At 43.7% G+C, this 57,671-nt stretch carries 54 protein-coding genes, 2 tRNA genes and 2 pseudogenes (2 of these 58 cut by a window edge); 52 read left to right on the forward strand and 6 right to left on the reverse strand.

Features of this window, described 5'->3' with window-relative positions:
- The 3 genes from D8872_RS02585 to D8872_RS02595 all read left to right on the forward strand — a co-directional run.
- Positions 1-373: the 3' portion of an SP_0198 family lipoprotein gene (locus D8872_RS02585; protein WP_125389834.1), read on the forward strand. The gene continues 59 nt to the left of window position 1, outside the view; 373 of the gene's 432 nt are visible here — the last part of the coding sequence; its start codon lies off the left edge, out of view; its stop codon occupies positions 371-373.
- A gap of 254 nt (positions 374-627) precedes the next feature.
- Complete coding sequence (locus tag D8872_RS02590) at positions 628-1,689, forward strand: ABC transporter permease (protein WP_185761368.1); 1,062 nt, start codon at positions 628-630, stop codon at positions 1,687-1,689.
- Positions 1,690-2,355 carry an ABC transporter ATP-binding protein gene (locus D8872_RS02595; protein WP_125389835.1) on the forward strand — a complete coding sequence of 222 codons (666 nt, stop codon included), beginning with the start codon at positions 1,690-1,692 and terminating at the stop codon, positions 2,353-2,355.
- 103 nt (positions 2,356-2,458) lie between these two features.
- Here D8872_RS02595 and D8872_RS02600 read toward each other — a convergent pair whose 3' ends face one another.
- From D8872_RS02600 to D8872_RS02610, 3 genes are all read right to left on the reverse strand, one after another.
- A complete protein-coding gene (locus D8872_RS02600; RefSeq protein WP_125389836.1) occupies positions 2,459-2,644 on the reverse strand; it encodes a hypothetical protein in 186 nt (61 codons plus the stop codon).
- Between the two features lies 1 nt (position 2,645).
- Entirely contained in the window at positions 2,646-4,019 is a 1,374-nt protein-coding gene (gene mnmE / locus D8872_RS02605) for a tRNA uridine-5-carboxymethylaminomethyl(34) synthesis GTPase MnmE (RefSeq protein WP_125389837.1), read from the reverse strand.
- Between the two features lie 241 nt (positions 4,020-4,260).
- Complete coding sequence (locus D8872_RS02610; RefSeq protein WP_185761372.1) at positions 4,261-4,878, reverse strand: CD20-like domain-containing protein; 618 nt, start codon at positions 4,876-4,878, stop codon at positions 4,261-4,263.
- 229 nt (positions 4,879-5,107) lie between these two features.
- Here D8872_RS02610 and rpiA point away from each other — a divergent pair, with 229 nt between their 5' ends.
- The 15 genes and pseudogenes from rpiA (at position 5,108) to csm6 (ending at position 21,802) form a co-directional block, all read left to right on the forward strand.
- On the forward strand, positions 5,108-5,785 hold the full coding sequence (gene rpiA, locus D8872_RS02615) for a ribose-5-phosphate isomerase RpiA (RefSeq protein ID WP_125389839.1): 678 nt from the start codon (positions 5,108-5,110) through the stop codon (positions 5,783-5,785).
- Between the two features lie 13 nt (positions 5,786-5,798).
- Entirely contained in the window at positions 5,799-7,010 is a 1,212-nt protein-coding gene (locus D8872_RS02620; protein ID WP_125389840.1) for a phosphopentomutase, read from the forward strand.
- A 29-nt stretch (positions 7,011-7,039) separates the two neighbouring features.
- Positions 7,040-7,852: a purine-nucleoside phosphorylase gene (locus D8872_RS02625; protein ID WP_125389841.1), complete on the forward strand. Its 813-nt coding sequence runs from the start codon at positions 7,040-7,042 to the stop codon at positions 7,850-7,852.
- Between the two features lie 424 nt (positions 7,853-8,276).
- The gene (deoD, locus tag D8872_RS02630; RefSeq protein ID WP_125389842.1) at positions 8,277-8,984 is read left to right on the forward strand and encodes a purine-nucleoside phosphorylase; all 708 of its coding nucleotides are present in this window, start codon (positions 8,277-8,279) and stop codon (positions 8,982-8,984) included.
- 2 nt (positions 8,985-8,986) lie between these two features.
- Positions 8,987-9,763, forward strand: a complete 777-nt coding sequence (locus D8872_RS02635; protein ID WP_125389843.1) for a Gbs1250 family HEPN protein — start codon at positions 8,987-8,989, stop codon at positions 9,761-9,763.
- On the forward strand, positions 9,756-10,487 hold the full coding sequence (locus D8872_RS02640) for an NAD-dependent protein deacylase (protein ID WP_125389844.1): 732 nt from the start codon (positions 9,756-9,758) through the stop codon (positions 10,485-10,487). The genes D8872_RS02635 and D8872_RS02640 overlap by 8 nt, the downstream gene beginning before the upstream one ends.
- A 56-nt stretch (positions 10,488-10,543) precedes the next feature.
- Positions 10,544-11,563 (forward strand): annotated as a pseudogene (cas1, locus tag D8872_RS02645) (CRISPR-associated endonuclease Cas1).
- Positions 11,550-11,882, forward strand: a complete 333-nt coding sequence (gene cas2, locus D8872_RS02650; protein ID WP_260471663.1) for a CRISPR-associated endonuclease Cas2 — start codon at positions 11,550-11,552, stop codon at positions 11,880-11,882. The pseudogene cas1 and the gene cas2 overlap by 14 nt, the downstream one beginning before the upstream one ends.
- Before the next feature lie 2,317 nt (positions 11,883-14,199).
- Positions 14,200-14,934: a CRISPR-associated endoribonuclease Cas6 gene (cas6, locus tag D8872_RS02660; protein ID WP_125389845.1), complete on the forward strand. Its 735-nt coding sequence runs from the start codon at positions 14,200-14,202 to the stop codon at positions 14,932-14,934.
- A complete protein-coding gene (cas10, locus tag D8872_RS02665; protein ID WP_125389846.1) occupies positions 14,915-17,203 on the forward strand; it encodes a type III-A CRISPR-associated protein Cas10/Csm1 in 2,289 nt (762 codons plus the stop codon). The genes cas6 and cas10 overlap by 20 nt, the downstream gene beginning before the upstream one ends.
- A 130-nt stretch (positions 17,204-17,333) precedes the next feature.
- Positions 17,334-17,723 carry a type III-A CRISPR-associated protein Csm2 gene (gene csm2, locus D8872_RS02670; RefSeq protein WP_185761373.1) on the forward strand — a complete coding sequence of 130 codons (390 nt, stop codon included), beginning with the start codon at positions 17,334-17,336 and terminating at the stop codon, positions 17,721-17,723.
- The gene (csm3, locus tag D8872_RS02675) at positions 17,720-18,430 is read left to right on the forward strand and encodes a type III-A CRISPR-associated RAMP protein Csm3 (protein ID WP_125389848.1); all 711 of its coding nucleotides are present in this window, start codon (positions 17,720-17,722) and stop codon (positions 18,428-18,430) included. Before csm2 ends, csm3 begins: the two co-directional genes overlap by 4 nt.
- An 11-nt stretch (positions 18,431-18,441) precedes the next feature.
- The gene (csm4, locus tag D8872_RS02680) at positions 18,442-19,350 is read left to right on the forward strand and encodes a type III-A CRISPR-associated RAMP protein Csm4 (RefSeq protein ID WP_125389849.1); all 909 of its coding nucleotides are present in this window, start codon (positions 18,442-18,444) and stop codon (positions 19,348-19,350) included.
- Positions 19,347-20,483 (forward strand): type III-A CRISPR-associated RAMP protein Csm5, encoded by a 1,137-nt coding sequence (gene csm5, locus D8872_RS02685; protein ID WP_125389850.1) that lies wholly within the window; start codon positions 19,347-19,349, stop codon positions 20,481-20,483. The genes csm4 and csm5 overlap by 4 nt, the downstream gene beginning before the upstream one ends.
- Complete coding sequence (gene csm6, locus D8872_RS02690) at positions 20,480-21,802, forward strand: type III-A CRISPR-associated CARF protein Csm6 (protein WP_125389851.1); 1,323 nt, start codon at positions 20,480-20,482, stop codon at positions 21,800-21,802. Before csm5 ends, csm6 begins: the two co-directional genes overlap by 4 nt.
- Here the strand turns inward: csm6 and D8872_RS10800 are convergent.
- Positions 21,795-21,932: a hypothetical protein gene (locus tag D8872_RS10800; RefSeq protein WP_179856158.1), complete on the reverse strand. Its 138-nt coding sequence runs from the start codon at positions 21,930-21,932 to the stop codon at positions 21,795-21,797. The genes csm6 and D8872_RS10800 overlap by 8 nt on opposite strands.
- Positions 21,922-22,830, reverse strand: coding sequence for a LysR family transcriptional regulator (locus tag D8872_RS02695; RefSeq protein WP_005589634.1), 909 nt, complete (start codon positions 22,828-22,830; stop codon positions 21,922-21,924). Before D8872_RS02695 ends, D8872_RS10800 begins: the two co-directional genes overlap by 11 nt.
- Before the next feature lie 187 nt (positions 22,831-23,017).
- Here D8872_RS02695 and D8872_RS02700 point away from each other — a divergent pair, with 187 nt between their 5' ends.
- From D8872_RS02700 to nt5e, 9 genes are all read left to right on the forward strand, one after another.
- On the forward strand, positions 23,018-23,824 hold the full coding sequence (locus D8872_RS02700; RefSeq protein ID WP_125389852.1) for a dihydroorotate dehydrogenase electron transfer subunit: 807 nt from the start codon (positions 23,018-23,020) through the stop codon (positions 23,822-23,824).
- Positions 23,825-23,836: 12 nt separating this feature from the next.
- Positions 23,837-24,775: a dihydroorotate dehydrogenase gene (locus tag D8872_RS02705; protein ID WP_125388085.1), complete on the forward strand. Its 939-nt coding sequence runs from the start codon at positions 23,837-23,839 to the stop codon at positions 24,773-24,775.
- A gap of 191 nt (positions 24,776-24,966) precedes the next feature.
- Entirely contained in the window at positions 24,967-25,659 is a 693-nt protein-coding gene (pyrF, locus tag D8872_RS02710) for an orotidine-5'-phosphate decarboxylase (protein WP_125389853.1), read from the forward strand.
- Positions 25,660-25,706: 47 nt separating this feature from the next.
- On the forward strand, positions 25,707-26,336 hold the full coding sequence (gene pyrE / locus D8872_RS02715; RefSeq protein ID WP_125389854.1) for an orotate phosphoribosyltransferase: 630 nt from the start codon (positions 25,707-25,709) through the stop codon (positions 26,334-26,336).
- A 112-nt stretch (positions 26,337-26,448) separates the two neighbouring features.
- On the forward strand, positions 26,449-27,975 hold the full coding sequence (locus D8872_RS02720; RefSeq protein WP_125389855.1) for a glycosyltransferase-like membrane protein: 1,527 nt from the start codon (positions 26,449-26,451) through the stop codon (positions 27,973-27,975).
- A 59-nt stretch (positions 27,976-28,034) separates the two neighbouring features.
- Positions 28,035-28,688 carry a uracil-DNA glycosylase gene (locus D8872_RS02725; protein WP_125389856.1) on the forward strand — a complete coding sequence of 218 codons (654 nt, stop codon included), beginning with the start codon at positions 28,035-28,037 and terminating at the stop codon, positions 28,686-28,688.
- A gap of 8 nt (positions 28,689-28,696) precedes the next feature.
- Complete coding sequence (locus D8872_RS02730) at positions 28,697-29,161, forward strand: NUDIX hydrolase (RefSeq protein ID WP_002904550.1); 465 nt, start codon at positions 28,697-28,699, stop codon at positions 29,159-29,161.
- Between the two features lie 12 nt (positions 29,162-29,173).
- Complete coding sequence (locus D8872_RS02735) at positions 29,174-30,442, forward strand: dihydroorotase (protein ID WP_125389857.1); 1,269 nt, start codon at positions 29,174-29,176, stop codon at positions 30,440-30,442.
- Positions 30,443-30,583: 141 nt separating this feature from the next.
- The gene (gene nt5e / locus D8872_RS02740; protein ID WP_125389858.1) at positions 30,584-32,824 is read left to right on the forward strand and encodes a cell surface ecto-5'-nucleotidase Nt5e; all 2,241 of its coding nucleotides are present in this window, start codon (positions 30,584-30,586) and stop codon (positions 32,822-32,824) included.
- A 180-nt stretch (positions 32,825-33,004) separates the two neighbouring features.
- Here nt5e and plsY read toward each other — a convergent pair whose 3' ends face one another.
- A complete protein-coding gene (gene plsY, locus D8872_RS02750) occupies positions 33,005-33,649 on the reverse strand; it encodes a glycerol-3-phosphate 1-O-acyltransferase PlsY (protein WP_125389859.1) in 645 nt (214 codons plus the stop codon).
- Positions 33,650-33,869: 220 nt separating this feature from the next.
- Here plsY and parE point away from each other — a divergent pair, with 220 nt between their 5' ends.
- From parE to D8872_RS02880, 25 genes and pseudogenes are all read left to right on the forward strand, one after another.
- Positions 33,870-35,813 carry a DNA topoisomerase IV subunit B gene (parE, locus tag D8872_RS02755; protein WP_125389860.1) on the forward strand — a complete coding sequence of 648 codons (1,944 nt, stop codon included), beginning with the start codon at positions 33,870-33,872 and terminating at the stop codon, positions 35,811-35,813.
- Complete coding sequence (locus D8872_RS02760; protein WP_125389861.1) at positions 35,813-36,952, forward strand: GNAT family N-acetyltransferase; 1,140 nt, start codon at positions 35,813-35,815, stop codon at positions 36,950-36,952. Before parE ends, D8872_RS02760 begins: the two co-directional genes overlap by 1 nt.
- 237 nt (positions 36,953-37,189) lie before the next feature.
- Positions 37,190-37,930, forward strand: a complete 741-nt coding sequence (locus D8872_RS02765) for a DUF6261 family protein (RefSeq protein WP_125389862.1) — start codon at positions 37,190-37,192, stop codon at positions 37,928-37,930.
- Between the two features lie 63 nt (positions 37,931-37,993).
- The gene (locus D8872_RS02770) at positions 37,994-38,368 is read left to right on the forward strand and encodes a GNAT family N-acetyltransferase (protein ID WP_125389863.1); all 375 of its coding nucleotides are present in this window, start codon (positions 37,994-37,996) and stop codon (positions 38,366-38,368) included.
- A gap of 18 nt (positions 38,369-38,386) precedes the next feature.
- Positions 38,387-38,992 carry a protein adenylyltransferase Fic gene (gene fic / locus D8872_RS02775; RefSeq protein WP_125389864.1) on the forward strand — a complete coding sequence of 202 codons (606 nt, stop codon included), beginning with the start codon at positions 38,387-38,389 and terminating at the stop codon, positions 38,990-38,992.
- Between the two features lie 29 nt (positions 38,993-39,021).
- Positions 39,022-39,558 carry a GNAT family N-acetyltransferase gene (locus tag D8872_RS02780; protein WP_125389865.1) on the forward strand — a complete coding sequence of 179 codons (537 nt, stop codon included), beginning with the start codon at positions 39,022-39,024 and terminating at the stop codon, positions 39,556-39,558.
- 16 nt (positions 39,559-39,574) lie between these two features.
- A complete protein-coding gene (locus tag D8872_RS02785) occupies positions 39,575-40,393 on the forward strand; it encodes an aminoglycoside 6-adenylyltransferase (protein ID WP_125389866.1) in 819 nt (272 codons plus the stop codon).
- Positions 40,394-40,578: 185 nt separating this feature from the next.
- Positions 40,579-43,029 (forward strand): DNA topoisomerase IV subunit A, encoded by a 2,451-nt coding sequence (gene parC / locus D8872_RS02790; RefSeq protein WP_125389867.1) that lies wholly within the window; start codon positions 40,579-40,581, stop codon positions 43,027-43,029.
- 62 nt (positions 43,030-43,091) lie between these two features.
- The gene (locus tag D8872_RS02795; protein WP_125389868.1) at positions 43,092-44,195 is read left to right on the forward strand and encodes a branched-chain amino acid aminotransferase; all 1,104 of its coding nucleotides are present in this window, start codon (positions 43,092-43,094) and stop codon (positions 44,193-44,195) included.
- A 92-nt stretch (positions 44,196-44,287) separates the two neighbouring features.
- On the forward strand, positions 44,288-44,518 hold the full coding sequence (locus tag D8872_RS02800; RefSeq protein ID WP_045496652.1) for a DUF2969 domain-containing protein: 231 nt from the start codon (positions 44,288-44,290) through the stop codon (positions 44,516-44,518).
- 50 nt (positions 44,519-44,568) lie between these two features.
- A tRNA-Tyr gene (locus D8872_RS02805) sits at positions 44,569-44,649 on the forward strand.
- Positions 44,650-44,658: 9 nt separating this feature from the next.
- Positions 44,659-44,730, forward strand: a tRNA-Gln gene (locus D8872_RS02810).
- Positions 44,731-44,892: 162 nt separating this feature from the next.
- A complete protein-coding gene (gene rpsA / locus D8872_RS02815; RefSeq protein ID WP_015604624.1) occupies positions 44,893-46,095 on the forward strand; it encodes a 30S ribosomal protein S1 in 1,203 nt (400 codons plus the stop codon).
- A 169-nt stretch (positions 46,096-46,264) separates the two neighbouring features.
- Entirely contained in the window at positions 46,265-46,984 is a 720-nt protein-coding gene (locus tag D8872_RS02820) for a matrixin family metalloprotease (RefSeq protein WP_125389869.1), read from the forward strand.
- 4 nt (positions 46,985-46,988) lie between these two features.
- A complete protein-coding gene (locus D8872_RS02825; protein ID WP_125389870.1) occupies positions 46,989-47,354 on the forward strand; it encodes a hypothetical protein in 366 nt (121 codons plus the stop codon).
- 429 nt (positions 47,355-47,783) lie between these two features.
- Positions 47,784-48,617: a PRD domain-containing protein gene (locus D8872_RS02830; RefSeq protein ID WP_125389871.1), complete on the forward strand. Its 834-nt coding sequence runs from the start codon at positions 47,784-47,786 to the stop codon at positions 48,615-48,617.
- Between the two features lie 24 nt (positions 48,618-48,641).
- Positions 48,642-48,959 (forward strand): PTS lactose transporter subunit IIA, encoded by a 318-nt coding sequence (gene lacF / locus D8872_RS02835; protein ID WP_048792057.1) that lies wholly within the window; start codon positions 48,642-48,644, stop codon positions 48,957-48,959.
- On the forward strand, positions 48,959-50,665 hold the full coding sequence (locus tag D8872_RS02840; protein ID WP_125389872.1) for a lactose-specific PTS transporter subunit EIIC: 1,707 nt from the start codon (positions 48,959-48,961) through the stop codon (positions 50,663-50,665). Before lacF ends, D8872_RS02840 begins: the two co-directional genes overlap by 1 nt.
- Positions 50,666-50,895: 230 nt before the next feature.
- A complete protein-coding gene (gene lacG, locus D8872_RS02850; RefSeq protein WP_125389873.1) occupies positions 50,896-52,302 on the forward strand; it encodes a 6-phospho-beta-galactosidase in 1,407 nt (468 codons plus the stop codon).
- Positions 52,303-52,539: 237 nt separating this feature from the next.
- Positions 52,540-54,435, forward strand: a complete 1,896-nt coding sequence (locus tag D8872_RS02855) for an ABC-F family ATP-binding cassette domain-containing protein (RefSeq protein WP_125389874.1) — start codon at positions 52,540-52,542, stop codon at positions 54,433-54,435.
- 27 nt (positions 54,436-54,462) lie between these two features.
- Positions 54,463-54,819 carry a hypothetical protein gene (locus D8872_RS02860; RefSeq protein WP_125389910.1) on the forward strand — a complete coding sequence of 119 codons (357 nt, stop codon included), beginning with the start codon at positions 54,463-54,465 and terminating at the stop codon, positions 54,817-54,819.
- Positions 54,820-54,823: 4 nt separating this feature from the next.
- Complete coding sequence (locus D8872_RS02865) at positions 54,824-55,687, forward strand: Rgg family transcriptional regulator (RefSeq protein WP_125389875.1); 864 nt, start codon at positions 54,824-54,826, stop codon at positions 55,685-55,687.
- 78 nt (positions 55,688-55,765) lie between these two features.
- Positions 55,766-56,947, forward strand: a pseudogene (locus tag D8872_RS02870) (MFS transporter).
- 256 nt (positions 56,948-57,203) lie between these two features.
- On the forward strand, positions 57,204-57,608 hold the full coding sequence (locus tag D8872_RS02875) for a PaaI family thioesterase (RefSeq protein WP_061910014.1): 405 nt from the start codon (positions 57,204-57,206) through the stop codon (positions 57,606-57,608).
- A protein-coding gene (locus tag D8872_RS02880) for an HAD family hydrolase (protein WP_125389876.1) crosses the window boundary here: on the forward strand, positions 57,589-57,671 show its beginning. Its footprint extends 679 nt past the window's final position; 83 of the gene's 762 nt are visible here — the first part of the coding sequence; the start codon lies at positions 57,589-57,591; the stop codon falls past the right edge of the window. The genes D8872_RS02875 and D8872_RS02880 overlap by 20 nt, the downstream gene beginning before the upstream one ends.

Consider the following 57,671-nt stretch of genomic DNA (forward strand, 5'->3'; position numbering starts at 1 on the left):
GACTGCTTGCTCAGGCAATGCTAATCAGGGAGAAAATGCTAACTCATCACAAAATACCCAAAGCCAAACATCACAGCCTGCGCAAGAACAGACTTCTTCATCCAATGCAGGCCAGACCAGCAATCTAGACGGACGCTACCAAGCAACCGACCATGATGGTGACCAGCATGTCCTAGAAATCAGCGGTAAGACTGGCACTTGGACTGAGACCGAGGTCGATGGCAGTAAGGAAATCAAACAGGTACAAGTAGATGCAGCGAAGCAGAGCCTAATTGTCGGTGACGATGTCAAAAGCTATCGTCAAAATGGCAATCAGCTGATTGTGGACGAACTAGATGATGATCCAGATATTCTGACCTTTACTAAGCAGTAAAGCGTTTCTCAATCTGCTCAGAAAAAGAGTGTGCGAAGCGTAAAGAAAAAGAAACAAGAACGGTTTCGGTAGATGAACTGAAGCCCTTGTTTCTTTTTATTTTATGAATTTCTTTCAAGGAATGTTTCTGACTTAGGGAATCGCTATACGACTTAGTGATTTTCGTGTGAATCTGGTTACCATTAGTCTCATATGTTTTTCTAGCTTGCTTCTTTATGATATAATGATCTTTAATAACTCAAAGGAGGACAGCTTTGTTTTTAGCTTTTAAAGAGATTATCTACAGCCGTGGACGCTATCGTTTAGTGGTTGCTGTGGTCTTTCTCATTACCTATATGGTTTTCTTTTTGTCTAGTCTTTCTGTCGGTTTGGCTAGGCTTAATCGCTTGGCTCTGGACCAATGGCAGGCTGAGTCAATCGTCTTGTCAGAGTATGCCAATAAGAATCTGGTTGCTTCGACTCTCAAGGAAGAGGAGTATAATAGCCTGCTTCAAGGGGACTCAATTGCGGCTTTGGGACAGACGGCAGCAGTGGCCAATTATGAAGATGGGACGGATAAACTCAACGCTCAAGTTTTTGGTCTCTCTTGGGATAGTTTTCTAGCGCCTGACATTATTGAGGGACGTCCTGCTGAGACTGCTTATGAAGTCATTGCGGATAAGCGCCTCCAGCAAAAAGGTGTGAAACTAGGCGACCAACTCCAGCTCAATGGCAGTGAGCGCCTCTATCAGGTTGTTGGCTTCACAGAGGATAATAGCTTCTTTACGCAACCTGTAATTTTTATGGCTCTAGATGATTTCAGGGAATTAAAGTACGGCTCAAGTCAGGTTAAGAATATCAGCGCACTTGTGGTCAAGGATGGTCAGAAGATTGAAGAAGCAGGACTTAGTCAGCTCTCTATGAGTGATTTTATAGAAAATATCCCTGGTTATCAGCCTCAGGTACTGACTTTTTCCTTTATGATTGGGGCCATGGTTCTGATTACATTTTTGGTATTGGGAATTTTCATGTACATCATTACCATCCAAAAGACGCATCTTTACGGTATTATGCGCGCCCAAGGAATTGCCAGTGGGAAGATTATTGCTTCTATTTTTTGGCAGATTTTCATCCTGTCCACTCTGGGAATCAGCTTAGCTGTCTTGGCTCTCTTGGGAACCCAGCTAGTCTTGCCGGCTTCTATGCCTTTTTACAGTGACTGGAGAGCTTATGCTGGTTTAATTGTCCTCATTGTTTTCATGTCACTGGCTGGCGGACTCTTGTCCATTCATCGGGTTCTGAAAATTGACCCTATCACAGCGATTGGAGGTGAGTAAATGTCAATCATAGAACTAAAAGGGGTTACAAAAGAATACGGCCAGGGGCATACGCTAGTCCAAGCCCTGAAACCAACTGATTTCCAACTGGAAGCGGGGCAGTTTGTAGCTATTATTGGGCCGTCAGGATCGGGTAAAACAACCTTTCTGACCTTGCTGGGGCATTTGCAAACTCCCTCAAAAGGACAGATTCTCCTGCGTGGAAAAGATACCTCCCAGCTCAAGGAAAAGGAAAGGGCTGCTCTACGTTTCAATGATTTTGGCTTTATTTTGCAGGCTTCCAATCTCATACCCTTTTTGAAAATCGAAGACCAGTTCCAGCTGATTGACCGCTTATCTAAAAAGGAAAGGACGGATCTAGACAGTCTGATTGAGCTGCTAGATCTAAAAGACACGCTTAAGCAGTATCCCAAAGAATTGTCCGGTGGGGAACGGCAGCGGGCTGCTATCGCTAGAGCGCTTTACAATAGCCCTGACATTATCTTGGCTGATGAGCCGACAGCTAGTCTGGATACGGAGCGGGCCAAGCGCGTGGTCCATCTGCTCAAAGAAGTGACTCAAAAATTCAACAAGAGCGTAGTCATGATTACTCATGATACCCGCTTGCTGGACGAGGTTGACAAGGTCTATGAGATGCAAGACGGAGTGCTGACTCAAGTCCGATGAAGATGTAGCCCAACAGAAAAATAGTTTGGGACAAGGAGAGTGCCACGATTCATGATCAGGCAAATTCTCAGCTAGATTGAATAGACAAACACGGTTCTGTTTTTCAAGAACCGTGTTTCGTTTTCTTCATTTTTTGGTGATTTTCAGGATTTATTTTGGTAGTACGGGCTTTGTGGAGGAGGACCTCCAACCAGCTGCGTTTTTGGATGCGCTCTCTGGCCTGTCCATTCTTTCGACTTTCTAGGTATTCGCCTAGATTTTTTGCTTTGATAAACTCTGTGATTCCCATATTATTTTCCTAGGCAGAATTGGCTGAAGAGCTGGGTGATGAGTTCGTCTGGTGCGGCGTCTCCAGTGATTTCGCCGAGGATTTCCCAAGTGCGGGTCAGATCGACTTGGAGGAGATCCACTGGCATGCCTAATTTCAGTCCCTGATTGACGGCTTGCAAGCTTTCGACAGCCTTTTCGATGAGAGAGATGTGGCGGGCATTGGACAGATAGGTGGCGTCTTGCTCGACAATCCCAGCATTCTCAAAGAAGAGCTGATTGATACGATCCTCGATTTTATCAATGTTTTGATTGTTTAGAACGGATATCTTGATTGCATCAGTCGGCAGCTGGTCTAGTTCAATCTTCTCTTCAAGGTCAGTCTTGTTCAGCAGGACGATGCGATTGCTATCTTGGCTGATTTCAAGTAATTGTTTGTCTTGGTCAGTTAGTTGCTCGCTGGCATTGAGAACCAAGAGAACCAAGTCAGCTTCCTGTAAGGCTTTTTTAGAGCGCTCAACGCCAATCTGCTCCACAATATCATCCGTTTCCCGAATCCCTGCGGTATCGATGAGCTTGAGCGGTACGCCGTTGATATTGACGTACTCCTCAATCACATCACGAGTTGTCCCCTCGATGTCTGTTACAATGGCCTTGTCCTCACGCAGAAGATTGTTGAGGAGGCTGGATTTACCAACATTAGGTCGACCGATGATAGCAGTGGAAATCCCTTCGCGCAGAATCTTACCGCGTCGCGCAGTTTTGAGAAGCTGTGTCAGAAGTTGCTCGAATTCAAGTGTTTTTTCACGAATGATTTCCGTTGTTGCTTCCTCAACATCGTCGTACTCAGGATAGTCGATGTTGACCTCGACTTGAGCCAGTGTGTTGAGGATTTCCTGGCGGGTGCTATTGATAAGGTCAGAAAGAGAGCCGTCCAGCTGCTTGACAGCATTGTTCATGGCTTTATCAGTCTTGGCGCGGATGATGTCCATAACGGCCTCAGCCTGAGTCAAATCTACGCGCCCATTGAGAAAGGCCCGCTTGGTAAACTCGCCAGGCTCTGCCATTCTAGCCCCTTCTCGGATAGCCAGCTGTAGGATTTCATTAGTCACTGCAATCCCACCGTGGGTGTTGATCTCGATGATATCCTCACGGGTGAAAGTCTTAGGAGAGCGCATAGCACCGATCATGACCTCATCCAGAACCTCCTGATTTTGAGGGTCAACGATATGGCCGTAGTTGAGTGTGTGGCTGGCCACTTTACTTAAATCCTTGCCTTTAAAGATTTTTTGTGCAATAGCAAAGCTGTCCGTCCCGCTTAGTCTGACGATACCGATGGCTCCTTCCCCAAGAGGGGTCGAAATAGCAGCGATGGTATCAAATTCTCGTGTTATCATGTATATCCTTTCTGAAAGCTTATTTAATAAGCTTTTCCTACCAGTTCGCCCCAAATTCACCCAAAAAGTTTTTGAGACTTTTGCATCGTTTTGTCCTTGTTTTGCATTAATTAATAGGTATAGTGAGAAAGTGGTAGTTAAATCCTTGTGCCTTAGTAAAATGCGACTGACGGCTAGAGTTTCTTCCTTGATTTTACCAATACTCATAAAAGAAAAACAGCTGTTGGGTAGGAAATTTATTTTACTCTAAACCTGTTCCTATCTTGCTAGTCAGTAGGAAAGAACCGTCTTCATTTTTTGAAAAAGTTAGGATGACGGCTTGATATTTGCTTCCTCCTGGTAAGTAGGTGATGGTTTTTAATTCAGAGCCGCTGACAGTGGAAGTGGTTTCGTCAGTTGGTTTGCCGTGGTCGCGAATGACGTCGTCGTATTTTGTTCCGCCTGCACCTCTTTTCAAAATATCGCCCTCTTTGAGTGCATCAAATTCTGCTTTTGTCCATGTAAACTTCGTACTTTCTTCTTCTTTTTCTTTTTCTATTTTTCTTTCTGACGAATCAAAATAGGAACTATAAGAGTTTGTCAGAGCATCAAGTCCTTTTCCCATTTCATTGAACATACGGGAATAGAATGATAGAGTGACCAGTGCGATGATTAAGGAGAAAAAGGAAATGACAGAACCAATTATAGCCAAAGTTTTCGGTTTCTTTTGGTTAATAATGAGACCGATAATAGCAAGGATAAGAGCAATAGTACCGATAAAAAAAGATAGATAATTGATGATTGGTATCCAGGAGCCAAGTAAAGCGATTGCTCCAAAGACAATGGCTAAAATACCTAGAACTTTATTTTCTTGCTGCATCATAACAACCTCCTCAGATTTTCTATAGTTTACTACTTGAAATATGTATTTCTTTTAGTAATTTGCCTATCTTCATTGTAACGCAAAATAGGACCAGGGGCAAGATTTTAAGGAGATTTTCGTGGAATGGAGCACTATTAAAATGTGAAGAACCGTTTAAAGAGCTGAAAACACTTTCAAATTTCAAAGAATTGTGATATACTAAACATAGTTGATTTGAGGAGGTGCTATGGAAACTCTAAAGAAACTAGCAGGCACTAAGGCTGCTGAATTTGTCGAAGACGGGATGGTGGTCGGTCTGGGAACAGGTTCGACTGCTTACTATTTTGTCGAGGAAATTGGTCGACGTATCAAAGAGGAAGGCTTGCAGATTACTGCAGTCACAACCTCTAGCGTGACCAGCAAGCAAGCAGAAGGCTTGGGCATTCCGCTGAAATCCATTGATGAAGTGGATCAGGTCGATGTGACCGTTGATGGAGCTGATGAAGTGGATCCTCAGTTCAACGGCATCAAAGGCGGAGGCGGGGCCCTGTTGATGGAGAAAGTTGTCGCGACACCTTCCAAGGACTACATCTGGGTGGTTGATGAGAGCAAATTGGTTCAAAAGCTAGGTGCTTTCAAGCTACCAGTCGAAGTAGTGCAATATGGTGCGGAGCAAGTTTTCCGTCGCTTTGCTCAAGCAGGCTACAAGCCAAGTTTCCGTGAAAAAAATGGCCAACGTTTTATCACGGATATGCAGAACTTCATTATTGATCTAGATCTAGGTGTAATCGAAAATCCAGTCGAATTTGGCCGAGAATTAGATCATATCGTGGGCGTTGTTGAGCACGGCCTTTTCACCAAAATGGTCAACAAGGTTATCGTCGCAGGACAAGGTGGCGTAAAGGTTTTAGAAACAGACAACTAGAAAAGAGGTTTTCATGTCAAAATTTAATCGTATTCACTTAGTCGTTATGGACTCAGTCGGAATTGGGGCGGCACCAGATGCTAACAATTTTGTTAATGCAGGGGTGCCAGATGGAGCTTCCGATACTCTGGGACATATTTCCAAAGCAGTCGGCCTAGACGTGCCCAATATGGCTAAGCTGGGCTTGGGCAATATCGAGCGTGAGCAAGCCTTGAAAACTGTACCAGCTAAGGAAAATCCAAGTGGTTACTATACTAAATTAGAAGAAGTTTCTTTAGGTAAAGATACCATGACAGGTCACTGGGAAATCATGGGTCTGAACATTACTGAGCCTTTTGATACTTTCTGGAATGGCTTCCCAGAGGAAATCTTGACTAAAATTGAAGAATTTTCTGGTCGCAAAGTTATTCGTGAGGCGAACAAACCTTATTCTGGCACGGCAGTTATTGACGACTTCGGGCCTCGTCAGATGGAAACTGGCGAATTGATCATCTATACTTCTGCTGACCCAGTATTGCAAATTGCGGCACATGAAGAGGTGATTCCTTTGGAAGAGCTCTATCGTATCTGCGAATACGCTCGCTCTATCACCTTGGAACGCCCTGCGCTTCTGGGACGTATCATCGCTCGCCCTTATGTAGGTGAGCCAGGTAACTTCACTCGTACAGCCAATCGCCATGACTATGCAGTTTCTCCATTTGAGCCAACTGTTTTGGACAAGCTCAATGAAGCAGGCATTGATACTTATTCAGTTGGTAAGATTAACGACATCTTCAACGGTGCTGGTATCAACCACGACATGGGCCACAACCAGTCCAATAATCATGGTGTAGACAATCTGGTTAAGGCTATCCAGTCTGAGGACTTCAAGTATGGCTTCTCATTTACCAACTTGGTAGACTTCGATGCTCTTTATGGTCACCGTCGTGATCCGCATGGCTATCGTGATTGTCTGCAGGAATTTGACGCTCGCTTGCCAGAAATCATTGAAAACATGCGGGAAGACGACTTGCTCATGATTACTGCTGACCATGGTAACGATCCAACCTATGCTGGAACCGACCACACTCGTGAGTACATTCCGCTCTTGGTCTTTGGTAAATCCCTCAAGGGGAATGGCCACTTGCCTGTCGGGCATTTTGCGGACATTTCAGCAACCATCGCTGACAACTTCAGTGTCGACAAGGCCATGATTGGTGAAAGCTTCTTGGACAAATTGGTATAAGCGTGATAAGAGAGTGAGGAAAATACTTTATGACAACATTATCTGAGAAAATCAAAGCAACAGCCGCCTTCTTGAAAGAAAAAGGTATGACAGAGCCTGAATTCGGCTTGATCCTGGGATCTGGTTTGGGAGAATTGGCTTCTGAAATCGAAAATGCCGTGAGTCTTGACTATGCGGATATTCCAAACTGGGGCCGCTCAACTGTCGTTGGGCACGCTGGTAAATTAGTCTATGGAGATTTGGCAGGGCGCAAAGTATTGGCACTGCAAGGTCGTTTCCATTTCTACGAAGGAAATCCTCTCGAAGTTGTTACTTTCCCGGTGCGCGTGATGAAGGCTCTTGGTGCGACAGGTGTTATTGTGACAAATGCTGCCGGTGGTATTGGATATGGTCCTGGTACTTTGATGGCTATTTCAGACCATATCAACATGACGGGTCAAAATCCTTTGATCGGTAAAAACTTGGATGAATTTGGTCCACGTTTCCCTGATATGTCTAAATCTTACACTCCAGAATACCGTGCAACTGCTCATCAAGTCGCTGATAAGCTTGGCATTAAGCTGGATGACGGTGTCTATATTGGTGTTACCGGTCCAACTTACGAAACGCCAGCAGAAATCCGTGCTTATAAGACACTCGGAGCAGATGCAGTTGGCATGTCTACTGTTCCCGAAGTGATCGTGGCTGCCCATTCAGGCTTGAAAGTTCTCGGAATTTCATGCATTACCAATCATGCTGCCGGGTTCCAAGAAGAACTCAACCATGAGGAAGTGGTTGAAGTAACAGAGCGTGTCAAAGGTGATTTCAAACGACTACTTAAAGCCATTCTTGCTGAATTGTAAGAAAATAAAATATTAAACGAAGGAAAGGTAGAGCGCGTGTTTTGATTTGAATACGAGCGGAAAACTATCTTTCAAAAAAATACAGAAAGGAAGGGCGTCCGAGGTTAAATTGAACTCGGGCTAGAGGCGGTGCAAAAAAGATAAATCTACCTAGATGCAGTCGCATCTTCGTTCGATTTCCTATTTTTGCTTTGCCTCTGTCGCTATCCTGAATCTAAAAAAAGAAAGGTAGAGCGTGTGTTTTGATTTGAACACGAGCGGAAAACTATCTTTCAAATAAACACAGAAAGGGAGGGCTAACTGTATTCGCTGAACTGAATACGGGCGGAGAACTGTGTAAAAAAGATAAATTTTCTAGCATCTGCGATGCGTCGTCAGTTTCCTATTTTTACTTGGTTCTCTGTCGCCCTTTATATCTTAATTTATGTCTATCCATATTGCTGCTAAACAAGGTGAGATTGCTGATAAAATTCTCTTGCCGGGTGATCCGCTTCGTGCCAAGTTTATTGCGGAGAATTTTCTAGAAGATGCCGTTTGCTTTAACGAAGTGCGGAACATGTTTGGCTACACTGGTACTTACAAGGGTCAGCGGGTTTCTGTCATGGGAACGGGCATGGGAATGCCGTCTATTTCCATCTATGCGCGTGAGCTGATTGTGGACTACGGGGTGAAAAAGCTGATTCGTGTGGGAACGGCTGGCTCGCTCAATGCAGATGTCCACGTTCGTGAATTGGTTCTGGCTCAAGCGGCTGCGACCAACTCAAACATTATCCGCAATGACTGGCCTCAGTATGATTTTCCTCAGATTGCCAGCTTTGATTTACTAGATAAGGCCTATCATATTGCCAAAAATCTCGGTATGACAACCCATGTTGGGAATGTCTTGTCGTCAGATGTTTTCTATTCGAACTATTTTGAAAAAAATATCGAGCTGGGCAAATGGGGCGTGAAAGCTGTTGAAATGGAAGCTGCTGCCCTTTACTATCTGGCTGCTCAGCACCAAGTAGATGCCCTAGCTATCATGACCATTTCTGATAGTTTGGTCAATCCTGACGAAGATACGACAGCAGAGGAACGCCAAAATACCTTCACCGATATGATGAAGGTTGGTTTGGAAACCCTGATTGATTAAGCATGAATCTAGATTTAAAAGAGGAGATTCTCTTTGCGATTTCCCGTTATGACTATGCTTATGCCTATAAACTGGCGCAGAAGTTGATGGGAGGTTCCTCGATTGTAACCAGCCTGTTGGCTATTCTGGCAGAGCGCAGAGAGCTCAATATTCTGCCAGCCATGGATAAAGAGTTGAAGACTGCCTTGCAGACGCAAAGCGGTTTTCAGCTTTTTTGTCATACCGATTTGGCTGATGAGCAACTGGCCAACTACCTCTATGATTTGGAAGCCAAGCTGCGCAATGAGCAGATTATTGACTTCGTTCGGGCGGTCAGCCCAGCGATTTATCGGATTTTCATGCGCTTGATCAAACTGGAAATTCCTGATATTGAGCACTTTATCCATAATTCTCGTGAAGCCAGCTATGACCGCTGGAAGTTTGAACGGATGCGGGAGTCGAATTACGCTGTCTTACAGGTCTTTCATGCGGAAAGTACGGTCAATTCATCCAGTCTGACAGAGTTGATTTTGCATTTGGATCTGCCGGAGTCTGTTAAGGAAGAGGTCAGACAGCTGCGGGAGTTGGAGAAGTCAGTCCGAAATCCGCTGGCTCATCTGATTAAGCCCTTTGATGAGGCAGAATTATATCGGACAACTGGCTTTTCATCCCAGTATTTTATGGAGATTTTGGTGGACTTGGCACGTTTCACAGGGATTGTCTACGATCGGGAATATTTTTATTTTGATGAGGCAAACCGCTTGGTTAGAGCTTTATTGATAGGAGAGGAAAATGGATAAAATACAGCAGTTGCAAGACATGATTGACCAAAGTCAGAATATCGTCTTTTTCGGCGGGGCAGGCGTCTCGACCGAGTCTAATATCCCTGACTTTCGCAGTTCGGATGGGATCTACAGTGTCAAGCTAGGTCGGCATTTTACAGCAGAGCAGCTGGTTTCACATACCATGTTTGAGCGCTATCCGCAGGAGTTTTTCGATTTTTATAAGAAATACTTGCTCTATCCAGATGCCAAGCCCAATGCGGCTCACGTCTATCTGGCTCATCTGGAGAAGACCGGCAAGCTCAAGGCTGTGGTGACGCAAAATATTGACAGCCTACACGAAATGGCTGGTTCAAAAAATGTCCTCAAGTTGCACGGCAGTGCGGATAGAAATTTCTGTCTAAACTGTCAGCGATTTTACGATTTGAAGGCATTTCTAGCTCTGCCTGGAACGGTGCCCTACTGCCCTGATTGTGGTGGCGTGATCAAGCCCGATGTGACCCTCTATGAAGAGCCCTTGGATATGGAGACTTTCCAGCAAGCTGCGCAGGCCATTCATCAAGCCGACCTGCTCATCATCGGGGGCACCTCCTTGGTGGTCTATCCCGCAGCCAGTCTCATCCAGTACTTTGCTGGCAAGCATCTGGTCGTTATCAACAAAACCAGCATTCCGCAGGACAAGCAAGCTGACCTCGTCATCGAAGGAAAGATTGGGGAAGTGTTTGCGCAGTTGAGGCAGTAAAACTAAAAATGTTTTTTGCTAGAAATGTTTGGTTAGAAAATAAAAATAGGATTTTTATGGCTGATTTATATATTCAAAATTCGTCTTGTAGCTTGTCGGTGAGGGAGCAGCGTGTGCTTGTGAGAAACGAGGAGCAGATCCTTTTGAAAGAAATTTCTTTTAATCTGATTGATAATATCTTGGTCTTTGGTAATGCTCAGCTGTCTACTCAGCTACTGAAAGCCTTGGCTAATAGGGACATTTTTGTGTTCTATTTCTCGAGCAAGGGCGAGTTTCTATTTTCCTTTGATTCCTTTAGGAAGGAAGATTTTGAAAAGCAGCGCAGTCAGGCTCGGGCTTCTTTTGACTCGGACTTTTGCTTGGGCGTTGCTCGGAAAATCGCTGCGGCCTAAATCGAAAATCAGCTCAATCTGCTCCAGGCTTTTGACGAAAATGACTTGCTGGACGAGGAGGATTTCAAACGTTTTGGAGATGCGCTGGTGAATCTGGAGCAAGCGAGAAGCATCGCGGAAATTATGGGAATCGAAGGGAGACTGGCTAAATCTTACTTTTACCTCTTGAACTTACTGATCATTGATGGTTTTCATTTTTCTGGTCGGAGTCGGAGGCCAGCTCTGGACAAGTTTAATACTCTGCTAAACTTTGGCTACTCTATTCTTTATTCTTGCTTTATGGGCTTGATTCGCAAAAATGGCCTGAGCTTAGGCTTTGGAGTGATGCATCAGCCACATGAGCATCATGCTGTCTTGGCGAGTGATTTGATGGAGGAATGGCGGCCGGTGATCGTGGATGATACGGTGCTGGGGCTGATCAATCGTCAGGAGATTCTTGAAGAGCATTTCATTGAGAAGGAAGATGGTATCTTTTTGACGCCTGAAGGGATCGAAATCTTTTCTCGGGCTATGAGGGAGAGGATCTTGGAGATTCATCACTATGTCGAGCTGGATAAAAACCGCTACACTTTTCTATACGCGGCTGATCAGCAAATCAAATCCTTGATCCGAAGCTTTGAAGCCTTGGATCCAGCTGAGTATGTGTCGAGCTATACGGGAGGAGGGAAAGATGGTCTTCTTTAATCTTGATGATGATGAAAAAGAGTTTGCCAGAAAGAAAACGAAATTTTGTCTGGTTATTTACGATATCGTCAGTAATAAGCGGCGCTTGAAGCTAGCAAAGCTTTTGGAAGGCTATGGCGTGAGGGTTCAGCGGTCCTGCTTTGAGCTGGCTCTTGATAAGCTGGACTTTGACTGCCTTGTGAGGGAGCTGAGGGCCTTTTATCAGGCAGAGGAAGGGGACAATATCATTATCTATCTGGGGCACAAGGAAGAAGAGGCTGGGACAAAAGTCCTAGCCTCTCAATTGTCTTTGGATTGTCGAGCAAGACGCAGTGGCTGAGTGGGCTCTACTACGCTGATTTCATCAGCATTTACAGCCCTACTCAACTGTGCGGAGGTGGAACGACAAAATCGAATTCTAACGAATTACCGATTTCTGTCCCACTCTCTATGATGGCGCGGAGTTGTTAGAGGATATTCTGTTCTTTTAAGCTGTTATTTATGGGCTAGGCATGGTATAATGAAGTTAGGGTTTAACTAGTTTCTAAGGGGCACTAGATGTGGTAGGGGTCTTCTGAGGCTTTATATAAGATATGCCGTTAGACCCCAAAAAATCCTCGAGAGGGGACGGAAACTTTTGTAAAAATAGTAGTTCGTCTTCGCTTATTTTGTTAGAACCCCGAAAATCCTCGCGAGGGGACGGAAACGCTTGAGCCATGTTTTCAAATGTAGACCAGTTTATGTTAGAACCCCCAAAATCCTCGAGAGGGTACGGAAACAGCTCTGGATTTTCGTAGATGTTACCGATGATTTCATTAGAACTCCCTAATCCTCGCGAGGGTACGGAAGCGGAAAAATAGCTGCACGATGTTCTGACCCAAGACCATTAGCCCCCAAAAATCCTCGGGAGGGGACGGAAACAAAAAGTTCTTTTTGCGAAGAAGCCCCATTGGTTGGTTAGAACCCCCTATATCCTCGAGAGGGGACGGAAACTCATATCCCATTTCATCCAATCGACCTACAGAAATTCGTTAGCCCCCCTAAATCCTCGAGAGGGAACGGAAACGCATTGCTTGTTTGAGTAAAGCACATTATTGTAACTTCGTTAGCCCCCCATAACCCTCGAGAGGGTACGGAAACGCGAAAAGGTGCGACCGAGAATCTCGAAAGTGTATGTTAGACCCCCAAAAATCCTCGCGAGGGTACGGAAACTTACAAACCATAACCAGAACAAAATAGCTTTTCAACTGTTAGCCCCCCCCCATATCCTCGCAAGGGTACGGAAACTAATTTTGGGAGCATATAATTTCCCACTCTTTTTTGGTTAGAACCTCCCTAATCCTCGATAGGGTACGGAAACCTGAATGGAATAGTGAATGAAGGAGTATCAGTTGGTTAGAACCCCCTAATCCTCGAGAGGGGACGGAAACCTAATAAAACTTACAGCAGGGGTAAAGCCCTCAGACAGTTAGAACCCCCTAATCCTCGAGAGGGTACGGAAACAAAAAATCGTTTGTTTTTCAGGTAATTGTAATTTCAGTTAGAACCCCCTAAACCTCGAGAGGGGACGGAAACTCTTTTGAAATTTTATAGGCAAACGCTTCCACTGCGTTAGAACCCACCTAATCCTCGAGAGGGGACGGAAACAAATGGGTTGGTTTTCTTACCAAATTGAGCCCCAATGTTAGAACCCCCCTAATCCTCGAGAGGGGACGGAAACTCGGAATTGGAAACCTACAGTACCTGCAACGTTGAGTTAGAACCCACCAAATCCTCGCGAGGGTACTGAAACTCATAGGTTACAGCAGGATAGCAATTCTTTTTCAGGTGAGACCCACACTAATCCTCGCAAGGGTACGGAAACGCACAAGCCCAGTGCGCAAGCAAAGCGCTATCCATCGTTGGAACCCCCATATCCTCGCTAGGGTACGGAAACCAACTTGATAGGCTAGTTCCTTCTTTTTCCATTAGTTAGATCTCTCCTAATCCTCGAGAGGCTACGGAAACCTGCTTTCAAATTACTAAGGTAAAACCTCGTATCTGTTAGCCCCCCCTAAACCTCGCTAGGGTACGGAAACCAGATAGGACAATTGTCGCCAACTAACTCGAACCGTTAGAACCCCCATAATCCTCGCGAGGGTACGGAAACCATATTTTAACTTCATCAATGCGCCCATTATTTATGAGTTAGAACCCACCTAATCCTCGAGAGGGTACGGAAACAGACCGTATTGTTTTGCATAGTTCGGATATTTTTCGTTAGAACCCTCCATATCCTCGAGAGGGTACGGAAACACGATACTGAGGAATTAAACGTATAGACATTCTATGTTAGAACCCTCCATATCCTCGAGAGGGTACGGAAACCGCCTTTTCATTGTCTACAGAAGTATTGGCCTTAGTTAGATCCCCCCTAATCCTCGAGAGGGGACAGAGTGGATAGGGGCTTTTTTACTTTCCCTCAGCTTCTTGCTTTGCCAAGAAAGAAGGATGTTGGCTGCTTAAGCTTTTTTAAACGCTTCAAAAACATTGACAACGCTTTCAAAACTTGATATAATAAGCTCAGTAAATAATAATCGTTCTAAAGGGCGCCATGAAATCGGTGAAACATTCTTTTGCCTTTTTCGGGCGCTTTTGCAGCATAGAGAGGAGACCGTGTGAAGAAAGTAGAGTTACATTTATCAAAGACAAAACTAAAAGATGAAGAATTGATCAGTAAGCTTCAGGGCTTTTTGATGGCAAGCATTTCGCCAGACTTTGCGACCTTTCTTCATGAGCAGGAGACCAATCCCTACTCGATGAATCTGAGCTCCACTCGCGATGAGTCGGTGTGGGTTGTCAATTTGCTTTCAGAAGAGGCGGAACAGCAAATGCTAACTCCCTTATTAAACTTGGAAACCATCAAGCTAGAGAGCTACGCGGAGGAAATCCTTGTCAAAAAGGTGGAAATCCACTCCTTGTCCCAGCAGACCTTGCTGGATATTTACCAAGATGATGATGCCTCCCACCTGATACGCGTCCATTTTTATACGCCAACAACCTTTAAGCGTCAGGGGCAGTTTGTGCTATTTCCAGACACGCGTCTGATCTTTCAAAGTTTGATGCAAAAATACAGTCGACTGGTGGAAGGAAGAGCGGAAATCGAAGAGGAGACCCTGCAGTTTTTAGCAGACCATAGCCAAATCACCAGCTATCATCTAAAAAGTCATTATTTTCCAATTCATGGACGAAAATACCCCGCCTTTGAAGGCAGGGTGACGATACAGGTAAAGGGAGCATCCACACTAAAAGCCTATGCGCAGATGCTCCTAAGATTCGGTGAGTATGCCGGGGTCGGCACAAAGTGTAGCCTAGGAATGGGAGGGATGAGAATTGAAGAAAGAAAAGATTGATTTGATTTACTGTGCCTTGTTTCACAATCTTGGCCGTATTGTCAGTCGCTCACTTGGCCAGTCTGATGATATAGACTTAGGAAAAGCATGGTTAAAGGAACAACTTCCTCAGCTGGATTTGTACGAAGACAGCAGAGCAGGAAAGATCGTTAGCTTAGCAGTTCGTATTGCAAGTGGTTTACCAGATGATAGAAAGGTTATGTCAGATAAACTTTTCTACCCTCAAGCAGATATTTTTAATGCTTTCAAAGAGGACAAGGGTTCTCGTTATCAGAAATTTGAAGTTCTGACAGATGATAGTGAACTCAATATTGCCAGCCACGAAGCAGATGATATTAGTCAGGATTGCTATGAGGAACTGCTGAATATTTTGAAAGAGAAACTGCAACAACTTCCCTTAGAGGAAGAAAACTTGCCATCCTTTTTCAATCTTTGGCGGAGGTTGTTTTCGAAAGTACCTTTACTTCCTGGAGACAAGGAGCTGGGAGATCTCTCTTTGGCAGAGCATAGTCGATTAACAGTTGCTTTTGCTACTGCGATTTTTGATTATCTGAAAAGTCAAGACCAATATACTCTACTAGATGATGAATCCAAATTTTATAGAGAATCAGCCTTCTTGCTAGCTAGTTTTGATTTATCTGGCATTCAGGACTTTATCTACAATATCGCCAGCAAAGGGGCTGCTAAGCAACTCAAGGCTCGCAGTCTTTATCTGGAATTTATGAGTGAAAATATTGTGGATAGTCTCTTGGAGAAGTTGGCGCTATCACGCGCTAGTGCCCTCTATGTCGGTGGTGGCCATGCCTATTTCGTTTTACCAAATACAGAAACTACAGTGGCAGCTTTGGAGCAATTTGAAATAGATTTTAACAGTTTCCTACTGAAGCATTTTCAGACGGGTCTCTATGTTGCTTTTGGTTGGGCACCATTTGCCGCAGAACAGATTATGAAATACCGTTATGGCTCGGTTGCCAGCTATCTACAACACTATCGCGAGATCTACCAAGAGACTAGCCGGATGATTTCTGAAAAGAAAATCTCTCGCTACGATGCAACTATCCTGCGAGAGCTCAATAAGGGTGGTAAACAGTCTGAACGGGAGTGTGAAATTTGCCATGCAGTTGGGGAGATTGAGATGTTGCGGATAGGTGGTGAGGATGTACAAAATCTTTGTCCTATTTGTCGTGAGCTTAGAGGCTTTGCTGCTAAAATTCATACTTTTGACGATACTGAAAAGGAAGACTATTATTATTTTCAAATTGTAGAGGGAGAAGAAGGACTGCCGATTGGCCCTAAAGCTGTATTGCTGGCTGTGGATGAAGAAGATATTTCCACCTCAAGTCGCTTATATGTGAAAAATAAATTTTCTACGAATAATGCTGCTATTCACGTCTTTATAGGAGACCGTCAGGCAGCGAATATCGAAGACTATGCAGGTCTGTCTCAAAAAGAAATCGAAGGAACTGAGGGAGTAGCTAAGGGAATTAAGCGACTGGCCGTTTTACGTTTGGATGTAGACAATCTAGGTGCAGCTTTTATGGCTGGATTTTCTAAGCAGGAAGATGGAAGTTATAATACTCTTGCTCGCTCTGCTGTATTTTCTCAGCAGATGAGTATTTTCTTTAAGTTTCACATTAACCAATTTGCAAAGGATAAGAATTTGACGATTATCTATGCAGGTGGTGATGATGTATTTGCGATTGGCAGCTGGCAGGATGTTATAGATTTTGCGGTGGATATTAGGCAGAAATTTATTGCTTTTACAAATGGGAAGCTGACCTTATCTGCAGGTGTTGGGCTTTATCCAGATAAAACTCCGATTCATCTGATGGCTCTGGATGCTGGACAACTTGAAGAGGCCGCCAAGGACAATGGTAAAGATAGTATTTCTCTTTTCAATGAACGGTACACTTTCAAGTTTGATGACTTTATTAATGAGATTTACAAAGGGAAATTGAAGGATATTCGGAAATATTTCTCTGGTCAGAAGGATAGGGGGATCAATTTTCTCTATCGCTTGGTTGAACTTTTGCAACTTAATGATAAAGAAATGTATAAGTCACACGGATCTTCTGATGATAGAAGGATGAATGTTGCCCGCTTAGCCTACCTACTGGCGCGAATGGAAGATGAAGCCAGCAAAGATGAGAAGGAACATTTCAGAGAATTCAAAAATGCTTTTTGGAATTGGTATAAGAGTAGCAGTAAAACACAGAGAGAAGCAGAGTTAGCTCTCATCTACTATCTATATGAGATTAGAAAGGTATAAAAAGATGGCACCGTACGAAAAAAATAAAAATAACCGAAATAACGGTGGAAAGAAATTTCAAAACAATCGTAATCAAGATAGATATGGTAATCAAAGTAATGACCAAAACTGTTTCAAGCTTGAGCCGCCTATTTTGACGGATGATTATGTTGATAAGGCGGAGAAGGTTATTCGTAAGTTGGATAATTCAGGGAAATACGAAAAAGGACCAAGTAAGGGCAAGATGAAATTCAAATTAACCAGTACACAAATTCGTAATTTAGCAGCCTTGACTAGCAATCTTTTTGACGAAAGTAAAACAAAAAATGATATTGAGGACTTAAGAGAAAAAATTTCCTATTTGAGGATTCAGCTTGTTTACCAATCTGGAAGAGAACCAGCTGTAGAAGATTTTGTTAAAAAAGCAGCTTTGTTAGAAGCATTGAAAGAAATTCAAGATATACCGAGTTTGCAGCGCTTCTGTCGATATATGGAAGCTTTGATTGCATATTTTAAATTCAACGGAGGAAGAGATCAATGACCTATTCAAAAGTAAAAATTTCAGGAATTATTGAGCTGAAAAGCGGACTTCATATTGGGACCAGTAATGCCTTTGCAGCTATTGGTGCTACCAATAATCCCATTATCAAAGACCCCCTTACGAATCTTCCCTATATTCCTGGATCCACTTTAAAAGGAAAAATGCGTAGCTTGCTTTATCGAACAGTCTATAATAACAATATAAGTGATGAATTAAGCAATGATAGTGAGGAAATTAGCCGTCTCTTCGGGAATGCAAAAAAATGTAAAATTGGCCGTTTAGTTTTTCGAGATGCCTTTCTAAACAACAAAGAAGAGCTAGGTAAAAGAGTATCTACTTACACAGAAGTTAAGTTTGAAAATACTATCAATCGCATTACAGCTGAAGCAACTCCTCGACAAGTTGAGAGAGCGATCCGTGAAAGTCAATTTGCTTTTGAGATTATTTATTCTATTCAGGAGAAAGAACCCACTGAGGTCGAAAAGGATATGGAAATCCTCAAAGCTGGTTTTGAATTGTTAGAATGGGATTACTTAGGAGGTTCTGGCAGTCGTGGCTATGGTAAAGTGTGTTTTAAAAACTTTGAGGTTAAGACTGTCTTTGGTGAATTTGATAAGGATAAGATTATAGAAGCCCTGAAACCATATACTAAGGATGAGTCAGATGGTGGAGGAAGTGCAGAGACCCCAGATTCAGAAATTAAGTAAGGAGGTCTGCTATGACCTATCAACTCTATAAATTAGATTTTAAGTCTGCGCATTTTGGCGAAGGTCATTTGGATGATTCGGTCATGACTTTCACGGCAGCCCGTCTTTACTCCGCCTTAGTGCTTGAAGCCATTAAGGTGGGAGTATTAGATGAATTTAAAGACTTATCTCGACAAGAGGATTTTGTGCTGACTGATGCTTTTCCCTATAAGGAAGTCCCCTATCTCCCCAAGCCTATCGGATATCCATTATTAGATAAAGTAAACCGAAGTGAAGATATTATCAAACAGCGGGAAGAAGCCAAAAAAGCAAAAAAGTTAGCTTTTATTAAGCTGGGGGATTTTGACTGCTTTCTATCTGGAAATAGTATCATCGGTGAATATCTGGCTACAAAATCAGTTAACACAAAAAACCAGCCCTTCCAAGACGGGAATCTTTATCAAGTTGCTTCAGTTCACTTTGACAAAAGCAGTCTGTTTTTCATCGCCAATCAATCTGAATTGTTGGATCGTTTATTGGAAAGTCTTCAGTTCAGTGGTATCGGAGGAAAGCGCAGCAGTGGTTACGGTGGTTTTACTCTGGATAAAACTGTTGCCCAGCCACTGGATTTTTTGGAAAAATTAACTGTTAACCATACAGGCAAAGTCATGACTTTGACAACTTCCTTGCCGGTAGATAGTGATTTGGAAGTTGCAATGAATGAGGGGCGATACTTACTGAAAAAGGGAAGTGGCTTTGCATTTAGTGAGGCAATGGAGTCTAATTATCGTAAGCAGAATCTGTACACTTTTAAGGCAGGTTCAACCTTTTCCAAAACGTATAATGGTCAAATCTGTGATGTCAGGCCAAGTAATGAGTTTCCTCATCCAGTCTGGCATTATGCTAAACCCTTATTTTATATATTGGAGGAATCCAAATGAAGACAGAATATAGGAAATTCAAGTTGACCCTGTGTACATTGGGACCAGTGCATATTGGGAGTGGTCAGCTTCGTACCGCTCGTGAGTATATCCTTGAAGGGGACGAATATTATTTTCCAGATATGACGCTGCTTTATGACGAACTTATCAAACAAGGAATTAATGAAAAATTTGAAAAATTCTTAATTGACTCGGATAATAAAACTAATCGAATAAGTGATTTTCTAGCTGAGCATGGCATAACAAAACGTGATTTTGGGGGTTATAGACTTAAAGCAACAGGACTTGAAAAACCTAAAGGAGACTATGTAACCCGAAATCAGGAAACGACAGATCCAGGAGAAATCAATGGTGTTCATCAATTTATGAGAGATTGTTACGGTAACCCTTATATCCCGAGCAGCTCTCTTAAAGGTGCTATTCGCACTATTTTGATGAATACGCATTGGCACTCAACGAATTTTAAGCAGGAAAAAAAAGGCAAAATCGTTGAAAATAAGAAAGCGATTCCTTGGGGACCAACTAGACGACAGAGACATGAAAAAATAAAACCTTTTGATGATATTTTTAATGAAATTCGTGTCTCAGATAGTCAGCCTCTGACAAATGATGATTTAATTCTTGTTCAAAAGTGGGATTTTAGTCCAGATAAAGATACAAAGCCGCATTCACTAAGTATCTATCGTGAAGCTCTGAGACCTGGAACTAAGATGGAATTTGAAATCATTACCGCTTCAGGTTTTAAAGGTGGAAGAGCCGGCGAGCTCGTTGCTTCTCTTGGAGAATATGCACAAAAATTTTACTTTGGAGTGACAGAAGATGAAGCCTATGAAGGCTACGAAGATTTCTTTCTAAAGAAATTTCCTAATCATTTAATTCAGAACAATGAACCCTATCCCCTCTATCTAGGTGGTGGAAGTGGTGCTTGGACCAAAACAGTTTTTAGGCAGGCGGATGGCGAAGTTCAACAACGACATGAGAAAATGTCTGGACGAGGGGCTCTAAAATTGACAAAGGCACCCCAGCAAGTTATAAAAACTACTAAAGGTGAAAAAAGTTTGATAAATAATACTCAAAATTTCTATGAAATGGGCAAAACCTGTTTTACGATTACGGAGGTAGCTACAAGATGAAGACATTAATCACATTTATCAGTCAGTATGATCCGATTGGTGTAGAATTTGTGGATACAAAACAAGATAATGCAGATGGTCGTAAAAAAAGATTTAGACCTGAATTCGGACAGGAATTAACTTTAGATTCAGTTGAAAATTATGAAAAAGATGGCTATGGATTAAAGATATCAGATGGTGCTGCTCTTTTTATTATAAAAAATGAATTACCTGACAAAATTATTGTGATATATAGTGATGAGATGAAGGTAAAACAGGAAAACTTTGAAGCAGCTGTTAAAGCTGTTTACGATGGAAAAAAAGTTCCTGAGATACAGAATAAATATGTAAAAGAAGGAGTTCATGAGTTCGACACAATGTATAAATTCGTGGAAGAAATCCTTGATGAAGAGGATATGTCACATGGAGATTATATTTTAAATGTGACGAGTGGAACTCCCCAGTGTCAGGCTGCTATGTATGCTATCAATTTTGTCAAGGATTATAACACAAGGCTTGCTCGGGTGAATTCTCCAAGAAGTGAGAAGACAAATCAATCAAATCAAGGAGCTCCTTGGTTTGAAACAGATACTTTTAAATATTTTTTGGAAAAACAAGCCTTAGATAGTAAAGACAATCGTCAGTTGGGGATTGAAAAAGGAGAGAAGTTCAAAAATAATTTACTACAGCGGACTTATAAAGATTTCATTTTGAAGTATGAATATAAGGCAGCATTAGAGATTTTAAAGAAAAATCCTGATATCATTTCTGATAAACAAGATCACGAAAATTCAAAAAATATATTAGAAAACATGATTAGTGTTTTTCAAAAACAGAGAGTTCTTGAAGAGCTTGCAGCGGATTTTAATTTGACATATAATAACACAGATGAGTTTCAAAAAGTTTTAAATTATTATCTGATGATTGATATTCTAAACCGTAAAGGTCAAGTGACTGATGTGTTAGTCAAGGCAAAATCCTTTGCGGAGTTTGTCTTAAAATCTGTGATAAAAATAAAATATCCAGATATAAAAAAATTTAATGATAAAAAAATTAAGGATTTCAATATTTTTGAATCAATTGATTATCTAGAATATCATCATGAATATTCTGAATTTAAAACTCCAATTTCAAAAATTATAGCTGTAAATACTCAAAGGAATAAAGTTGCTCATGGCCTAGCTGAGATTTCAGTGGAGCAAGAGGAATTGGATGAATTAGTGAAAGGATTGAAAGAGTTGGTCATAGCCGCATATTCTGATATAGATGCCTCTTTATATCAGAAATATTTTAATTATTATGATATAAAGAATCGAGAGTTAATCAGCTGTATTAAATAGACTCCCAACCTTCCCTAACGCCTTCCCCAATCTGATAAACCTGATAGGAAAACCAAGTCTCAAAAATAGAAAAAACACCTAGATCCTGCAGTAAGCTGCCTGCTTCTAGGTGTTTTGCTTTACTTATCAAACTGTACTTCCTCAATCAGATACTCGATAAAGCGCTCGCCCATCTTGGACAGGCTGGCTTTTTCGTGCTGGATATAGACCAGCTCGATTGGGTCATCGATATCCAGAGGGATGGAGACGATATTGTCGCCATTGAGGTTGCTGTTGAGAATACCGGTCGCAATTGTGTAGCCATCCAGACCAATCAAAAGGTTAAAGAGGGTCGCGCGGTCGCTGACGACGATGGACTTTTTATGGTGCTCTTGAGAGAGAATTTCCTCAGAAAAGTAGAAGGAGTTGTGAGTACCTTGGTCATAGCTGAGATAAGGGAAATCCTCTAAGTCCGACAGTTGTACCAGCTTTTTCTTGGCCAGCGGATTGGACTTGCTGACAAAGATATGGGGCTGTGCTGTGAAGAGATGAGTCGCAATCAGATGGCTATCATCCAACATTTTAGAGAGGACATCACGGTTGTAACTATTGAGGAAGAGGACACCGATCTCGCTGCGGAAGTTCTTCACATCATCAATGATTTCCCAAGTCCGAGTTTCCCGCAGAAAGAGCTCGTATTTCTCCATGTCGCTTTTTTTAAGCAGGGAAACAAAGGCGTTGACTACAAAGGCATAGTGCTGGGCAGAGACGCTAAAAAGCTCGCGGTGGGCGACAGGATTTTTGTATCGCTCTTCTAGAAGCTGAGTCTGCTCCACCACTTGGCGGGCATAGGAAAGAAACTCCATGCCGTCCTTGGTCAAGGTGATTCCTTTGGGATTACGAATGAAAATCTCGATTCCCATTTCATTTTCCAAATCTCGCACAGCGTTGGACAAGCTAGGCTGGGTGATAAAAAGTTGCTTGGCAGCCTCGTTCATGCTGCCGGTCTCGACGATTTTGATAATGTAGTGTAATTGTTGAATTCTCATAGGTCTATTTTATCATATTAGCATTGACAAAACACTGTTTAAGTTGTAAAATATTTTAAATTCAACCTTTAATCAAGTCCAGTGAGGCTGCAAGGTAGGAAAAACGGTATAAGGGGCAATTTGACTGCCTTGTTTTTTGCGAAACCTTGCTGCGGCGAGGTTTTTTCTTGTAGAAAGTGAGGTTGTCATGGTTAGTGACAGTTGTAAAAAGAGATTTGGCAAGATTATGCTGGAGCAAATGGAGCTGCTGGAGCAAGTAGAAATTGCGCCTCAGATTTTTTCGATGCGTCTGAGAGGCCAGATGGTGAGACAGATGCAGGTCGGGCAATTCCTGCATATCCGAGTGCCAGATGATAGCAAGCTGTTGCGGCGTCCCATTTCCATATCGGAGATTGACCGAGAGCAACAGATATGCCGGATTATTTATCGGGTCGAAGGTGGCGGGACAGCTATTTTTTCTCAACTTCCAGTTGGGTCTTTTCTTGATGTTATGGGGCCTCAGGGAAATGGCTTTGATTTGTCTCCAGTAGCAAAGAGCGACAAGGTCTTGATTATCGGAGGTGGTATCGGTGTGCCTCCTCTCTTGCAAACGGCCAAAGAACTGCATGCTAAAGGTGCCCACGTTACAGCAGTATTAGGCTTTGCCAATCAATCTGCGGTTATTTTGGAAGAAGAATTTCGTGAGTGTAGTCAGTTGTTTATCACTACAGATGATGGCAGTTATGGACGAAAAGGCTATGTATCAAGCATTGTCGATGAGCTGACTGAGGATTTTGCTGCGGTCTATTCTTGTGGGGCGCCCGGTATGCTCCAGTATGTGGATCGGAAATTTCACGATCATCCCCATGCCTATCTATCGATGGAGTCTCGCATGGCTTGTGGCATGGGCGCCTGCTATGCCTGCGTCGTTCATGTAGCAGGTCAGGATGAGGCGGTCAATAAGCGAGTTTGCGAAGACGGTCCAGTTTTTGAGACTGGGACTATCGTGCTTTAGGAGGATAAGGAAATGACTGAAAATCGTTTGAAAATTTCTTTGCCAGGATTAGAGCTGAAAAATCCAATCATTCCAGCTTCAGGCTGTTTTGGCTTTGGCCAAGAATATGCCAAATACTATGATTTGGATCTACTGGGCTCTATCATGATCAAGGCGACGACGCAACATCCTCGCTTTGGCAATCCAACGCCCCGTGTGGCTGAGACGCCAGCTGGCATGCTCAATGCTATCGGCCTCCAAAACCCAGGTGTCGATGCCGTTTTGGCTGAAAAACTTCCTTGGCTGGCTCAGCACTATCCAGACTTGCCGATTATTGCCAATGTGGCTGGTTTTTCCAACGAAGAATATGCTTATGTATCTGGAAAAATCTCTCAAGCTCCCAATGTCAAGGCCATTGAGCTCAATATTTCCTGCCCCAATGTGGACCATGGCAATGCGGGGCTTTTAATCGGACAAGTCCCTGAGCTAGCCTATGAAGCGGTAAAAGCAGCAGTTGCTGCCTCTCAAGTTCCAGTCTATGTCAAATTGACTCCTAGTGTAGCAGACATTACCCAAGTGGCCAAGGCGGCAGAAGATGCGGGTGCGAGCGGTCTGACCATGATCAATACCTTGGTGGGAATGCGTTTCGATCTGAAAACGAAGCGGCCGATCATTGCTAATGGAACAGGTGGCATGTCTGGTCCAGCTGTCTTTCCTGTAGCACTCAAGCTGATTCGTCAGGTCGCTCAGTTCACCAAACTACCAATCATCGGCATGGGAGGAGTTGACTCGGCAGAGGCAGCGCTAGAGATGTTTATCGCCGGTGCATCAGCTATCGGAGTCGGGACGGCGAATTTTACCGATCCGTATGCCTGCCCTAACATTATAGAAAACTTGCCGCAAGTTATGGATAAATACGGCATTGAAAGCCTAGAAAGCTTGAGAAAAGAAGTCAGAGAAAATTTGCTTTGAGCTCTATTTTCTCTTGACAAACTTCCTAGTAAATTATAGAATGTTTAAGATAAAACCTTTAAAGAAGTCCAGAGAGGCTCTAAGGCGCATACGTTTAAAATGGCAGATTCTGCCACATTTTCGTGTAACCTTGCTCTCGGGCAAGGTTTTTTCTACGATTATAGTAAGTAAAAAGCAAGGAGAAGAACCGTATGCGTGAAGAACGTCCTATTATCGCCCTAGACTTTCCATCTTTTGATGATGTCAAAAACTTTCTGGAGCATTTTCCTGAAGATGAAAAACTGTACGTCAAGATCGGCATGGAATTCTTTTATGCCATTGGTCCAGAAATTGTGCATTATCTGAAAGGTTTGGGACATAGTATTTTCCTCGATTTGAAATTGCACGACATCCCTAATACCGTGCGTTCAGCTATGTCTGTTTTGGGAACATTTGGGGTTGATATGGTGACGGTTCATGCGGCTGGTGGCGTTGAGATGATGCGGGAGGCCAAAAAAGTTCTCGGTGACAATGCGAAGCTAGTAGCGGTGACCCAGTTGACTTCGACCAGTGAAGAAGATATGCGCGACTGCCAAAATATCCAAACAACTGTGCAGGAGTCGGTTGTTAATTATGCCCGCAAGGCTAAGGAAGCTGGGCTGGATGGAGTTGTTTGTTCAGCCTTGGAAGTTGAGCTGATTAAGGAAGCTACGGCGGACGATTTTCTTTGCGTGACACCGGGTATCCGGCCAGCAGGTGCTGAAATTGGTGACCAAAAGCGGGTTATGACGCCGCAGGAAGCCCACCAGATTGGCAGCAATTATATTGTGGTTGGTCGTCCGATTATTCAGGCTGAGAATCCTTGGGATGCCTATCACGAGATTAAGAAACAGTGGAATAGCTAAATAAGAATTTTAAATGAAACGAATAACAGATTTATAAGGAGTGAAAAATGACTTTAGCCAACGAAATTGCACGCGACTTGTTGAAAATCAAAGCGGTTTACTTGAAACCAGAGGAGCCTTTTACTTGGGCTTCTGGGATTAAATCACCGATTTATACAGATAACCGAGTAACTTTGGCCTACCCAGAAACTCGGACTTTGATTGAAAATGGCTTTGTCGAAAAAATCCGTGCGGAATTTCCAGATGTGGAAGTGATTGCGGGCACGGCAACAGCGGGTATTCCTCACGGTGCTATCATTGCCGACAAGATGAATCTGCCTTTTGCTTATATCCGCAGTAAACCAAAAGATCACGGGGCGGGCAATCAAATTGAAGGTCGGGTAGCTCCTGGTCAAAAGATGGTTGTAATTGAAGATTTGATTTCCACCGGTGGCTCTGTTTTGGATGCTATTGCGGCAGCCAAGCGTGAAGGAGCGGATGTGATCGGTGCTGCAGCCATTTTCACCTACGAATTACCGAAGGCGGATAAGAACTTTGCGGATGCAGGTGTGAAATTGGTGACCTTGTCAAACTACACAGAGCTTATCCACTTGGCTGAGCAAGAAGGATACATCAATGCAGAAGGATTGACTTTGCTGAAGAAGTTCAAAGATGATCAAGAAAACTGGCAAAATTAAGAAGGTACGAGGAGGCGGGACTAGCATGTTCCTGTCTCCTTTTTAGGATTTACTTGGCCTCTGCCCACTTTTTAAAATAGCAAAAAGTGCCTGATTTTGTTATAATAAAGCCATGTCTAAGATTTATCATATCACTTTTTTGATTCTACAAAAAATCATGCTGGTATTGAGTCTTCATTGGCTGTTTACAGCTATTTTTCATGTGTCGCAGTTAAGTAGCTTGGCTCTGATTTTGTTTGGAGTCTTGGCTTTTCTAGCAGGTCGCTATTGGCTTCAGCTCAAGGAGTCTTATCATTTTCTCATGAGGCACAAGCTTGCCATTGCTTTAGCAGCTCTCCTTTTTCAGCTCATCATGCTCCTATCGGCTGAGCTTTTGATTCGACGGGATGCAGCGGTGGTTTTTACAGGGGCTTTCAAGTACCTGAAGGAGTCATCTATTTCCAGCTACCTGACGCGCAATCCTAATAATCTGCCCCTCTTTCTCTATGAGCGTTTTTTCTTTAACCTTTTTGGCGAAGCAGCTCTCTGGATTATGCAGGGACTCAATCTTTTTTACGTCAATATTGCGTCTTGGATCCTCTACAAAGGCTGTCAGCGATACTTTTCGCAGGCTACGGCAGATGCGGTTTTTAGCCTTTATGTGGCCTTGGTCGGATTTTCGCCTTACTATATGTCTATGTACACGGACATCCCTCCCTTGCCTTTGATTAGTCTACAGATTTTTCTGGCTCTGAGTCTGTTGGAAAATAAGGGGAATAGTCGCCAAATCATTGCTAGAAGTCTTATATTAGGGATTCTGACCAGTCTTGCCTTTTTGATTCGTCCGACAGTGATGATTTTGTTGATTGCTGTTTTTGGAGTTTTGTTTTTGAGACAAAACTGGCAAAAGTTTTTCTTGACTGCTGCGGTCTTTACTTTAAGCTTTTCAGTGGGTTACCTTCCACTTCATTATGGTCTGGCTCACCAGACAGAAGTGCCGATCATCCAAGGTGAAGGACTGGCCAAAGGGCCACTGCTTTTCATCAATCTGGGCCTAACCAATATCGGTCACGATCAGGAAGACATGAAGGAAGGGCTTTTGCAATACGTGGAACCTGACAAGCGGGCTGACTACAATAACGGCATGTTTGCCAAGGAAAATGTCATCAAAGAAATCAAGCGCCGTCTGAAAGAATACACCCCGCTGACCTTTCTACAACACCTGTATTATAAACACTCTTTAACGGTTGCTGAAGGGAATTTGGGTTGGCTCTATCGCAGTGTTGAAAATGAAAAGACGCCTTATATTTCACCGCTTTATGAATTCACAAAAGACAATGCATTTGCTCAGTTTATCCGTGACTTTTTCCTCAATTCTGATAAGGATAGTTTTCGATTTTATTCGCTGCTCAAGCAGGCAGTTTGGATTGTCATGGCTTTGGGGCTGGTCTTTGCCCTTTGGAAATACCGACCAAATGATTCCTTGAATTTCTTGATCTTGGCAGTTTTCGGTGGTCTCCTCTTTCTGCAAATTTTCGAAGGAGGGAAGACCCGTTATCTGATTCAGTTTTTGCCACAGATTTTGATTTTGTCTGCTGTGGGATTGACTCAATATCCGCTCGACTTGACTCGTATGAAATTTTGGGAAAAGAAGGTCTAACTAGACTTGTCAGCTTAGTTGCCCATAGGTATGGAATGTAAAATAAAAAGGAGACATATATGCAGCATTCAGCTTGGCACGCTTTGATTAAGGAGCAGCTGCCGGAAGGTTATTTTGCAAAAATCAATCATTTTTTAGACGAGGTGTATGCTTCGGGGACCATTTATCCACCTAGGGAAAAGGTGTTTAATGCGATTCAGACGACGGATTTAGCGGATGTTAAGGTGGTTATTTTGGGGCAGGATCCCTACCACGGACGGAGACAGGCACAGGGCTTGAGTTTTTCGGTGCCTGATGACATTCCGGCTCCGCCTTCTTTGCAGAATATTCTCAAAGAACTGGCGGATGATATCGGAGTGAAGGAGTCGCATGATCTGACTTCCTGGGCTCAGCAAGGGGTTCTTTTGCTCAATGCCGGTCTGACAGTGCCTGCTGGTCAGGCTAATGCGCATGCCGGCTTAATCTGGGAGCCTTTTACAGATGCTATTATCAAGGTCGTCAATGAGAAGACTGATCCAGTTGTCTTTATCCTATGGGGGTCTTACGCTCGCAAGAAAAAAGCCCTGATTAGCAATTCCCAACATTTGATTATCGAGTCGGCTCACCCAAGTCCGCTGTCTGCGTATCGTGGTTTCTTTGGCAGCAAACCCTTTTCACGGACCAATGATTTCTTAGTGGCTAAGGGCTTGGAGCCAATTGATTGGTTAGCATAGGAGGTAGTATGGTTCAGTTAGCAACGATTTGTTATATTGATAATGGGCGGGAATTTCTCATGCTGCACCGCAACAAAAAGCCAAATGATGTTCATGCTGGGAAGTGGATTGGTGTCGGCGGCAAGCTAGAGCGTGGAGAAACCCCGCAGGAATGCGCGGCACGCGAGATTCTAGAGGAAACAGGACTAAAGGCCAAGCCTGTCCTAAAAGGTGTTATTACTTTTCCAGAATTCACTCCCGACTTGGACTGGTACACCTATGTCTTCAAGGTGACGGAGTTTGAAGGAGAGTTGATTGATTGCAATGAAGGGACGCTGGAATGGGTGCCTTACGATCAAGTTCTTTCAAAGCCGACTTGGGAAGGCGATCATACCTTTGTTGAGTGGCTTTTAGAAGACAAGCCTTTCTTTTCAGCCAAATTTGTTTATGATGGTGATAAACTGCTCGACACGCAGGTCGATTTTTACGAATAAAGGAGATACAAAATGCTACTAATCAAGAATGGCCGTGTAATGGATCCTAAGTCTGGTCTGGATCAAGTGTGCGATGTGCTGGTGGAGGGCAAGAAAATTGTCAAAATCGGCCAAAATCTGGAAGCGGCTGATGCCCAAGTCCTAGATGCTAGTGGTTTGGTCGTTGCCCCCGGTCTGGTCGACATTCACGTTCACTTCCGGGAGCCGGGCCAGACTCATAAAGAAGACATTCACACGGGAGCCTTGGCAGCAGCAGCGGGCGGCTTCACAACGGTCGTTATGATGGCCAATACCAATCCGACCATCTCTACGGTTGAAACCCTGCAGGAAGTGCTGGAGTCAGCCAGTCGTGAAAATATCCATATCAAGTCGGTTGCAACAATTACAGAGAATTTTGATGGACAGCATCTGACAGATTTTCAAGGTCTCTTGGCAGCTGGTGCGGTTGGCTTCTCAGATGATGGTATTCCGCTGACCAACTCTGGCATTGTCCGCCAAGCCCTGATCGAAGCACGTAAAAACGATACTTTTATCAGCTTGCACGAGGAAGATCCCAACCTCAACGGCATCCTCGGTTTCAATGAACATATTGCTAAAGAGCATTTTCATATCTGTGGCGCGACAGGTGTGGCAGAGTACAGCATGGTTGCCCGCGATGTTATGATTGCTTATGATGCAAAGGCCCATGTGCATATTCAGCATTTGTCCAAGGCTGAGAGTGTAAAGGTGGTGGAATTCGCTCAGAAGCTAGGCGCTCAAGTCACCGCTGAAGCAGCACCTCAACACTTCTCTAAAACAGAAGCTCTGCTATTGACCAAGGGCAGCAATGCTAAGATGAATCCGCCTCTGCGCTTAGAATCGGACCGTCTGGCGGTTATCGAGGGGCTCAAGTCTGGTGTCATTTCTGTCATTGCGACAGACCATGCTCCACATCATGCTGACGAAAAAAATGTAGCGGATATCACGCAGGCGCCTTCTGGTATGACTGGTCTTGAGACTTCGCTTTCTCTAGGTCTGACCTACCTTGTTGAGGCTGGTCATCTGAGTTTGATGGAACTTTTGGAAAAAATGACAGTCAATCCAGCTCAGTTGTATGGCTTTGATGCTGGCTTCATCGCTCAGGATGGTCCAGCCGATTTGACAATATTTGACCCAAAAGCAGATAGACTTGTGACTGATCACTTTGCCTCCAAGGCGGGCAATTCACCTTTCGTTGGTGAAAAGCTGAAAGGCCAAGTGAAGTTTACAATCTGCGATGGAGAAATCGTCTTCCAATCTTAGCATATATTCATAGAAATTCAACGTTCCATGTTATTTTGGAACGTTTTTCGTATTAAAAAGAAAGATTCTTTGAAAGGGCATTCCCTTTTTACAATAAAAACAGTATAATAGTAGAAAAAACATAGACTGGAGCTTTTATTTATGAAAAAGAAGCATCTTATTTTACCTGTTTTGTCTACGGTTCTGTTGGCACCTGCCTTTTTGGACCATCAAGTTGCTGCGGATGAGGTTCAGCCAGCAACTGCTGTGGCAAATGTGAACGAACCAGCTCAAAAACCGGTTGAAACGGATTTGGCGCAAGCAGGTGGAGTTTCTGCCGATGAAGCTAGTGTTAATGCGGCCATCGCAGCTAATGCTCAAGATGTATCAGGAGCGTCCGACGCAAGCTTGCCTGAAGCTACCATTCTTCATACAAACGATGTGCACGGTCGTATCGTCGAAGAAAAAGGTGTTATCGGTGATGCCAAACTTGCAACAGTTATCAAGGAAGAACGTGCGAAAAATCCTCAAACGCTGGTCGTAGATGCAGGAGATGCTTTCCAAGGTCTGCCAATTTCTAACAGCTCCAAAGGGGAAGAACGTGCGAAGATCCTCAATGAAATCGGCTATGATGCTATGGCGGTCGGAAACCATGAATTTGACTTCGGTTTGGATGAAGCCAAAAAATACAAAGAAATCCTCAATTTCCCACTTCTAAGCGCTAATACCTATGCCAACAATGCCCGTGTATTCCAAGCATCAACTATTGTGGACAAGGATAAGAATGTAGAAGGTGATGAGTTTGTCGTGATTGGGGTGACCACTCCTGAGACAGCTACAAAAACGCACCCGAAAAATATTCAAGGTGTGACTTTCGCGGATCCAATCACAGAGGTTAATCGGGTGATTGACGAAGTTGAAGCGCGTGCAGCAGCTGAAGGCAAGATTTACAAAAACTATGTCGTTCTGGCTCACTTGGGTGTGGATACTACGACACCAGTTGAATGGCGCGGATCTACCTTGGCTGAGGCCCTTTCTAAAAATGCTAAGCTGAAGGGCAAGCGGGTTACAGTGATTGACGGCCATTCTCACACAGTAGAGTCCACTACTTACGGTGAAAATGTGACCTACAATCAGACTGGTAGTTATTTGCATAATATCGGTAAAGTTACTTTTAAGGCCAACCAACTTCTGGGCGATCCTCAACAAATCCCAGCTGCAACAGCTAAAAAAGCTAGTCCAGACCCAGTTGTAGCAGAGATGGTTAAGAAGATTAAGGAAAAATACGATGCAGAAAATGCCAAGGTAATCGTAGCCAAGAGCCCTGTTGAGCTTAACGGGGACCGTGAAAATGTTCGCGTTCGAGAAACCAATCTGGGAAATGTGGTGGCAGATGCCCTTTATAAATACGGCCAAACAGGCTTTGCCAACAAAACAGACTTGGCTGTGACCAACGGTGGCGGCCTACGGGAAACCATTGCCAAAGACAAGCCAATCACAAAGGGAAATGTCATCGCTGTATTGCCTTTTGGAAATACCATTTCACAAATCAAGGTAACAGGTCAGAACATTGCAGATATGTTTGCCAAATCTTTGGGCTCAATCCTGCAAGAAAAAGATGGGAAACCTGTCTTGGATGAAAACGGCCAACCATTGCTAGAGCCAAGCGGCGGTTTCTTGCAAGTTTCTGGTGCTAAAGTTTACTATGACACAACTCTGCCAGCAGAGAAACGAATTCTTCGCATTGAAATCAAAAATAAAGAAACAGGTGCTTATGAAGCCCTTGACTTGGCTAAGACCTATTACCTGACAACCAATGACTTCCTAGCAGCTGGTGGTGATGGTTATACCATGCTAGGTGGTGCGCGTGAGGAAGGTCCATCTATGGACGTGGCCTTTGCAGAATATCTGGAAAGTGCAGATTTGACAGCTTATGCAGCAATCAATCCAAATTCTCGCACGATTTCTATGTCTGCTAGCAAGGATACAGATGGAGATGGTTACACAGATATCGAGGAAATCCAGCAGGGTACTGATCCAAAAGATGCCGCTTCTAAGCCTGGACAAAGCAACCCAGCAAATCCAACCAATCCAACTAATCCGACAGCGCCAACTGGTCCAACAAGACCAAGCAATCCAGTGGTTCCAAGCCAGCCTAATCATCCGGTTGTGCCTGAGACAAAACCACAAGAAGAACCTTCTGTTGAGAAGCCAAATACAGCTCAGCCAGCAGCTAATAAGGCAACTTATCAAGCTCCAGCACAGGTCCGTCCGACAGAAGTAGCAAGCAAACAAGGAACTCTTCCGAAAACAGGAAGCAAGAATCCTTTCCTTCTTTCTATGTTTGGCTTGGTATTCGGAATGCTGGGTGCAGCAGGCCTGAAAAAAACTCAAAAAGATTAAAAAATGAGGCTGGGACAAAAGTCCTAGCCTCTCAATTGTTTTTTTGGATTGTCGAGCAAGACGCAGTGGTTGAGTGGGCTCTACTACGCTGATTTCATCAGCATTTACAGCCCTACTCAACTGTGCGGAGGTGGGACGACGAAATCGAATTCTAACGAATTACCGATTTCTGTCCCACTCTCATTTTTTTGGATTTTGCTTGGTTAGGTTAATGCCCCAAGGGATTAGGTTTTCAGTTTTATTTCGAATCCGCTGGATATTGTCCCGATGGCGAAGGATGATAATAGCCGCTAAGAGAATGATAATCAGGGTAAAGAGGAAATCATAGCTAGGTAGGATAAAGCCTAAAGCAGGAAAAATCAAGACAGACAGGATAGCCACGCTTGCAGAAATCACACTGGCGAGGGAAATCATACTTCCCAGATAGAGGGTTGTCACAAAGACCAATATCAGATAGACAAAGAAAGCGGGTGAGAAGCCCAGAACAGCTCCTGCACTAGTCGCTACGGCTTTGCCACCCTTAAAGCCAGCAAAGATTGGAAAGGTATGGCCAATCACGGCCAAGAGACCAAAAATCAGTGGTGAAATCCCATCAATATGTAGGAAAAGTGGCAGCAACGTTGCCAGTGTACCTTTGAAAAAGTCAATGGCAAAGGTGGCAGTGCCGGCCGTCTTACCCAAAATCCGGAAAGTATTGGTCGTGCCAGTATTGCCACTGCCGTATTCGCGGAGGTTCTTTTTAAAGAAAATCTGCCCAATCCACAAACCTGTCGGGATGGAGCCCAGTAAATATGCTAGTAATAATCCAATTATCGTGTTCATCATGATTTTATTATACCATGATTTGGAACTTGGACAAAGAACTATGATAAGAATATTTTAAATGAATTGTCTAGTCTGACGCTTGTAGCTAGGTTGCCTTTCTCCAAAATCACTTAAAATCCAGATTCTACCAGCCTTTTTAAGGCCATTTTTTAGAAAAAACTTTGCAAAATTTACCAAAAACCTGTAAGATAATAAGGATGAATCATGCAGGAGGTTCCTTGTGTCAAAAAAGGAAATCAATATTAATAATTATAACGATGATGCCATTCAGGTATTAGAAGGGTTGGATGCAGTCCGCAAACGTCCAGGGATGTATATCGGATCAACCGATGGAGCTGGACTTCACCATCTAGTTTGGGAAATTGTCGACAATGCAGTCGATGAAGCCCTGTCAGGCTTTGGTGATCGGATCGATGTGACTATCAATGCAGATGGTAGTCTGACTGTTTCTGACCACGGTCGTGGAATGCCAACTGGTATGCATGCAATGGGAATACCTACAGTAGAGGTCATCTTCACCGTTCTCCATGCTGGTGGTAAGTTTGGTCAAGGTGGCTATAAGACTTCAGGTGGTCTCCATGGTGTAGGCTCCTCAGTCGTCAATGCCCTATCTAGCTGGCTAGAGGTGGAAATCACACGTGATGGAGCTATTTACAAACAGCGCTTTGAAAATGGTGGAAAACCAGTCACCACGCTCAAGAAAATCGGTACAGCTCCTAAGTCTAAGTCTGGGACCAAGGTGACCTTCATGCCGGACGATACGATTTTTTCAACGACGGACTTTAAGTACAACACCATTACAGAGCGGCTGAAGGAATCAGCCTTCCTGCTCAAGAATGTCCGTCTGTCACTGACCGATGCTCGCACTGGCGAAGAAGTAGAGTTTCACTATGAAAACGGGGTTGAAGACTTTGTCAGCTATCTCAATGAAGACAAGGAAACCCTGACGCCTGTCCTCTATTTCGAGGGCGAGGAGAGCGGCTTCCAAGTTCAGGTGGCTCTGCAGTACAACGACGGCTACTCGGACAATATCCTGTCCTTTGTCAATAACGTCCGCACCAAGGATGGCGGTACCCACGAGACGGGACTCAAGACCGCAATTACCAAGGCTATGAACGACTATGCCAGAAAGACCGGTCTGCTCAAGGACAAGGATAAGAATCTGGAAGGCTCGGACTACCGCGAAGGGCTGGCAGCAGTTCTTTCCATCCTCGTCCCAGAAGAACACCTCCAGTTTGAAGGCCAGACCAAGGACAAGCTGGGCAGTCCTCTAGCTCGTCCAATTGTGGATAGCATTGTTGCTGAAAAATTAACTTTCTTCCTCATGGAAAATGGCGAATTGGCGTCCAATCTCATTCGCAAGGCTATCAAGGCTCGTGATGCTCGTGAAGCTGCTCGAAAGGCGCGTGACGAAAGCCGGAACGGCAAGAAGAATAAGAAAGACAAGGGCTTGCTCTCTGGTAAGCTGACTCCAGCTCAGTCCAAGAACCCAGCCAAGAACGAACTCTATCTGGTCGAGGGTGACTCTGCCGGCGGCTCTGCCAAGCAAGGCCGTGACCGTAAGTTCCAAGCCATCCTGCCCCTGCGCGGTAAGGTTATCAATACTGCCAAGGCTAAGATGTCTGACATTCTCAAGAACGAAGAAATCAACACCATGATCTACACGATTGGAGCGGGTGTTGGTACAGACTTTACCCTTGAGGATGCCAACTATGACAAGATTATCATCATGACTGATGCGGACACCGACGGTGCCCATATCCAAACCTTGCTGCTGACCTTTTTCTATCGCTATATGCGCCCGCTAGTCGAGGCTGGCCGCGTCTATATCGCCTTGCCACCTCTCTACAAGATGTCCAAGGGCAAGGGCAAGAGCGAAGTCGTCGAGTATGCCTGGACCGATGGCGAGCTGGATGACCTGCGCCGCAAGTTTGGCAAGGGGGCTATGCTTCAGCGCTACAAGGGGCTCGGTGAAATGAACGCCGACCAGCTCTGGGAGACCACTATGAATCCTGAAACCCGCACCCTCATTCGTGTCACCATCGAAGACCTGGCCCGCGCCGAACGCCGTGTCAATGTCCTCATGGGCGACAAGGTCGAACCGCGCCGCAAGTGGATCGAGGATAATGTCAAGTTTACTTTGGAAGAAAGCGGGGTGTTTTAATGGGAAATAAGATAGAGAAAATTACTGAAGATAAATACAAACAAAATAAAAAGGATATAGAGAATTTAACTAAATTAAAAATAACTGATTACTCGGAAGATTGGAAAATAAGATTAGAAAATATAAACCATAAAAAAGGTTGGGTTTATTTATTACTAGTGTTTAGTTTTTTTGCATTTATTATAACTGCTAATTGTTTTGAACCACCAAAAGAGTCACTAGTTTTAAGGGATTATATTATCTTTTTTTGGGCATTGTTTTTAATATTATGTTTCATCAATTCTATAATTACATTGGGAGTTGTATCAATATCATTTTCTGGACTTTCAATAAAAAAATTAAAATATTTTACAGTTACATCTTCTCTAATTCCTTCTGCTATATATGGGTTGCTGTGGCTGTTAGATTCCAAATACCCAAACCGTGTTAATCTTATTGTTGGTATAGCAATTCTTCTATCTTCAATAATAACTTGGATTTATATTGTTTTTATCTTGAAAATACCAAAATATTTATATAAGGAAATTGATGATGGACTCTCTAATATATTGGTTATAATATCTGCTGTGACATATATTTTTGGTTGGAATACAAGCAATAAATTTCTTGCTTTTCTCTCAACATTATTCTTTGCAGGAATAGTGGTAAGTACAATAACTCAACTACATATTCAGAAAGATGAAGTGAAAACTAGGTCTTTATTTTACGAAGAACTGTTAAAGAAGAAACCAGATTATGAACAGTTAAAACGGATCTACTTTTCAGGTGGTGAAGAATTTAAAGATAAGATACTAAGTAATGAAAAAATGCTAAGAGTAGTGATAGAAAATGAAATAGAACTCCGCCCTGCTACTTCTTCTGATTCTGACATCAACAAACTATTCGCTTTTTATCAGGCAGAGCAGCAGACGGATTTTACTAGAGGAAAAATAGAAAATATACTTGCAAATCCAAATTCGATTTGTCTATTGATGGAATACGAAGATAAGGTTATCGGCTTTGCTTATCAAATTACAGATGATGAGGGGGTGACTTCCAATCCCGAAATTATTGTTGCCGAAAGTTATCGCAACCAAGGTCTGGAACGTAGGTTGGAAGAAGAACTTCAGTCGCGTTACTCGGGGGTACAGACTGAGTAGGTGGCGTAAGAAGATTTTTACCCCCCTCATCGGATAACCCGACAATCTATTTTAAGTGGCAGGGAGCTTGTCGGAAATTCCGACGACCTCCCTAGGGTGTGAGCGGGCTCTTCGGAAATTCCGATGAGCTGCCTAGCTGACAGGGAGAAGATCGGGAAATTCGACATCCATTCTGCCAAGTGGGAGACTTCCACCGAAATAAAATTAAACAATTTAATGAAATTTTAGGAGGAAAAAATGAAATATAAGATTACAAGTTTAGATATGACTCGATTGGAAGGAAAAAGTTTCTTTCAACTGCTGAGCGATAGTCTTGAGGCTGTCAATGCTTTTACAAAAGCGAATAAAACGGAATTAGTCTATATCAGCAAGGCTTCCCGAATGGAGCTTTTGTTGGAAAAATTCCAAGCAAGTCTGCATAACGTTCGTGCAGGAAAATTCACCGAAAACATGGAGAAAGCAGACCGTGAGCGTGATGATGCTTTAGTGACTTTGTTGTCCTTTATCAAAGCCTTCTCTCGCGTGAAAGTTCCAGCTATTCAGACTGCCTATGAAGAATTAAACCCGCTTTTCAAGCAATACAAGGGCATTACCACAAGCAGCTATGAAAAAGAAACCGAAAGTATTAACCACCTCTTGAAACAGCTGGCACAGAGCAACTATCAAGCCTCCATACAAACACTCAATTTGACGGAACATATCGGAACCTTAAAAACTGCCCAAGCAAAATTTGAGAAGGTCTACAAGGAGCGCTTGGCTGAGCAAGCTGGGAAAACACCTAGCCAAGCAAAGGCTTTGCGTGTTGAATTGACAGAATTGTACGAGTTTCTTGTTGATTTCACAGCAATCAATGCCTACGCCTACCCAGACAAAGCCTACTTTGCCAGCCTGCGTGACCAGCTCAATGCTATCCGCAGCCGCTACCAAAAACGCAAACCTGCTAAGAAGGTGAAAGAAGAAGTGGCGGAGAGCAACTAGAATATAACTAAATTTGAGTTGAAAAATTGTTAGTGGTCGCATCGGATTTGAAAGGATTAGAAAATGATAATCAGACCTGCAAGCACAAAAGATTGTCAAGCTATTTATGCCCTTTATCAAAATGAAAAATGGATGTCTTTTACAGAGGAAAAAGTGACATCACTATTTTCAACAAATCTGTCTCATTACGTGGTAGTTGAAGAGAACCAGAAAATCCTTGGTTTTGCCCGCTACTTGACAGATGAAGTCATGACGACCTTTTTAGCTGAGATTATCATTGATAAATCCTATCGCGGAAAAGGATTGGGACGGGAATTGATCGCTGAAATTCATCAAAAACATCCTTTGACACGCATTGAATTAATATCAGAAGCGGATGGATTTTATCAGACAGTAGGTTTTAAACCTGTGGGAACAGGGCTTAGAAAATCTATCTAAATGAAAGGAGCTGTATTTATGACGCTTGACAATAAACTGGGGCTGACAGATTCGCTTGAACTAGCCAAGGTGGAAGAAAAAATCAGTAAGACCCGAGCGAAAGAGCTTTTTGAAGAGAAGCTTCTGGACGATAAGGCAGCTGGCACCTATGCGACTCTGGCCTTTATTCATGGCTTCTTGTTTGAAGAGCTCTATGACTTCGCTGGTCAGATCCGGACAGTCAATCTCGCAAAAGGAAATTTTCGCTTTGCGCCTGTCATGTATCTAGCAGCTTCCTTGGAAAATATAGACCGCATGCCTCAGCAGAACTTTGATCAGATTGTCGAAAAGTATGTGGAGCTAAATATTGCCCACCCTTTCCGCGAGGGGAATGGTAGGAGCATGAGGCTTTGGCTGGATCACCTACTCAAGGCTGAGCTGGGGCAAGTCGTGGACTGGTCACACGTGGACAAGGAAGATTACCTCCTAGCTATGGAGCGTAGCCCCATTCGAGACACAGAAATCAAGCATGTCCTCAAGCTAGCCCTCACCAAGGACATTCATAACCGCAACCTCTACATGAAGGGCGTAGACCATAGTTACTACTATGAAGGCTATAGTCTATATAAAGCTGAGGAGTTATGAGGTAAGAAAGTTGGCAGAGGAGTATTTAGATGACTATTTTTGAAACAGACTGTCTCATTATACGGGACTTGCAGGAATCTGATTTGCCGGCTTTGATCGCTATGAATCAGGATCCGGAGGTCATGCAGTATTTCCCAAAGCCATATAGTCAAGCGGAGTCCTTGCGGCTTTATCAGGGCATTCAAGATGAAGTTAAGGCTTATGGATACAGTCTTTGGGCTGTTGAAGAAAAGGACAGTCAGGAGTTTGTCGGCTTGGTAGGTCTGCACCATTCGGATTTACGGATTTTTGCTGGAAAAGAAACTGTAGAAATCGGCTGGCGTCTGCGAAAAGAGTTTTGGAATCGTGGTTATGCGACGGAGGCTGCCCAAGCCTGTCTAGACTTCGCTTTCCAGCAAGCTGGCTTGTCAGAAGTTTACTCTTTTACATCCTTGCTCAATCTCCCTTCGCAAAAAGTCATGCAAAAGCTAGGCATGGAATTTGTCAAAGAATTCGATAATGAAAAAGTTCCAGCAGACAGCCCCCTTTATAGACATACCCTCTACAGAATCAAGAATCTCCACTAAAAAGGCAGGTATTCCCATGAGAACTGAACCCGAGATGTTTGATGTGATTTTGCAAACCGCAAAAGTGCTACAAGTCAATGCTGTCGCCATGTCCGGCTCACGGACAAATCCAAAGGCTCCCAAGGATGAGTTTCAAGACTATGATGTGGTCTACATTGTGGAGGATTTGGATGGTCTGGTGGCCGACCTTGCTTGGTTGGAAGGGTTTAGCAAGCGCATCATCGAGCAGCATAACGTGCTTGACCATCGCCGCCTCTATCTCATGCTCTTTGAAGATGGCAATCGGATAGATTTGACCCTTTGTCCTAAGGAGCACATCAAAGAGTGGGTGGATAGCGAAGCGGATTTCACGGTGCTGGATGATCCGCAGGGACTCTTTGCTCCTTATGCACCGACATCCAAGCGCTATTGGACAGCACTAGCCAGTGCGACTGACTTTGACAAATCCTGCAATGAATTCTGGTGGGTGTCAGCTTATGTGGTAAAGGGCATTCATCGGAACCACCTGGTCTATGCAACAGATCATCTGTATGGAATCTGTCAGCAAGAATTGCTCAAGCTTTTAGCTTGGCAAGTAGCAGCAGATAAGGGGACGGTCGATGTTGGCAAGAACTACAAGTACCTCTTTCAGTATTTGCCTGCCGAGAAAGAGAAAGAATTTGCAGCCTTGCTTGACTTTTCTGATCAGAAAAGCTTCACCAAGTCTTTCTTAGCTACCATGCACTTTTTCCACAAGGAAGCACAAGCCTTCTCTCTCAAAACCGGCTTCCACTATGACAATGAAACTGCAGAGAAGATGATTGAGTATGCTGAGGCAAGACTTCCCAATCACTGACTAAATAAAGAACGTAATTTAAAACATTAAACTACAGAAAGGATAGTTTGGTTACTTATAGTAACTGAACACGGGACTGATTTCTTAGGAAAAAAGATAAATCGCTTGGTGTTCATCGAACCCTGCATCGATTTCCTATTTTTCTACAGAAATTTTCGGCTTGCCGAAACGTCCCTTTGTATCTTATGAGTAACATTCAAAACATGTCCCTTGAGGACATCATGGGAGAGCGCTTTGGTCGCTACTCCAAATACATTATTCAAGAGCGGGCCTTGCCGGACATTCGCGATGGCTTGAAGCCTGTTCAGCGCCGTATTCTTTATTCGATGAACAAGGACGGCAACACCTTTGACAAGGGCTACCGCAAGTCTGCCAAGTCTGTCGGGAACATCATGGGGAATTTCCACCCCCACGGTGACAGCTCCATCTACGATGCCATGGTCCGTATGTCTCAGGACTGGAAAAACCGCGAGATTCTCGTTGAGATGCACGGTAACAACGGTTCCATGGACGGTGATCCACCGGCGGCTATGCGTTATACTGAGGCGCGGCTGTCTGAGATGGCTGGCTATCTTTTGCAGGATATCGAGAAAGATACCGTTCCTTTTGCTTGGAACTTTGACGATACCGAGAAGGAGCCGACCGTTCTGCCGGCAGCCTTTCCTAATCTTTTGGTCAATGGAGCAACTGGGATTTCCGCTGGTTATGCGACTGATATTCCACCTCATAATCTAGCCGAAGTCATTGACGCGGTTATCTATATGATTGATCATCCGTCTGCCAAGGTGGACAAACTCATGGAGTTTCTGCCTGGTCCAGACTTCCCGACAGGAGCTATTGTCCAAGGTCGTGATGAGATCAAGAAAGCCTACGAGACTGGTAAAGGTCGCGTCGTGGTGCGCTCCAGAACTGAGATTGAAAAGCTGAAGGGCGGTAAAGAGCAAATCGTCATCACCGAGATTCCTTACGAGATTAATAAAGCGGTCTTGGTCAAGAAGATTGACGATGTGCGGGTCAACAATAAGGTGGCTGGCATTGCTGAGGTGCGGGACGAGTCTGACCGAGACGGTCTTCGCATTGCCATCGAACTCAAGAAAGACGCCAATACCGAGCTGATTCTCAACTACCTTTTTAAGTACACCGACTTGCAGGTCAATTATAACTTCAACATGGTAGCTATTGACAATTTCACGCCGCGTTTGGTGGGGATTGTGCCAATCTTAACCAGCTATATTGCCCACCGCAAGGAGATTATTCTGGCTCGCAGCCGGTTTGACAAGGCCAAGGCTGAGAAACGGCTCCATATCGTGGAAGGATTGATTCGGGTTATTTCCATCTTGGACGAGGTGATTGCCCTGATTCGTGCTTCCGAAAACAAAGCAGACGCCAAGGAAAATCTTAAAGTCAGCTATGATTTCACCGAGGAGCAGGCTGAGGCTATCGTCACTCTCCAACTCTACCGTTTGACCAATACAGACGTAGTGGTTCTGGAAGAGGAAGAAGCAGAGCTCCGCGAGAGGATTGCCATGCTGGCTGCCATTATCGGTGATGAGCGCACCATGTATAACCTCATGAAGCGGGAGCTCCGCGATGTCAAGAAGAAGTTTGGAAATCCCCGTCTCAGCGAGCTGCAAGATACAGCAAACGCCATCGAGATTGATACAGCTAGTCTGATTGTTGAGGAAGAGACCTATGTCAGCGTGACTCGTTCTGGTTATATCAAGCGAACCAGTCCGCGTTCTTTTTCTGCTTCAACCCTAGAGGAGATGGGCAAACGTGACGATGACCGACTGATTTTTGTTAGCCCAGCCAAGACGACCCAGCATTTGCTGATTTTTACGAGTCTAGGAAATGTCATTTACCGGCCTGTTCATGAGCTGTCAGACATCCGCTGGAAAGAAATCGGAGAACACCTCAGCCAGACCATCAGCAACTTTGATACCAAAGAAGAGGTTATCTACACAGAGCTGCTGGACAGCTTTGAGGAGGGGACCTACTTTGCAGCGACCAAGCTGGGCCAAATCAAGCGTGTAGAGCGCAAGGAATTCAGTCCTTGGCGGACCTATAAGTCCAAGTCCCTTAAGTTTGCTAAACTAAAAAATGAAGACGACCAGGTCATTGCTCTGGCGCCGATTAAGCTGGATGATGTTATGCTCGTGACCAAGAATGGCTATGCTCTTCGCTTCAATATTGAGGAAGTTCCTGTGATCGGAGCTAAGGCAGCTGGGGTTAAAGCTATCAACCTCAAGAAGGACGATGTCTTAGCAGCAGCCTTTATTGCCAATACTGACTCGCTTTACATCCTGACTCAGCGCGGTTCGCTCAAGCGTATGGCAGTCGCAGACATTCCTGTTACTAGTCGAGCAAATCGCGGTCTTCAAGTTCTGAGAGAGCTTAAGACCAAGCCACATCGAGTCTTTGCGGCTGGACCAGTCTATGACGAAGCAGCAGACTTTGACCTCTTTACAACAGAAGCTGAAGCCAGTGAGGAGCAGATTTTGCAGGTGCTTTCTAATAAAGGAACGGCCTATGAAATCAATCTGGCCGACCTCAGCCTGTCTGAGCGCACCAGCAACGGTAGCTTCATTTCTGATTCTATTTCAGACGAAGAAGTCTTCTCAGCTTATATCAAGTAATCAACAAGCCAGTTCATACGAACTGGTTTTTTAAAAAATAAATTTTCAGAAAATTGAAAATAATGATTGAATTTTTCAGAAAAAGGTGTACAATAGGGAGTATCTATAAATTGAAAGATAAGGAAAAGAGGAAAGAGACTATGACAGTAAATCTTGATTGGGAAAATCTTGGCTTTTCATATATGAAATTGCCCTATCGCTATATCGCTTATTATCGGAATGGTCAGTGGGAGGAAGGCAAGCTGACAGAGGATGCGACCCTGCATATTTCTGAGTCTTCACCAAGTCTTCACTATGGCCAGCAGGCTTTTGAGGGACTGAAGGCTTATCGTACCAAGGATGGCAGTATTCAGCTTTTCCGTCCAGATGAAAATGCTAAGCGCCTGCAGCGCACATGCGATCGTCTCTTGATGCCACAAGTTTCAACTGAAATGTTTGTGGAAGCGTGTAAGGCTGTTGTCCGCGCCAATGAAGAATATGTACCGCCATATGGAACAGGGGGAACTCTTTACCTTCGTCCGCTTTTGATTGGTATCGGAGATATCATCGGGGTAAAACCAGCAGAAGAGTATATTTTCACCATTTTCGCTATGCCAGTCGGAAACTACTTCAAGGGTGGTTTGGTTCCAACCAACTTTTTGATCCAAGACGAATATGACCGAGCAGCTCCCCACGGTACAGGTGCAGCTAAGGTGGGTGGTAACTACGCAGCTAGTCTCCTACCAGGTAAGATGGCTAAGTCTCGTAACTTTTCAGATGTTATCTACCTAGATCCGTCAACTCATACCAAAATTGAAGAAGTCGGATCAGCCAACTTTTTTGGGATTACAGCAAACAATGAATTTGTGACTCCGCTAAGTCCCTCCATTCTACCGTCCATTACCAAATATTCTTTGCTTTACTTGGCAGAGCACCGCTTGGGCTTGACGCCAATTGAAGGTGATGTTCCAATTGATAACTTGGATCGCTTTGTTGAAGCAGGAGCTTGTGGTACGGCAGCAGTTATCTCACCAATTGGAGGAATCCAGCACGGCGATGACTTCCATGTATTCTATAGCGAGACAGAAGTCGGGCCAGTGACCCGCAGACTCTACGATGAGCTGACTGGTATCCAATTTGGTGATGTGGAAGCCCCAGAAGGTTGGATTGTCAAAGTAGATGAATAACCCAAGAGCCCTTTGAGGCTCTTTTTATTGAGGAAATCACTTGCCAGCTTTGCTATTTTTGTGTAAAATAGAAACTTGAAAGAGGTAGAAGAATGAGTAAAAAAGATAAAAAAATTGAGATTCAGATTGCAGATAGTAAGGTGAAGCTTGGCGCTGATCAATTTGATGGCTACACCCTTTCTATAGGGAAAAAGGTCATTGGCGAGATTGCCGAATTTGACGGTCAATTTGCCATTATCAAAAATGGCAATGTTGAAAGTTTATATAAAAAGCTTGAAAAAGCAGTGGAAACTTTGATTGAAACCTACAATTTAGGAAAATAAGGGCTTGCGCTTTTATTAGATTAATGATATAATTGATATCGTTGATTGTCGGAGAGATAGCGAAGAGGCTAAACGCGGCGGACTGTAAATCCGCTCCTTCGGGTTCGGGGGTTCGAATCCCTCTCTCTCCATTTCATCATTGGGGTATAGCCAAGCGGTAAGGCAAGGGACTTTGACTCCCTCATGCGTTGGTTCGAATCCAGCTACCCCAGTTCTTAGGTAATATATCAGATAAAGGATAAAATATCGTCGGATATTTTATTTCTTTATAGGGTGGAAAACGGTAAAGATAAATCAATGTCGTTTGCGGGTGCTTAGGAAAATAATTATAAGTATGTCAAGTAGTATACTTGATTGTTGGAGGATTTTTTTAGATGAATGAATTTGAAGATTTGCTAAACAGTGTTAGCCAAGTCGAGCCAGGTGATGTCGTTACTGCTGAAGTATTGACAGTGGATGCTAACCAAGCTAATGTTGCCATTGCTGGTACTGGTGTTGAAGGGGTTTTGACTCTGCGTGAGTTGACAAATGATCGTGATGCTGACATCAATGACTTTGTAAAACCAGGTGACACACTTGAATTGCTTGTTCTTCGTCAAGTAGTAGGTAAAGATACAGATACAGTTACTTACCTAGTATCTAAAAAACGTTTAGAAGCTCGCAAAGCATGGGACAAATTGGTTGGTCGTGAAGAAGAAGTTGTTACTGTTAAGGGCACTCGTGCTGTTAAAGGTGGACTTTCTGTTGAGTTTGAAGGACTTCGTGGATTTATTCCAGCTTCAATGCTCGATACTCGTTTCGTTCGCAACACTGAACGTTTTGTAGGTCAAGAATTTGATGCTAAGATCAAAGAAGTAGATCCAAAAGAAAATCGCTTCATCCTTTCACGTCGTGAAGTTGTAGAAGCAGAAGCTGCAGCAGCGCGTGCAGAAGTATTTGGTAAATTGAATGTTGGTGATGTTGTGACTGGTAAAGTTGCTCGCATCACAAGCTTCGGTGCTTTCATTGACCTTGGTGGTGTTGATGGTTTGGTTCACTTGACTGAACTTTCTCATGAGCGCAACGTTTCACCAAAATCTGTTGTTTCAGTTGGTGACGAAATCGAAGTGAAAGTTCTTGATTTGAACGAAGAAGAAGGCCGTGTGTCACTTTCACTTAAAGCTACAACTCCTGGACCATGGGATGGTGTTGAACAAAAACTTGCTGCTGGCGATGTAGTTGAAGGTACAGTAAAACGTTTGACTGACTTCGGTGCTTTCGTTGAAGTATTGCCAGGTATCGACGGACTTGTTCACATCTCACAAATTTCACACAAACGTGTTGAAAATCCAAAAGATGCTCTTAAAGTTGGTCAAGAAGTAACTGTTAAAGTTCTTGAAGTGAATGCTGCTGCTGAGCGTGTATCACTTTCTATCAAGGCTCTTGAAGAGCGTCCAGCTCAAGAAGAAGGCCAAAAAGAAGAAAAACGTCAATCTCGTCCACGTCGTCCACGTCGTCAAGAAAAACGTGACTTCGAGCTTCCAGAAACTCAAACTGGTTTCTCAATGGCTGATCTTTTCGGTGATATCGAATTGTAATTTACTTAAGAAGAGGCTGAGTTTCTCAGCTTCTTTTTTCGTCTTTTCAAGTGGGACTTTGTATCCGAGCCATTTATTGCGATACTTGCTCTTTATGCAAATTCAGTTTTATTTAAGAGAAAGATGATAGACTAAATTTCTCGTGCATTCTATGAGAAAGGAGCTTGCCATGAAGTTTATTTTCAATTCTATTAGATTTATATTTCGCTTGATTTGGCGGCTCATCTGGGGGCTTATTTGGTCTGTGGCACTCAGTTTCCTTGTTCTTGTAGGTGTTTTTTATTTTACTACTTCGACAGAGATGGGGGCGGAGGGATTATCGCAGGCTCTTCGCACTACTGTAACTCAAGTGGATCAATTCTTAACGCATCAAGGACTTTCCACTGGTCTTCAGACTCGTGAAGGAATTCAGCCCCATCAGCTGACAGATGAGCATACAGGGACGGGAGCTCGTTGGGCGCAGGCTAGTGCTACGGTATATATCGATACCGCTAATGAAACTTTTCGTTCTGCCTATCAGGAGGCCATCGATGCTTGGAATCAGACAGGTGCCTTCACCTTTCAAATCGTCAATGACAAGGAAGAAGCGGATATTGTTGCGACGGAGATGAATGACGGCAATGTCAGTGCAGCTGGTGAGGCTGAGTCGCAGACCAATCTCCTAACCAAACGATTTACCCATGTGACCGTTCGCCTAAATAGTTACTACTTGCTGGACAGACGCTATGGTTATTCTCATGAGCGGATTGTCAATACAGCAGCTCACGAATTGGGCCATGCTATCGGATTAGACCATAATGAGGAGGAATCAGTGATGCAGTCGGCAGGCTCATTTTATAGCATTCAGCCAATAGATATCCAGGCTGTAAAAGACTTGTATCAATCATAAAGGCATGCTAAAATCGATTTTTAATATTATTAGAAGCTTCCCAGAGCAAGTTTTCCTCTTTCTTTTTAACTCAGGCATTTTTGCTTGGCTTTGGAAAAGCGGCAACGATATTGCCAACCATCTAGGCGTAACAGCTGCTTGGGAAACTCATGTTCCAGCCCCGATTCAGGCCTTCTTTGGCGAGAATGTGGAGACAGTTCAAGGATTTTTCCAGCATTCAGCCATTATGTGGTTGATTGGTTCCATGATTATTCTATGGATTGTTCGTTTTGTCAAAGGGATAATAAAGCTAAGTCTTTTTGTTTTGATTATTTTGCTGGGCATTTACTTGGTCATGCAAAATCAAGAAGTTCTAGGGAGTTTTCTGTAAACTACAAGCAATTTATAGAAGAAAAAAAACTTATGACATGAAGAGGCTTAATTGAGCGAGAGCAAGTCTTTCATGGCAAGTTCAGTGCAAGCTTTCCAAGAAGTTTTTATGAAGTCTTGCACTTTCTGCTCTTGGCTCCTACTTTTATCTAAAGTCGAGGATTCAAGTTTGAAAAGCTTGATGAGCGTTGGTCATGCTTAGTAAAAAAAGGCTTCTAAAAAATATTTTTTAAAAAAAGCAAAAGAAAGGGTTTACATTCACGTTTTGATGTGCTATAATGAAACTATAAATTGAATAGGGTGAGCGTTACTAAGTTGGATTAGGCGTGACCGCAAATGAATTGGAAGAGGCAAGTGCTCTTGTGTTTTTCCGTTTGTTTGCGGTCATTTTTATTTCACGAAGGCTCAAGAAAATGATGAGGAGGGAACTATGTATCGAATTATACTGCCTATGAACAACAATGTTGCTCTAGCCAAACATGAAAATGGTGAAGAGGTTGTTCTGATTGGTAGTGGTATAGCATTCAATAAGAAAAAAGGTGATCCTGTTCTGGAAAGTAAGATTGAGAAAGTCTTTCGTCTGAGAACGGAAGAATCCAAGGAAAACTTTGTGGCCTTGCTCAAAGATGTGCCACTGGATTTTATCACAGTGACTTACGATGTGATTGACACGCTTTCTAAGAAATACCATTACCCAGTCCAGGAGTATATCTATGTCACACTGACGGATCATATTTACTGTTCTTATCAAGCGCTTCAGCAGGGGCGGTACAAGAGTAGTGATCTGCCAGATGCTTCAGATAAATATCCCACTCCTTATCAAATTGCTCAAGAAGCAGTAGCTATTTATCGGGAACGACTCTTAGAAGCATTTCCAGACGATGAAATAAACAGAATCGCCTATCACTTTATCAATGCAGAAGGGGTCTCCAGTCCAGCAGGTCAGGGTCATTTGGATCAGCGGAAGGAAATTCTAGCGGCTGTAGAAGAAGAGCTGAGAAAGCAGGGAATTAAAAGAACATCGGAGAATAGCAACTTCTATGACCGATTTATGATTCATCTCAATTACTTCTTAGATTACTTAGACAGAAGCCGAGATGACAACGTTTCACTGTTAGAAATGGAAAGTCAGATTAAACTGACCTATCCCAAAGCTTATCAAATCGGAAGTAGTCTTTATGAGATTATTGCCCAGAAAACTGGAATAGACTTGTATCATAGTGAGCGAGTTTATCTGGTCTTGCATATTCAACGATTATTATAAGGAACATTAAAAGGAGGATCTATCATGAATAGAGAAGAAGTAACATTACTTGGTTTTGAAATCGTAGCCTACGCGGGTGATGCTCGTTCCAAGTTGCTGGAAGCATTAAATGCAGCGCAGGCTGGAGAATTTGCCCGCGCTGAAAGTTTGGTGGAAGAAGCAAATGCTTGTATCGTCGAAGCGCACCATGCTCAGACCAGTCTTTTGACCAAAGAAGCTGCTGGTGAGGATTTGGCCTATAGCGTGACCATGATGCATGGTCAAGACCACCTGATGACAACCTTGTTGCTCAAGGATTTGATGAAGCACATGATTGAACTATACAAAAGAGGAGCAAAATAATGAACAAACTCATCGGACTTATTGAGAAAGGGAAGCCTTTCTTTGAGAAGATTTCTCGGAATATCTATCTCCGTGCTATTCGGGATGGCTTTATCGCTGGCATGCCAGTCATCCTCTTCTCATCTATCTTTATCTTGATTGCCTATGTGCCAAATGCTTGGGGTTTCCACTGGTCTAAGGATATTGAAACTTTCCTAATGACTCCTTATAGCTATTCGATGGGGATTCTGGCTTTTTTTGTGGGTGGGACCACCGCCAAGGCTTTGACAGACTCTGTCAACCGCGACCTGCCTGCGACAAACCAGATTAACTTCTTGTCTACTATGCTGGCTTCTATGGTCGGATTCCTCCTCATGGCAGCTGAGCCTGCCAAGGAAGGTGGCTTCTTAACTGCTTTCATGGGAACCAAAGGTCTTTTGACAGCATTCATCGCAGCCTTCGTTACGGTTAATGTCTACAAGGTTTGTGTGAAAAATAATGTCACCATCCGCATGCCAGAAGAAGTTCCACCAAATATTTCGCAAGTGTTTAAAGACTTGATTCCATTTACTGTTTCAGTCGTTCTGCTCTACGGTCTGGAACTGCTTGTTAAAGCAAGTCTGGGAGTAACCGTTGCTGAATCCATCGGAACGCTTCTTGCTCCACTCTTCTCAGCAGCTGATGGCTATCTGGGAATCACGCTTATCTTTGGTGCTTATGCTTTCTTCTGGTTCGTGGGAATTCACGGTCCGTCTATCGTTGAGCCTGCCATTGCTGCCATTACTTATGCCAATATCGATGCCAACTTGGCCTTGCTTCAAGCTGGTCAACATGCGGATAAAGTCATCACTTCTGGTACTCAAATGTTCATCGTTACTATGGGTGGTACTGGTGCGACCTTGATTGTTCCATTCCTCTTCATGTGGATCTGTAAGTCCGAGCGCAACCGTGCGATTGGACGGGCATCTGTTGTCCCAACCTTCTTTGGTGTCAATGAGCCTATTCTCTTTGGTGCTCCAATCGTACTCAATCCAATTTTCTTCATTCCATTTATCTTTGCACCTATCGTAAACGTATGGATTTTCAAATTCTTTGTTGATACGTTAAACATGAACTCCTTCTCAGCCAACCTTCCTTGGGTGACCCCTGGACCTCTGGGAATTGTGCTGGGTACCAACTTCCAGCTTCTGTCCTTTGTACTAGCAGCCCTTCTTGTCGTAGTGGATGTGGTTATTTACTATCCATTTGTCAAGGTTTATGACGAACAAATCCTAGAAGAAGAACGTTCTGGCAAAGCTAACGATGCTCTTAAAGAAAAAGTAGCAGCTAACTTTAATACTGCTAAAGCAGACGCTATCCTTGAAAAAGCAGGAGTGGATGAAGAAGCTCCAGCGCAAAACAATATTAGCGAAGAAACCAATGTTCTGGTGCTCTGTGCAGGTGGTGGTACTAGTGGATTGCTGGCCAACGCTTTGAATAAAGCAGCAGCTGAATACAATGTTCCTGTCAAAGCAGCAGCGGGTGGTTACGGTGCTCACCGTGAAATGCTGCCTGAGTTTGACCTGGTTATCCTGGCTCCTCAAGTTGCCTCCAACTTTGAAGACATGAAGGCGGAAACTGATAAGTTGGGGATCAAGCTGGCTAAGACTGAAGGTGGCCAATACATCAAACTAACGCGTGATGGCAAAGGAGCACTTGCCTTCGTGCAGGAACAATTTAACAACTAAATCTGTTTATTTGAGATGAAGCAACTTGATAGAGAGTGGGACAGAAATCGGTAATTCGTTAGAATTCGATTTCGTCGTCCCACCTCCGCACAGTTGAGTAGGGCTGTAAAAGCGATGAAATCAGCGTAGTAGAGTCCACTCAACCACTGCGTCTTGCTCGATAATCCAAAGACAATTGAGAGGCTAGGACTTTTGTCCCACTCTCCAAATGTTATTGAAAGGAAAATAAGATGATAAAAACCTTACCTAAAGATTTTATTTTCGGTGGTGCAACAGCGGCCTATCAAGCTGAGGGAGCGACCCACACAGATGGAAAAGGACCTGTTGCCTGGGATAAGTATCTAGAAGATAACTACTGGTATACGGCAGAACCTGCCAGCGACTTTTACCACAAATACCCAGTGGATCTGAAATTGGCTGAAGAGTATGGTGTCAATGGTATTCGGATTTCCATTGCTTGGTCACGGATTTTCCCGACAGGCTATGGCGAGGTCAATCCAAAAGGTGTGGAATTTTACCATAATCTTTTCGCAGAATGTCACAAGCGGCATGTGGAACCCTTTGTGACCCTTCACCATTTTGATACGCCAGAAGCTCTCCACTCAAACGGAGACTTCCTGAATCGGGAGAATATCGAGCACTTTGTAGACTATGCGGCTTTCTGTTTTGAAGAATTTCTAGAAGTTCGCTATTGGACGACTTTCAATGAAATTGGTCCCATTGGTGACGGGCAGTACTTGGTCGGAAAATTCCCGCCGGGTATTCAGTATGACTTGGCCAAGGTTTTCCAATCCCATCACAATATGATGGTCTCTCATGCTCGTGCCGTTAAGCTCTATAAGGACAAGGGATACAAGGGTGAAATTGGTGTCGTTCATGCACTGCCGACAAAATATCCTTACGATCCAGAAAATCCAGCAGATGTCAGAGCAGCAGAGTTAGAAGATATTATTCATAATAAATTTATCCTTGACGCTACTTATCTGGGGCACTATTCAGATGTAACTCTGGCAGGAGTAAACCATATCCTTAAGGTCAATGGTGGTCAGCTGGATCTACGAGATGAAGACTTTGCGGCTTTAGAAGCAGCTAAAGACCTCAATGACTTCCTTGGCATCAACTACTATATGAGTGATTGGATGCGCGACTTTGACGGTGAAACAGAAATTATCCATAACGGAAAAGGCGAAAAGGGAAGCTCCAAGTACCAGATTAAGGGAGTAGGACGCAGAGAATCTCCAACCCATATACCAAAAACTGATTGGGATTGGATTATCTATCCGCAAGGTCTTTATGATCAAATCATGCGGATTAAGAAAGATTATCCAAACTACAAGAAGATTTATATCACAGAAAATGGTCTGGGTTATAAAGATGAATTTGTGGACAATACAGTTTACGACGATGCTCGTATTGACTACGTCAAGCAGCATTTGGAAGTTTTATCCGATGCGATTGCGGACGGGGCTAATGTCAAGGGCTACTTTATCTGGTCTCTGATGGATGTCTTTTCTTGGTCTAACGGTTATGAAAAACGCTACGGCTTATTCTACGTAGACTTTGAAACCCAGGAACGCTATCCGAAGAAATCCGCTCACTGGTATAAGAAACTAGCCGAAACACAAATCATTGAATAAAAAATAAAGCCGTTAGAGTTGAGCTCTTTCGGCTTTTTTGGGTATGCTAATCCATAGAAGTCTGATTTAATGGTAGGCGGAGCTTGGTGCTCAATCACTGAGCTGGACTTGCTTGTCTGAGTGCTTGCGGAAAAATTTAAAATTTTCCTTTGAATTGGCTTGAGAGACAGACAGTTTGGATTTCATTTTTTATGACAGCCAATGGCTCTGTACTTGGAAATCTGCTATAATGGTTTTATGATTATTTTACAAGCAAACAAGATTGAACGCTCTTTTGCAGGGGAGCTACTTTTTGATAATATCAACCTGCAGGTGGATGAGAGTGACCGGATTGCACTGGTCGGTAAAAACGGAGCTGGCAAGTCAACCCTGCTCAAGATTTTGGTGGGCGAGGAAGATCCGACTTCTGGTCAAATCAATAAAAAACGAGACTTGTCCCTGTCCTATCTGGCTCAGGACAGCCGCTTTGAGTCGGAGAATACCATCTACGATGAGATGCTGCTGGTCTTTGATAGCCTGCGCCAGCAGGAAAAGCGACTACGCCAGATGGAGCTGCAAATGGGAGAATTGTCAGGGGAAGACCTGACGGCTCTCATGACCCAGTACGACCAGCTGTCAGAGGACTTTCGCCAGAAAGGTGGGTTTACCTATGAGGCCGACATTCGAGCGATTTTGAATGGCTTCAAGTTTGACCAGTCCATGTGGCAGATGAAGATTTCTGAGCTTTCAGGCGGGCAGAATACCCGTCTGGCTCTGGCCAAGATGCTTTTGGAAAAGCCAGAGCTGCTGGTCTTAGACGAGCCAACTAACCACTTGGATATCGAGACCATTGCTTGGCTGGAAAATTATTTGGTAAATTATAAAGGCGCCCTCATCATCGTCAGCCACGACCGCTATTTCCTAGACAAGGTTGCGACCATCACGCTGGACTTGACCAAGCATTCCTTGGATCGCTATGTGGGCAATTACTCTAGCTTTGCGGTCCAAAAGGAGCAGAAGCTGGCTACTGAAGCCAAGAACTATGAAAAGCAACAGAAAGAAATCGCTGCGCTGGAGGACTTTGTCAATCGCAATCTGGTTCGGGCTTCCACAACCAAGCGGGCTCAGTCCCGTCGTAAGCAGCTGGAAAAGATGGAGCGTTTGGACAGACCGGAGACTGGTAGTCGCTCGGCCAATATGACCTTCAGATCCGATAAGGTTTCGGGCAATGTCGTGCTGACCTTGGAAGATGCGGCTATTGGCTACGGTGAGGAAGTCCTGTCGGAGCCGATTAACCTAGACATTCGCAAGTTTAATGCGGTAGCTATTGTCGGGCCAAATGGGATTGGAAAGACGACCTTGATTAAATCACTAATCGGTCAAGTTCCCTTCATCAGAGGCAAGGAGCAGTTGGGGGCTAATGTGGAAGTGGGCTACTATGACCAGACCCAGAGCAAACTGACTGCCAGCAATACGGTACTTGACGAGCTATGGAATGACTTCAAGCTGACGCCAGAGGTCGAGATTCGCAATCGCTTAGGTGCTTTCCTCTTCTCGGGAGACGATGTCAAGAAGTCTGTCGGCATGCTATCGGGTGGAGAGCGGGCGCGGCTGCTTCTAGCCAAGCTGTCTATGGAAAACAACAACTTCCTCATCCTAGACGAGCCGACCAACCACCTAGATATTGACAGCAAGGAAGTGCTGGAAAATGCCCTAATTGACTTTGACGGCACTTTGCTCTTTGTCAGCCACGACCGCTACTTTATCAATCGCGTGGCCACGCAGATAGTTGAGCTTTCTGAAACAGGCTCCACCCTTTATCTGGGTGATTATGACTACTATCTGGAGAAAAAGGCAGAGCAGGAAGCCTTGCGTGAGGAGGCGGAGCAGGTTGATTCTGACAAGCCTGCCCCTGCCAATGACTATCAGCTTCAAAAGGAAAACCAGAAAGAACAGCGCCGGCTGGCTCGCCGCCTAGAGCAATTGGAAGCGCAAATCGAGGACTTGGACAGCCAGATCAGTCAGCTTCAGGAAGCCATGCAGGCCACCAACGATGCTGGCGAACTCATGGAGAGCCAGCAGCAAATCGACCAGCTGACCGCCAAACAAGAAGAAGCCATGCTAGAATGGGAAGAACTAGCGGAGAAGGTGTAGTTTTCTAATTTGCGTAAGGAGAACATGATGGCGACTGAAAATGATTGGTTTATGAAGCAGATTAAAGGTGTAGCCGACATGATTGGTACAACTTTGCGCCTACAGATTCAGAATTTAGATTTGGGGCAGTATGAGGATGAGGAAGGAAGACTCATCAACGGGGCTCGCTATCTTCAGCAAGTCTTACAAGAGCAGCGCTTTGAAGAGGCCATTTCTTTTGTTGAAGAGCAGATGAAACGCCTACCTCTTCATCAGTATGATTTATTGGTTGATTGGCTGATTTCCTACTTAAGACAATTAGATTTTTCCGTGAAAGAAGATCAAGGATTCGACGAAGGGTACTTGCAAGAGTTAGAAAGGTACTTAAAGGAATTGAAGTGGTAAACAAATGGAAGATTTAGGTAAAGTTTTTCGTGATTTTCGTTTAAATGGGCATTATTCTTTGAAGGAAGCAGCTGGTCAGGTTTGCTCGACCTCTCAGCTGTCTCGTTTTGAGTTGGGTGAGTCGGACATGACTCTCTCGAAATTTTTAGATCTTTTGGATAATATTCATGTGACCCTTGAAAATTTTATGGATAAGGCCCGGAATTTCCAGCAGCATGAGCACGTGGCCATGATGGGGAAGATTATCCCTCTTTACTACTCAAATGACATCAAGGGATTTCAGGACTTGCAAGCGGAGCAGTTGGAAAAGGCCAAGGCCAGCAAGGCGCCTCTTTACTATGAGCTGAATTGGATTTTGATGCAGGGCTTGATTTGTCAGCGGGACAGTCAGTTTCACATGAGGCAAGAGGATTTAGATAAGGTGGCTGATTATCTCTTCCAAGTAGAAGATTGGACTATGTATGAGCTTATTCTCTTTGGCAATCTCTATAGCTTCTATGATGTGGACTATGTCTACCGTCTGGGCAAGGAAGTTATGGAGCGAGAGGACTATTACAAAGAAATCGGTCGCCATAAGAGATTGGTCTTGATTCTAGCTCTCAATTGTTACCAGCATTGTTTGGAAAGTCGTTCTTTTGATAAGGCAAGTTACTTTGAGGCTTACGTAGAGAAAATCATTGGCAAAGGCATCAAACTCTATGAACGCAATGTATTCCTCTATCTAAAGGGTTTTGCTGCTTACCAGAAGAGACAGAAGAAGGAGGGAATCAAGCAAATGCAGGAAGCCATGCACATCTTTGAAGTGCTGGAACTACCTGAGCAGGTCGCCTATTATCAAGAGCATTTCGATAAGTTTGTGAAAGTATAATTTCCCGAATATGGGAAAAACAAAGAACCTCCCTCTATTTCTGATACAATAGTTTCAGAAATGGAAGGAGGTATTTTTATGAATCGACAGGCAACACAGCTTATTACACGGGCTGCTATTAATAAAATTGGAAATATGCTCTATGACTATGGAAACAGCATCTGGCTTGCTTCTTTGGGAGCTCTAGGACAGACGGTCTTGGGCATTTATTAGATATCGGAACTAGTCACTTCTATCTTATTCAATCCTTTGGGTGGGGCCATTACGGATCGCTTTTCCAGACGGAAGGTGCTGATGGTAACGGACTTGATTTGTGCTGGACTTTGTCTGCTGATTTCTTTTATTTCTAATGACCGACTCATGATTGGAGCCCTGATTTTTGCCAATGTGGTCCAGGCTATAGCCTTTGCTTTTTCTCGACCAGCTAATAAGTCTTACATTACAGAGATTGTGGACAAGGAAGACATCGTGGCCTACAATTCTCATCTGGAATTAGCTTTGCAGGTTATCAGTGTTTCAGCTCCAGTTTTGTCTTTTATCGTGATGCAGTATGCAAATCTACGAATGACCCTTCAGCTAGATGCCCTTAGCTTCTTTCTGGCTTTTGCCTTGGTTTATTTTCTGCCCAATCATGAGCCAAGCAAGCAGAAGTCTCCCATCAATCTTGGAAATATCCTGAGAGATATCAAGGAAGGTTTAGTTTATATCCGCCAGCAAAAAGAAATTTTCTTTCTGCTTTTGGTAGCTTCTGCAGTTAACTTTTTCTTTGCAGCTTTTAATTATCTATTGCCTTTCACCAATCAGCTCTATGAAAAGACAGGCTCTTATGCAACTATTCTGAGTTTGGGTGCTATAGGATCAATCATTGGAGCCATTCTAGCTAGCAAGGTTAAGGCCAGTATGGGAAATTTACTTGTAGCCCTGCTATTGACCGGTGTCGGAGTCGCAGTCATGGGCGTCTCAGCCTTGATAACGGTTCATCCCTATTTTTCTTATTCTGGTAATCTTATCTGTGAGCTCTTTATGACTGTGTTCAACATTCATTTCTTCAGCCAGGTTCAGACCAAGGTGGACAAGCAGTATCTAGGCCGCGTTTTCTCAACGATCTACACGCTGGCAATTCTTTTCATGCCTCCTGCGACTTTTCTGATGACGCTTCTGCCGAGTGTCCACACCCTTTCCTTTCTTCTGATTGGTCTGGGGGTAATAGGACTGGCTTTGATTTCCTATCTTTATCAAAAGAGAATACAAAGAGACTAGGTTGGAGTGATTTCCAACCTAGTTTAATGTTTTGTCTTGCAAATCTTCAGCTGAGAATTTTTAAATTCATTACCAGCCTAATTTGGATCAGAACTCTATTTCCAATCTACCAGCTCAAATCGGCTGAAAGATCAGGAGTGCTGGAGATTTGAATAGCTGGTAGAAAAATTTTTTCCATTGGAACGTGCATATAATCATTGTTCCTTTGTAGTAAAAGTAGTATGATGAAGTATAAGCAAAATTAATGGAGTGAGGAATGAAAGATTTTCATTTTGATGCAATTTCGGCATTTGAAAACTATAAAATTGAGGAGGCCAAAGATGGCCATGTTTTAGTAACGACAGAGGTCGTCCCCTCTTCTCTAAACTATTATGGCAATGCACATGGAGGCTACTTGTTCACCTTGTGCGATCAGATAAGTGGTTTGGTTGTCATTTCACAAGGAGCTGACGCTGTGACCTTGCAATCTTCCATCAATTATCTTAAAGCGGCTAAACTAGGCGATACTCTAAGCATTGAGGGGAATTGTGTCCATACCGGACGGACGACTAGAGTGGTGGATGTAGATATTGTCAACCAAGATGGGAAGAATGTCTGCAAGGGGACTTTTACCATGTTTGTCACTGGCGAAAGGGGAGAAAATGCACAAGTTAGAATATAAACATTATCTTTTTGACTTTTACGGAACACTAGTAGATATCCGGACTGATGAAGATGATCCGAC

Origin of the sequence: Streptococcus cristatus, assembly GCF_003943815.1 — a bacterium.
Taxonomy (GTDB): domain Bacteria; phylum Bacillota; class Bacilli; order Lactobacillales; family Streptococcaceae; genus Streptococcus; species Streptococcus cristatus_F.

Coding starts and splice junctions, on each gene's coding strand:
- D8872_RS02700 (WP_125389852.1), top strand. CDS start 23,018: ATGGTTAGTGACAGTTGTAAAAAGAGATTTGGCAAGATTATGCTGGAG.
- rpsA (WP_015604624.1), top strand. CDS start 44,893: ATGAATGAATTTGAAGATTTGCTAAACAGTGTTAGCCAAGTCGAGCCA.
- csm4 (WP_125389849.1), top strand. CDS start 18,442: ATGACCTATCAACTCTATAAATTAGATTTTAAGTCTGCGCATTTTGGC.
- pyrE (WP_125389854.1), top strand. CDS start 25,707: ATGACTTTAGCCAACGAAATTGCACGCGACTTGTTGAAAATCAAAGCG.
- D8872_RS02765 (WP_125389862.1), top strand. CDS start 37,190: ATGAAATATAAGATTACAAGTTTAGATATGACTCGATTGGAAGGAAAA.
- csm6 (WP_125389851.1), top strand. CDS start 20,480: ATGAAGACATTAATCACATTTATCAGTCAGTATGATCCGATTGGTGTA.
- D8872_RS02735 (WP_125389857.1), top strand. CDS start 29,174: ATGCTACTAATCAAGAATGGCCGTGTAATGGATCCTAAGTCTGGTCTG.
- D8872_RS02695 (WP_005589634.1), bottom strand. CDS start 22,830: ATGAGAATTCAACAATTACACTACATTATCAAAATCGTCGAGACCGGC.
- lacG (WP_125389873.1), top strand. CDS start 50,896: ATGATAAAAACCTTACCTAAAGATTTTATTTTCGGTGGTGCAACAGCG.
- D8872_RS02780 (WP_125389865.1), top strand. CDS start 39,022: ATGACTATTTTTGAAACAGACTGTCTCATTATACGGGACTTGCAGGAA.
- D8872_RS02620 (WP_125389840.1), top strand. CDS start 5,799: ATGTCAAAATTTAATCGTATTCACTTAGTCGTTATGGACTCAGTCGGA.
- D8872_RS02610 (WP_185761372.1), bottom strand. CDS start 4,878: ATGCAGCAAGAAAATAAAGTTCTAGGTATTTTAGCCATTGTCTTTGGA.
- D8872_RS02840 (WP_125389872.1), top strand. CDS start 48,959: ATGAACAAACTCATCGGACTTATTGAGAAAGGGAAGCCTTTCTTTGAG.
- fic (WP_125389864.1), top strand. CDS start 38,387: ATGACGCTTGACAATAAACTGGGGCTGACAGATTCGCTTGAACTAGCC.
- D8872_RS02800 (WP_045496652.1), top strand. CDS start 44,288: ATGAGTAAAAAAGATAAAAAAATTGAGATTCAGATTGCAGATAGTAAG.
- D8872_RS02730 (WP_002904550.1), top strand. CDS start 28,697: ATGGTTCAGTTAGCAACGATTTGTTATATTGATAATGGGCGGGAATTT.
- D8872_RS02855 (WP_125389874.1), top strand. CDS start 52,540: ATGATTATTTTACAAGCAAACAAGATTGAACGCTCTTTTGCAGGGGAG.
- D8872_RS02760 (WP_125389861.1), top strand. CDS start 35,813: ATGGGAAATAAGATAGAGAAAATTACTGAAGATAAATACAAACAAAAT.
- D8872_RS02595 (WP_125389835.1), top strand. CDS start 1,690: ATGTCAATCATAGAACTAAAAGGGGTTACAAAAGAATACGGCCAGGGG.
- D8872_RS02875 (WP_061910014.1), top strand. CDS start 57,204: ATGAAAGATTTTCATTTTGATGCAATTTCGGCATTTGAAAACTATAAA.
- D8872_RS02600 (WP_125389836.1), bottom strand. CDS start 2,644: ATGGGAATCACAGAGTTTATCAAAGCAAAAAATCTAGGCGAATACCTA.
- D8872_RS02785 (WP_125389866.1), top strand. CDS start 39,575: ATGAGAACTGAACCCGAGATGTTTGATGTGATTTTGCAAACCGCAAAA.
- nt5e (WP_125389858.1), top strand. CDS start 30,584: ATGAAAAAGAAGCATCTTATTTTACCTGTTTTGTCTACGGTTCTGTTG.
- D8872_RS02725 (WP_125389856.1), top strand. CDS start 28,035: ATGCAGCATTCAGCTTGGCACGCTTTGATTAAGGAGCAGCTGCCGGAA.
- D8872_RS02860 (WP_125389910.1), top strand. CDS start 54,463: ATGGCGACTGAAAATGATTGGTTTATGAAGCAGATTAAAGGTGTAGCC.
- parC (WP_125389867.1), top strand. CDS start 40,579: ATGAGTAACATTCAAAACATGTCCCTTGAGGACATCATGGGAGAGCGC.
- D8872_RS02640 (WP_125389844.1), top strand. CDS start 9,756: ATGGATAAAATACAGCAGTTGCAAGACATGATTGACCAAAGTCAGAAT.
- csm3 (WP_125389848.1), top strand. CDS start 17,720: ATGACCTATTCAAAAGTAAAAATTTCAGGAATTATTGAGCTGAAAAGC.
- D8872_RS02770 (WP_125389863.1), top strand. CDS start 37,994: ATGATAATCAGACCTGCAAGCACAAAAGATTGTCAAGCTATTTATGCC.
- lacF (WP_048792057.1), top strand. CDS start 48,642: ATGAATAGAGAAGAAGTAACATTACTTGGTTTTGAAATCGTAGCCTAC.
- mnmE (WP_125389837.1), bottom strand. CDS start 4,019: ATGATAACACGAGAATTTGATACCATCGCTGCTATTTCGACCCCTCTT.
- D8872_RS02825 (WP_125389870.1), top strand. CDS start 46,989: ATGCTAAAATCGATTTTTAATATTATTAGAAGCTTCCCAGAGCAAGTT.
- D8872_RS02830 (WP_125389871.1), top strand. CDS start 47,784: ATGTATCGAATTATACTGCCTATGAACAACAATGTTGCTCTAGCCAAA.
- D8872_RS02865 (WP_125389875.1), top strand. CDS start 54,824: ATGGAAGATTTAGGTAAAGTTTTTCGTGATTTTCGTTTAAATGGGCAT.
- D8872_RS02635 (WP_125389843.1), top strand. CDS start 8,987: ATGAATCTAGATTTAAAAGAGGAGATTCTCTTTGCGATTTCCCGTTAT.
- plsY (WP_125389859.1), bottom strand. CDS start 33,649: ATGATGAACACGATAATTGGATTATTACTAGCATATTTACTGGGCTCC.
- rpiA (WP_125389839.1), top strand. CDS start 5,108: ATGGAAACTCTAAAGAAACTAGCAGGCACTAAGGCTGCTGAATTTGTC.
- D8872_RS02795 (WP_125389868.1), top strand. CDS start 43,092: ATGATTGAATTTTTCAGAAAAAGGTGTACAATAGGGAGTATCTATAAA.
- D8872_RS02720 (WP_125389855.1), top strand. CDS start 26,449: ATGTCTAAGATTTATCATATCACTTTTTTGATTCTACAAAAAATCATG.
- D8872_RS02625 (WP_125389841.1), top strand. CDS start 7,040: ATGACAACATTATCTGAGAAAATCAAAGCAACAGCCGCCTTCTTGAAA.
- D8872_RS02820 (WP_125389869.1), top strand. CDS start 46,265: ATGAAGTTTATTTTCAATTCTATTAGATTTATATTTCGCTTGATTTGG.
- D8872_RS02705 (WP_125388085.1), top strand. CDS start 23,837: ATGACTGAAAATCGTTTGAAAATTTCTTTGCCAGGATTAGAGCTGAAA.
- cas2 (WP_260471663.1), top strand. CDS start 11,550: ATGGTCTTCTTTAATCTTGATGATGATGAAAAAGAGTTTGCCAGAAAG.
- csm5 (WP_125389850.1), top strand. CDS start 19,347: ATGAAGACAGAATATAGGAAATTCAAGTTGACCCTGTGTACATTGGGA.
- deoD (WP_125389842.1), top strand. CDS start 8,277: ATGTCTATCCATATTGCTGCTAAACAAGGTGAGATTGCTGATAAAATT.
- pyrF (WP_125389853.1), top strand. CDS start 24,967: ATGCGTGAAGAACGTCCTATTATCGCCCTAGACTTTCCATCTTTTGAT.